The organism is Pseudomonas sp. MF6776 (assembly GCF_016613125.1).
Taxonomy (GTDB): domain Bacteria; phylum Pseudomonadota; class Gammaproteobacteria; order Pseudomonadales; family Pseudomonadaceae; genus Aquipseudomonas; species Aquipseudomonas iridis.
This window is the reverse complement of sequence record NZ_JAENSQ010000006.1, coordinates 170,137-226,389: the sequence shown is the minus strand read 5'-3', so window position 1 is coordinate 226,389 and position 56,253 is coordinate 170,137. Positions and strand designations below refer to the sequence as shown.

54 protein-coding genes (1 of these 54 only partly in view) are annotated in these 56,253 nt (G+C 59.6%); 24 read left to right on the top strand and 30 right to left on the bottom strand.

Annotated features, from left to right (window positions below):
- On the top strand, positions 1-30 hold the end of the coding sequence (locus JJD74_RS09575) for a YfaP family protein (protein WP_200613270.1). Its footprint begins 783 nt before the window's first position; the window shows 30 of its 813 coding nt (coding positions 784-813); the start codon falls outside the window, past its left edge; it ends in the stop codon at positions 28-30.
- A gap of 46 nt (positions 31-76) precedes the next feature.
- Here the strand turns inward: JJD74_RS09575 and darG are convergent, their stop codons facing one another.
- The 13 genes from darG to exaC all read right to left on the bottom strand — a co-directional run bounded on the left by darG (position 77) and on the right by exaC (position 13,357).
- A complete protein-coding gene (darG, locus tag JJD74_RS09570) occupies positions 77-1,162 on the bottom strand; it encodes a type II toxin-antitoxin system antitoxin DNA ADP-ribosyl glycohydrolase DarG (RefSeq protein ID WP_200613267.1) in 1,086 nt (361 codons plus the stop codon).
- On the bottom strand, positions 1,159-1,803 hold the full coding sequence (darT, locus tag JJD74_RS09565; RefSeq protein ID WP_200613264.1) for a type II toxin-antitoxin system toxin DNA ADP-ribosyl transferase DarT: 645 nt from the start codon (positions 1,801-1,803) through the stop codon (positions 1,159-1,161). The genes darG and darT overlap by 4 nt, the downstream gene beginning before the upstream one ends.
- On the bottom strand, positions 1,804-2,379 hold the full coding sequence (locus tag JJD74_RS09560) for a DarT ssDNA thymidine ADP-ribosyltransferase family protein (RefSeq protein WP_200613261.1): 576 nt from the start codon (positions 2,377-2,379) through the stop codon (positions 1,804-1,806).
- Positions 2,380-2,564: 185 nt separating this feature from the next.
- Positions 2,565-3,485, bottom strand: a complete 921-nt coding sequence (locus tag JJD74_RS09555) for a restriction endonuclease (RefSeq protein ID WP_042561281.1) — start codon at positions 3,483-3,485, stop codon at positions 2,565-2,567.
- A 508-nt stretch (positions 3,486-3,993) separates the two neighbouring features.
- Positions 3,994-4,740: a S24 family peptidase gene (locus JJD74_RS09550; protein ID WP_115146495.1), complete on the bottom strand. Its 747-nt coding sequence runs from the start codon at positions 4,738-4,740 to the stop codon at positions 3,994-3,996.
- Between the two features lie 222 nt (positions 4,741-4,962).
- On the bottom strand, positions 4,963-5,490 hold the full coding sequence (gene ppa, locus JJD74_RS09545) for an inorganic diphosphatase (protein ID WP_003205933.1): 528 nt from the start codon (positions 5,488-5,490) through the stop codon (positions 4,963-4,965).
- Positions 5,491-5,602: 112 nt separating this feature from the next.
- Positions 5,603-6,415, bottom strand: coding sequence for a zinc-dependent peptidase (locus JJD74_RS09540; protein ID WP_042561273.1), 813 nt, complete (start codon positions 6,413-6,415; stop codon positions 5,603-5,605).
- A gap of 4 nt (positions 6,416-6,419) precedes the next feature.
- Positions 6,420-7,070 (bottom strand): DedA family protein, encoded by a 651-nt coding sequence (locus JJD74_RS09535; RefSeq protein WP_042561272.1) that lies wholly within the window; start codon positions 7,068-7,070, stop codon positions 6,420-6,422.
- Positions 7,071-7,320: 250 nt separating this feature from the next.
- Positions 7,321-7,782, bottom strand: a complete 462-nt coding sequence (locus tag JJD74_RS09530; protein WP_016773002.1) for a GNAT family N-acetyltransferase — start codon at positions 7,780-7,782, stop codon at positions 7,321-7,323.
- A gap of 115 nt (positions 7,783-7,897) precedes the next feature.
- On the bottom strand, positions 7,898-8,725 hold the full coding sequence (gene eutC / locus JJD74_RS09525; RefSeq protein ID WP_395599681.1) for an ethanolamine ammonia-lyase subunit EutC: 828 nt from the start codon (positions 8,723-8,725) through the stop codon (positions 7,898-7,900).
- A gap of 2 nt (positions 8,726-8,727) precedes the next feature.
- Positions 8,728-10,122 carry an ethanolamine ammonia-lyase subunit EutB gene (locus JJD74_RS09520; RefSeq protein ID WP_042561271.1) on the bottom strand — a complete coding sequence of 465 codons (1,395 nt, stop codon included), beginning with the start codon at positions 10,120-10,122 and terminating at the stop codon, positions 8,728-8,730.
- A 52-nt stretch (positions 10,123-10,174) separates the two neighbouring features.
- Complete coding sequence (gene eat, locus JJD74_RS09515; RefSeq protein WP_042561270.1) at positions 10,175-11,626, bottom strand: ethanolamine permease; 1,452 nt, start codon at positions 11,624-11,626, stop codon at positions 10,175-10,177.
- A gap of 210 nt (positions 11,627-11,836) precedes the next feature.
- Positions 11,837-13,357: an acetaldehyde dehydrogenase ExaC gene (gene exaC, locus JJD74_RS09510; RefSeq protein ID WP_042561269.1), complete on the bottom strand. Its 1,521-nt coding sequence runs from the start codon at positions 13,355-13,357 to the stop codon at positions 11,837-11,839.
- A gap of 301 nt (positions 13,358-13,658) precedes the next feature.
- Here exaC and JJD74_RS09505 point away from each other — a divergent pair, with 301 nt between their 5' ends.
- The 4 genes from JJD74_RS09505 (at position 13,659) to JJD74_RS09490 (ending at position 17,991) form a co-directional block, all read left to right on the top strand.
- A complete protein-coding gene (locus JJD74_RS09505) occupies positions 13,659-15,563 on the top strand; it encodes a sigma-54-dependent Fis family transcriptional regulator (RefSeq protein ID WP_200613258.1) in 1,905 nt (634 codons plus the stop codon).
- 157 nt (positions 15,564-15,720) lie between these two features.
- The gene (gene mpl / locus JJD74_RS09500) at positions 15,721-17,070 is read left to right on the top strand and encodes a UDP-N-acetylmuramate:L-alanyl-gamma-D-glutamyl-meso-diaminopimelate ligase (protein ID WP_042561268.1); all 1,350 of its coding nucleotides are present in this window, start codon (positions 15,721-15,723) and stop codon (positions 17,068-17,070) included.
- The gene (gene ubiX, locus JJD74_RS09495; RefSeq protein ID WP_042561267.1) at positions 17,067-17,714 is read left to right on the top strand and encodes a flavin prenyltransferase UbiX; all 648 of its coding nucleotides are present in this window, start codon (positions 17,067-17,069) and stop codon (positions 17,712-17,714) included. Before mpl ends, ubiX begins: the two co-directional genes overlap by 4 nt.
- On the top strand, positions 17,707-17,991 hold the full coding sequence (locus JJD74_RS09490; RefSeq protein ID WP_200613255.1) for a YceK/YidQ family lipoprotein: 285 nt from the start codon (positions 17,707-17,709) through the stop codon (positions 17,989-17,991). Before ubiX ends, JJD74_RS09490 begins: the two co-directional genes overlap by 8 nt.
- Positions 17,992-18,182: 191 nt before the next feature.
- Here JJD74_RS09490 and JJD74_RS09485 read toward each other — a convergent pair whose 3' ends face one another.
- The 3 genes from JJD74_RS09485 to JJD74_RS09475 all read right to left on the bottom strand — a co-directional run bounded on the left by JJD74_RS09485 (position 18,183) and on the right by JJD74_RS09475 (position 21,145).
- Positions 18,183-18,824, bottom strand: a complete 642-nt coding sequence (locus tag JJD74_RS09485) for an oxidoreductase (protein ID WP_200613252.1) — start codon at positions 18,822-18,824, stop codon at positions 18,183-18,185.
- A gap of 27 nt (positions 18,825-18,851) precedes the next feature.
- Entirely contained in the window at positions 18,852-20,579 is a 1,728-nt protein-coding gene (locus JJD74_RS09480; protein ID WP_047303611.1) for a C13 family peptidase, read from the bottom strand.
- 110 nt (positions 20,580-20,689) lie between these two features.
- Complete coding sequence (locus JJD74_RS09475) at positions 20,690-21,145, bottom strand: MaoC family dehydratase (protein ID WP_042561263.1); 456 nt, start codon at positions 21,143-21,145, stop codon at positions 20,690-20,692.
- 180 nt (positions 21,146-21,325) lie between these two features.
- Between JJD74_RS09475 and JJD74_RS09470 the strand changes: the two genes are divergently transcribed.
- The 3 genes from JJD74_RS09470 to JJD74_RS09460 are packed head-to-tail and all read left to right on the top strand — an operon-like array spanning position 21,326 to position 23,005.
- Positions 21,326-21,688, top strand: coding sequence for a CidA/LrgA family protein (locus JJD74_RS09470; RefSeq protein ID WP_042561262.1), 363 nt, complete (start codon positions 21,326-21,328; stop codon positions 21,686-21,688).
- The gene (locus JJD74_RS09465; protein WP_042561261.1) at positions 21,688-22,404 is read left to right on the top strand and encodes an LrgB family protein; all 717 of its coding nucleotides are present in this window, start codon (positions 21,688-21,690) and stop codon (positions 22,402-22,404) included. Before JJD74_RS09470 ends, JJD74_RS09465 begins: the two co-directional genes overlap by 1 nt.
- 10 nt (positions 22,405-22,414) lie before the next feature.
- Positions 22,415-23,005 (top strand): LON peptidase substrate-binding domain-containing protein, encoded by a 591-nt coding sequence (locus JJD74_RS09460; protein WP_200613249.1) that lies wholly within the window; start codon positions 22,415-22,417, stop codon positions 23,003-23,005.
- A 9-nt stretch (positions 23,006-23,014) separates the two neighbouring features.
- Here JJD74_RS09460 and JJD74_RS09455 read toward each other — a convergent pair whose 3' ends face one another.
- The 3 genes from JJD74_RS09455 to JJD74_RS09445 form a co-directional block, all read right to left on the bottom strand.
- Positions 23,015-26,524 carry a calcium-binding protein gene (locus JJD74_RS09455; RefSeq protein WP_325166974.1) on the bottom strand — a complete coding sequence of 1,170 codons (3,510 nt, stop codon included), beginning with the start codon at positions 26,522-26,524 and terminating at the stop codon, positions 23,015-23,017.
- A 488-nt stretch (positions 26,525-27,012) separates the two neighbouring features.
- The gene (locus JJD74_RS09450; protein ID WP_200613233.1) at positions 27,013-28,329 is read right to left on the bottom strand and encodes a bifunctional DedA family/phosphatase PAP2 family protein; all 1,317 of its coding nucleotides are present in this window, start codon (positions 28,327-28,329) and stop codon (positions 27,013-27,015) included.
- Between the two features lie 112 nt (positions 28,330-28,441).
- Positions 28,442-29,137 (bottom strand): DNA-3-methyladenine glycosylase, encoded by a 696-nt coding sequence (locus JJD74_RS09445; protein ID WP_042561257.1) that lies wholly within the window; start codon positions 29,135-29,137, stop codon positions 28,442-28,444.
- Between the two features lie 177 nt (positions 29,138-29,314).
- Between JJD74_RS09445 and JJD74_RS09440 the strand changes: the two genes are divergently transcribed.
- The 13 genes from JJD74_RS09440 to JJD74_RS09380 all read left to right on the top strand — a co-directional run bounded on the left by JJD74_RS09440 (position 29,315) and on the right by JJD74_RS09380 (position 41,883).
- Positions 29,315-30,586, top strand: a complete 1,272-nt coding sequence (locus JJD74_RS09440) for a glutamate-5-semialdehyde dehydrogenase (protein ID WP_200613230.1) — start codon at positions 29,315-29,317, stop codon at positions 30,584-30,586.
- Complete coding sequence (gene nadD, locus JJD74_RS09435; RefSeq protein WP_042561255.1) at positions 30,555-31,277, top strand: nicotinate-nucleotide adenylyltransferase; 723 nt, start codon at positions 30,555-30,557, stop codon at positions 31,275-31,277. The genes JJD74_RS09440 and nadD overlap by 32 nt, the downstream gene beginning before the upstream one ends.
- Positions 31,278-31,349: 72 nt before the next feature.
- On the top strand, positions 31,350-31,844 hold the full coding sequence (gene rsfS / locus JJD74_RS09430) for a ribosome silencing factor (RefSeq protein ID WP_042561254.1): 495 nt from the start codon (positions 31,350-31,352) through the stop codon (positions 31,842-31,844).
- Between the two features lie 9 nt (positions 31,845-31,853).
- Entirely contained in the window at positions 31,854-32,321 is a 468-nt protein-coding gene (gene rlmH / locus JJD74_RS09425; protein ID WP_007937439.1) for a 23S rRNA (pseudouridine(1915)-N(3))-methyltransferase RlmH, read from the top strand.
- 10 nt (positions 32,322-32,331) lie between these two features.
- The gene (gene mrdA, locus JJD74_RS09420) at positions 32,332-34,227 is read left to right on the top strand and encodes a penicillin-binding protein 2 (RefSeq protein ID WP_042561253.1); all 1,896 of its coding nucleotides are present in this window, start codon (positions 32,332-32,334) and stop codon (positions 34,225-34,227) included.
- Positions 34,228-34,258: 31 nt separating this feature from the next.
- Positions 34,259-35,362, top strand: coding sequence for a rod shape-determining protein RodA (gene rodA / locus JJD74_RS09415; protein ID WP_042562213.1), 1,104 nt, complete (start codon positions 34,259-34,261; stop codon positions 35,360-35,362).
- Positions 35,363-35,379: 17 nt separating this feature from the next.
- Positions 35,380-36,390, top strand: a complete 1,011-nt coding sequence (gene mltB / locus JJD74_RS09410; protein WP_042561252.1) for a lytic murein transglycosylase B — start codon at positions 35,380-35,382, stop codon at positions 36,388-36,390.
- Positions 36,390-37,400, top strand: a complete 1,011-nt coding sequence (locus JJD74_RS09405; protein WP_200613227.1) for a septal ring lytic transglycosylase RlpA family protein — start codon at positions 36,390-36,392, stop codon at positions 37,398-37,400. The genes mltB and JJD74_RS09405 overlap by 1 nt, the downstream gene beginning before the upstream one ends.
- Before the next feature lie 170 nt (positions 37,401-37,570).
- Entirely contained in the window at positions 37,571-38,728 is a 1,158-nt protein-coding gene (locus JJD74_RS09400) for a D-alanyl-D-alanine carboxypeptidase family protein (protein WP_200613224.1), read from the top strand.
- 85 nt (positions 38,729-38,813) lie between these two features.
- Positions 38,814-39,089 (top strand): DUF493 domain-containing protein, encoded by a 276-nt coding sequence (locus tag JJD74_RS09395; protein ID WP_042561249.1) that lies wholly within the window; start codon positions 38,814-38,816, stop codon positions 39,087-39,089.
- Positions 39,089-39,736, top strand: coding sequence for a lipoyl(octanoyl) transferase LipB (lipB, locus tag JJD74_RS09390; RefSeq protein WP_042561248.1), 648 nt, complete (start codon positions 39,089-39,091; stop codon positions 39,734-39,736). Before JJD74_RS09395 ends, lipB begins: the two co-directional genes overlap by 1 nt.
- A 25-nt stretch (positions 39,737-39,761) precedes the next feature.
- On the top strand, positions 39,762-40,760 hold the full coding sequence (gene lipA / locus JJD74_RS09385) for a lipoyl synthase (RefSeq protein WP_162184605.1): 999 nt from the start codon (positions 39,762-39,764) through the stop codon (positions 40,758-40,760).
- A gap of 172 nt (positions 40,761-40,932) precedes the next feature.
- The gene (locus JJD74_RS09380) at positions 40,933-41,883 is read left to right on the top strand and encodes a S66 peptidase family protein (protein WP_042561246.1); all 951 of its coding nucleotides are present in this window, start codon (positions 40,933-40,935) and stop codon (positions 41,881-41,883) included.
- A gap of 102 nt (positions 41,884-41,985) precedes the next feature.
- On the opposite strand, the gene JJD74_RS09375 is transcribed toward JJD74_RS09380, so the two are convergent.
- From JJD74_RS09375 to leuS, 5 genes are all read right to left on the bottom strand, one after another.
- The gene (locus JJD74_RS09375) at positions 41,986-43,308 is read right to left on the bottom strand and encodes a lytic murein transglycosylase (protein WP_200613220.1); all 1,323 of its coding nucleotides are present in this window, start codon (positions 43,306-43,308) and stop codon (positions 41,986-41,988) included.
- A 61-nt stretch (positions 43,309-43,369) separates the two neighbouring features.
- Positions 43,370-43,534, bottom strand: a complete 165-nt coding sequence (gene arfA, locus JJD74_RS09370; RefSeq protein ID WP_200613217.1) for an alternative ribosome rescue factor ArfA — start codon at positions 43,532-43,534, stop codon at positions 43,370-43,372.
- A 159-nt stretch (positions 43,535-43,693) separates the two neighbouring features.
- Positions 43,694-44,731 (bottom strand): DNA polymerase III subunit delta, encoded by a 1,038-nt coding sequence (holA, locus tag JJD74_RS09365; RefSeq protein ID WP_200613214.1) that lies wholly within the window; start codon positions 44,729-44,731, stop codon positions 43,694-43,696.
- A gap of 39 nt (positions 44,732-44,770) precedes the next feature.
- Positions 44,771-45,376, bottom strand: a complete 606-nt coding sequence (locus JJD74_RS09360; protein ID WP_042561242.1) for an LPS-assembly lipoprotein LptE — start codon at positions 45,374-45,376, stop codon at positions 44,771-44,773.
- Positions 45,377-45,464: 88 nt separating this feature from the next.
- Positions 45,465-48,071, bottom strand: coding sequence for a leucine--tRNA ligase (gene leuS / locus JJD74_RS09355; RefSeq protein WP_115146503.1), 2,607 nt, complete (start codon positions 48,069-48,071; stop codon positions 45,465-45,467).
- Positions 48,072-48,325: 254 nt separating this feature from the next.
- Here leuS and JJD74_RS09350 point away from each other — a divergent pair, with 254 nt between their 5' ends.
- Positions 48,326-48,649, top strand: a complete 324-nt coding sequence (locus tag JJD74_RS09350) for a hypothetical protein (RefSeq protein WP_042561240.1) — start codon at positions 48,326-48,328, stop codon at positions 48,647-48,649.
- Positions 48,650-48,754: 105 nt separating this feature from the next.
- A complete protein-coding gene (locus JJD74_RS09345) occupies positions 48,755-49,516 on the top strand; it encodes a YdcF family protein (protein ID WP_042561239.1) in 762 nt (253 codons plus the stop codon).
- Positions 49,517-49,602: 86 nt separating this feature from the next.
- Here JJD74_RS09345 and lnt read toward each other — a convergent pair whose 3' ends face one another.
- The 5 genes from lnt to miaB form a co-directional block, all read right to left on the bottom strand.
- A complete protein-coding gene (gene lnt / locus JJD74_RS09340; protein ID WP_200613211.1) occupies positions 49,603-51,126 on the bottom strand; it encodes an apolipoprotein N-acyltransferase in 1,524 nt (507 codons plus the stop codon).
- Between the two features lie 14 nt (positions 51,127-51,140).
- Positions 51,141-51,980, bottom strand: coding sequence for an HlyC/CorC family transporter (locus tag JJD74_RS09335; RefSeq protein ID WP_024014438.1), 840 nt, complete (start codon positions 51,978-51,980; stop codon positions 51,141-51,143).
- Positions 51,981-51,985: 5 nt separating this feature from the next.
- The gene (ybeY, locus tag JJD74_RS09330; RefSeq protein ID WP_200613209.1) at positions 51,986-52,480 is read right to left on the bottom strand and encodes an rRNA maturation RNase YbeY; all 495 of its coding nucleotides are present in this window, start codon (positions 52,478-52,480) and stop codon (positions 51,986-51,988) included.
- The gene (locus JJD74_RS09325) at positions 52,473-53,477 is read right to left on the bottom strand and encodes a PhoH family protein (RefSeq protein ID WP_042561236.1); all 1,005 of its coding nucleotides are present in this window, start codon (positions 53,475-53,477) and stop codon (positions 52,473-52,475) included. Before JJD74_RS09325 ends, ybeY begins: the two co-directional genes overlap by 8 nt.
- Positions 53,478-53,705: 228 nt before the next feature.
- On the bottom strand, positions 53,706-55,034 hold the full coding sequence (gene miaB, locus JJD74_RS09320) for a tRNA (N6-isopentenyl adenosine(37)-C2)-methylthiotransferase MiaB (protein ID WP_047303584.1): 1,329 nt from the start codon (positions 55,032-55,034) through the stop codon (positions 53,706-53,708).
- Positions 55,035-55,167: 133 nt separating this feature from the next.
- On the opposite strand from miaB, the gene JJD74_RS09315 reads away from it, so the two are divergent.
- A complete protein-coding gene (locus JJD74_RS09315; RefSeq protein WP_042561234.1) occupies positions 55,168-55,497 on the top strand; it encodes a DUF1820 family protein in 330 nt (109 codons plus the stop codon).
- A gap of 123 nt (positions 55,498-55,620) precedes the next feature.
- On the opposite strand, the gene JJD74_RS09310 is transcribed toward JJD74_RS09315, so the two are convergent.
- Entirely contained in the window at positions 55,621-56,175 is a 555-nt protein-coding gene (locus JJD74_RS09310; RefSeq protein ID WP_042561233.1) for a tetratricopeptide repeat protein, read from the bottom strand.
- Positions 56,176-56,253 lie beyond the last annotated feature (78 nt).

The following is a 56,253-nucleotide window of genomic DNA, read 5'->3' as shown; positions in this document are numbered from 1 at the left end:
ACGTTGGTTAAGGCGTTTAGTTATCCGTGAGCGATAAATTGGGCAGCAAGTTGCTGCCCAATTATCCTGTCATCACTCAGGCCGCCAATTCAGGTCGGAAACTGCTGGAGGTCAGACGCTTTAGCGCAATATCAAGAGCCTGATCATCGAACAGTTTGCTCTTGCGAGCAGCAGCACCAGCGCCACCGTCCCAATGCTTCAACGCCTCACGCACTGCAGGAACGGTCGCAGACACGCCTTCCTGGCTTAGCAGCCAATCGACTGTCGCCAACAACTCCATACCGAATGGCGATTCAAAACCGTCAATCAACTCGGCAGTGCGTTCTAAAGCCTGGGAGTATTCCTTGGCCTCAGTCTTCAGATACGTCTGCAAAAAGGCTTTGCGCTCTTGATCAAACCAGATCACATCGCTAATGCCGGCGTCACTGATGCGTTTGTCACAGTGCAGATAACTGCCATCGAGGTTGTCGAGCAGATGTTCCAGCCGGTTGGCGTACGGCCCATATTTGTGCGCGACAAACTTCAGATTCAGAGGATTCTCGGTATCCGGCAACTGCTCGATAGCACGCTCGAGAAACCAAGCCAACTTCTGTATCTCCAGCAGACTGCACTCCATACCTAAAACCCAATAGCGACGAACCAGTTCGGCGATAAGCGCGCGGGCTGGCGTGAGTTTTTCTACGCCCGAACGTTTGGCTACGTTCAGATACTGGTTCGAGGGCTCGAATACCAACACATCGGCGTCCAGGTCCCCCAACACTTCGACAATCTGCTCACGGACTTCAGGCCACTTCAAACCGCCGTTACCAGCACCCAGAGGCGGGACGGCGACAGATTTCACGTCGTTCTCAAGCAAAAACCGACGCAGATCATGCAAGCCTTCCGTTATCCACGCCATTTGCGACGGAGAACGCCAATGGCGTTTGGTTGGGAAGTTCACGATCCAGCGAGGGCCATCGAGTTCATTGGTGGCCGTCACATGCATCTTGCCGGTTTCTACTTCCTTCGCCTTACACGCTGCTGCATAGAGACGGTAATTTTGCGCAAAGCGTTCTTTAAACATCAATGCGATGCCCTTGCCCATCACGCCCACGGTATTCACCGTGTTGACGAGGGCTTCGGTTTTGGCTTCCAGCAGGTTGCCTTGGGTGAATCTGATCATTGGAAATACCATTTGGGGCGCGCATGAACCGGCAACGTCAGGCCTCTAGCGGCAACGTCTGCTTCTATACGTACTTTCATTGCATCGGTGTGGCACATGATGCCCAGTAGCCCCGTAATCGGTAGGTGATGGTGGATCAGCGCCTCAGCCTGATAACGCTCCATTTTGCGAGGATCATCAGGATCGCGCTTGAAGTCGCGCCGTTGAAGGATAGACCAATCGATCTGGTCGAGATTCGCCAGATCGCTGTAGTAGTTTGTCCAACTCGGGTAAGCATGTGCGTTTGTAAAGACAAACGGTAGGCCGAGCTCTTCAACGCGATAGAGGCTTGAGACCAGAATCACGATCTCGTCATTGCTGCGTTGCTGAACACTCCAGCCAGAGTGAATGTTCTGCATCATCACTGAGAAGGGCGTGAAGTAGAAGGGCACGTAATCGGCCAAAACGCCTTCCGGTGCGATAGGCACCTGACGGGAACGGCGCTTATCGATCAAGTCGACGTTACCGATATTCACGTACTGAGGTGCCTGTGCTTCCGAATTTGCGCAATGCAGACCGTTGTCCAGAATCCAGGGCAGGTTATCGCGGTGCACGATACGCCAAATCAGAGCTTTCTCTGGATTCAGGCTGGTGTAGTTCATTTATAAGAACATTCCGGGATTCACGCTGATGGGAGTCGCAAGCTTTGCCACGCGCATTTTAGCCTCACAAAGCGAGCTGACTTCATCGTTGGGTGCATAAATCCTGGAAAAGTTTTTGGGGTTTACCATTTCGGGAGATAGGCATTCGGCCATGCAAACGCTTTTGCATTCTGGGTTCTGATAGTCCCGAGTACTCATCAGCTCCCAATTAATTGCTTCAAAACCTGCGTTGTAATCGAGCAGTTGGATCGCATCATCAGCGAGTGGGTGACGGGGAATAATTTTCCAGTCGTTTTGTTTGGCAAATGATCGAAAGACGGAGATGAGGACGAACTTTTCTTTGGGCCGGCTGAGCTGTACACGTCCATCAAAAGGATTCGCAGCAAACCAGTGGAACGGAACATAGCGATCAAGATTGAGCGCTTTGCGCTTCCTGAGGATTTCACTGTCTGCGACGTCGGTGAAATTTTCCAGACTGGCGCGAGGCTTTAGGCCTTCCTGAAAGATCCCATCCAAATTCTCAACGGAGGTGAGGTGGTAAACGAAGTATTTTTCCCTGATGTTTGCGTCCGACATAGTGGTCTCCTTGACCTACACATCAACCTAAACTGAATTCAGTCCCGGCCTTGCCCCGCGCTGATGTAACCCTCGATCCGTGGGGGTTGGTACAACAATCGCCGTGATTCTAGTTTGCTATCACTTTTGACCACAAGCCCAATATGGAAATTGGTTAGCAGGGTCATACAGCAACACGCCTGAACTCACTCTTCGTCAAAATAATCGCGATCCAGCGTCGGCAACCGCAACAAACGCGATGTCACGCCCACCTCATGATCCATCATCAGATGCACCAGCCGCATGCCGTCTACCAACACAATGCCGTCCACCGATTTGGCGAAGTCGACAGCGTGCGCTGTAAAGCCAGAGGTGGTAATGAACACGCCACGCTTGGCTTTTTGCCCTGCGAGCGCCCCATAGAACGCCTGCAGTTCAGGCCGGCCAACCGTGTTCTGCCAGCGCTTGGCCTGAACGTAAACCTTCTCCAGCCCCAATTTATCGAGCGAGATAATGCCGTCGATTCCTGCATCACCGGAACCGCCGACACGTTGCAGATCATTACGACTGGCGCCGTAACCCAGGCGATGAAGTACATCCAGCACGATCACTTCGAAGCGGTTGGGGCTGACTTGCAGCAAGTTATCCAAAAGGTCGGCCGCCGTCGCATCGCGCAGTTCCTTTAGCGCTCGCTCCAATCGGTCATCGGGGCTTTCGGTGGCAGAGGCCAGATCTGGCTCCACATTTGGTTGGTCATCCAGTGGCTCGGCATCAGGCGCGACTTTCAGCTTCACATTCATGTAGCCGATCGCTAAATGCTCCACGTCCTTGGCTGACAGTGGAAATGCATGCTCCTTGGCGTACTGCACACCAGCGTCAGTCAACTTCCAATAACCGCGTTTGGCACTACTGGAAAGACCTGCACGCTTGAGGCGATCGTGTGCCCAGCCTGATCGGTTCTTGTAGGTGGCCTGACCACTCGCGATCAGATCTTCACGCTGCGCTTCTGTTAATTGCAGCATTTTGGCTGCCGCTTCGTGGGCGTCCCGAGCAATTGCACCGTCGGGTTTTGTGGCAAGAAACCGGAGGATCGGCTCGATGAACTGATCGTAGGTTGGAACAGACATGGGCGCATCCCTGTGCTGATGGGTGTTTTTGAACTGACCGACGGGCGAGTATAAATTAACGCTCGCTGAGGATGCCTTCGAGAGTAAGAGCTGGTGCCGTGAAAACGTAAGTCGCTGTGTCGTGGCGTCCTGATAGGGCGAGTAGCTGAGCAGAACACTTTCCAGCAGGCATTAAAAAGCCGGCTTGTGGCCGGCTTCTCGGGGACTGGCTTGGCCTATTTTTGGTAAGCCTTGCCAGCCTTCAAAACGTACACCCGGATCTGCGTCCGGCTGTGGGACTTGGTCAGACGTTGGTCTGCCGCGTCGGGCGTCATCTGAGCCGCGGGAGCGGGGCGATGCGCAAATGTGGGGCGCAGGATACTGAGTTTTGCTTTGGATTCCCAGTGTGAAGTGCGGGTTAGAGCGATCTCGCTGGCAAAAAATCAAGATTTGTACCGGATATCAGGGCCTCATCGCCAGCAGGCTGGCTCCCACAGGTTCGGTGTGAGGCAAAGTCAGCCAAACCAGCTCAGAGAAATGGCACCACCGGCCGCCGTTTGCTCAGCGTCGACCACCAGAATACCCAGCCCAATATATGGATCCGCTGCTCTTCGATTTGTGCGGGGCGGAAGACTTCGTCGGGATATTCAGCGCTGTTGTGGCTGCGCAGGCGCAGGCCGTTGCCGGGCATGCGATGCAGGTATTTGATGCGAAGCATGCCGTCGTGTTCGATGGCGTAGATTTCGCCGTCGACGACTTGGGTGAGGCCGCGGTCGATGGCGACGATGGAGCCGTCATCGATGCGGTCGGCCATGCTGTTGCCGATCATGTGTGCGCAGATAGCGTCGCCTGGGCGGATTTCCAGTTGATCGAGGTGCGCGCGTAGCAGGCGGATGGACAGGTCCGGGTCCTGGATGACGTGGGTTTTTCCAGAGCCGTTGGTCTGCGGTGTTTCTTTGAAGAACGCCAGATCGATGTCGTTGGGGTCGATGACGTTGTAGACGCCACGGATGGTCTGGGCGTCGAAGGTGTCGCCGTTGCTCGCGGGCGGGGTCAGGCTTGGTATCTCTTTGGTGCCTTCGCCGGTTTTCAGCCATTCGCTGTTGACGGACAACAGGCGTGAGACTTCTTCCATGCGATACGCCGGGACGCCCCGGGTGTACCAGTTGTGGACATTTTGGGCTTCCGTGCCCCAGAACTTTGCGAAACCCGTGGTGGAGATGTTCGCTTTTTCCAGGAGTGCCTTGAATCTTGGACCGCTAGTGTTCTTTCTCATAAACACGGAGTCTACGGCCGTGCTAGAGGGGTTTGAATAAACTTGGCGTTCAAAAACGGGCTGAATTTTGCGACTGGATGTAAGACGTTCTTGTGGGAAATTAAACAAGTTAAAACCGTATCGCGCAGAGTTTAAACAGTTCGTTTAAGGGGGATGTTCTCGCACATAAAAAACCCCGGATCGACCGGGGTTTTATCCAAGCGTCACGCAGGTTGCATGGACTCAGCCTTTGTAGGCAGCAACCGACTTGGTGATCGCTTCGCGGGCGGCGTCTGCACCGGCCCAGCCTTCGATCTTGACCCATTTGCCTTTTTCGAGATCTTTGTAGTTCGCAAAGAAGTGCTCGATCTGCTGGATCAGCAGCGGTGGCAGGTCGGTGTATTCCTTCACGTCGACGTACAGCTGGGACAGCTTGTCGTGTGGCACTGCGATAACTTTGGCATCGCCGCCGCCGTCGTCAGTCATGTTCAGGATACCAACCGGGCGTGCGCGGATTACCGAGCCTGGCGCAACCGGGTAAGGGGTTACGACCAGCACGTCGAGGGGATCACCGTCGTCAGCCAGGGTGTTCGGGATGTAACCGTAGTTGGCCGGGTAGAACATTGGGGTGGCCATGAAACGGTCAACGAACAGGCAATCGCTGTCTTTGTCGATTTCGTATTTGATCGGCGCGTGGTTGGCCGGGATCTCGATCGCGACGTAGATGTCGTTCGGCAGGTCTTTGCCAGCCGGAATCTTGCTGTAGCTCATTGGGCGTTGCCCCCGTAGTTGACCAAAAACACTTGGCCGGATTGACCAAAAAGTGGCGGCGATTATAGGCATATTCTGCCGTCGACGCCATGAACCTAAAGTCGTGCAGAACTTAGTCGTGCGCCTGATAGACCGGGTCGCTGGCCTGAAGTTGCCGCAACCTGCCCAACGGGTCCTGCCGATAGAAAAGCTGCAGTTGCGCGTAGACCTGCGGATAAGCCTCGTGCAGCAGATCCGGGGCGCTGAAGAAGTATTCGCTGGTGACGGCGAAGAACTCGGCCGGGTTCTCGGCGGCGTAAGGATCGATGGCGGTTTCTGCGTCGGGATTGTCGTCGAGCTGGCGGTTGAGATCGTCGTAAGCCGTCTGCATTACGTCGGCCCAGTCGCTGACGCGCATGTCGGTGTGCAGCGGCGGCAGGCCGTTGGCGTCACCGTTAAGCATGTCGAGTTTGTGCGCCAGTTCGTGAATCACCAGGTTGTAGCCTTCCCAGCCACCACTGGCCATCACGCCCGGCCAGGCAAGGATGATCGGCCCCTGCTGCCAGGCTTCACCGCTGTGTTCGCCATCCCATTCGTGCTCAACGCCACTGGCATCGCGGTGACGCTGTGGGCTGAGGAAGTCGTCGGGATAGAGGACGATTTCGTGAAAACCCTGATACCAGTTCAGATCGCCCAGATGCAAAAGCGGTAATTGTGCCTGGGCGGCGAGCAGTAGGCGTTGCTCCTGATGCAATTCGACGCCGGGCAGGGCGCTCAGGTGTTTGTCTTCGAGAAACAGCACACAGGCTTCGCGCAGCCACTGATCTTCTGCGGGCGTGATGCCATCAAGAAAGCTCAGGTGATGGCGCACCTGTTGCCACATCTCGTCGGCAATCGGGTGCCTGGCCAGAATGCGCCGGCGGCGCCAGGCGCTCAGCGACCACATCGGCTTAGTGCGATTGGACTTTGGTGCCGCCGAAACGGCTGCGCACCACGCCGATGATCATCGGAATCAGCGACAGCAGAATGATGGCGACCACCAGCAACGACAGGTTTTTCTTGATGAACGGTACGTTGCCGAAGAAGTAACCCAGGGTCACCAGTCCGCCCACCCAGAGGATGGTGCCCAGCACGCTGAAACCGAAGAAACGCGGGTACGGCATCCGCGCTACACCGGCGACGAACGGTGCGAAAGTCCGGATGATTGGCAGGAAGCGCGCCAAGGTCACGGTTTTGCCGCCGTGCTTGTCATAGAAATCGTGGGTCTTTTGCAGATAGTCGCGGCGGAAGATTTTCGAGTTCGGGTTGCTGAACAGCTTTTCGCCAGCCGTTCGCCCGATGACGTAGTTGGTGCTGTCGCCCAGGATCGCAGCGAGCATCAGCAGACCGCCTAACAGCACTGGGTCCATGCCGCCGCCAGCCGCAACAGCGCCGGCAATGAACAGCAGCGAATCGCCAGGCAGGAACGGCATCACCACCAGACCGGTTTCACAGAAAATCACCAGAAACAGGATGGCGTAGATCCACGGCCCGTAGTTGTTCACCAGCAAGTCGAGGTAAACGTCGAGATGCAGGATAAGGTCGAGCGGGTTGAAATCCATGGGGGCACCTGTATGGCGGCCCTACTCAGTGGGCCTGTGCGGATGACTTCGTGTAAGCCTACAGCGGGATGTAGTTTTTCTTACAAGCCGGGAAGATCGGGATTATACGGTTTGAATGATGACGCGCGTGTTGGTTTTGTAGCGCGGGATGTCGAGGTGTGAGGAATTGTCAGAGATACGGAGTTGTGGGGGCGTGAGTTTTTGTGGCGAGGGAGCTCCCCTGGCCACAAATAGACTCGTCAAACTGGCGTTATAGCTCGTCGCTGATCGGCAGCACGTAGTTCTTGAACTCGGTGTCTTCCTTGAAGCCAATCGATTCGTAGGTTTTCTGCGCCACTTCGTTATTGGCACTGGTGGAGACGCGCATGCGCACGGCCTGGGTTTCCTTGGCCATTTTCTTCGCGGTACGGATCAGGTTGTCGGCGACCAGTTGGCGCCGAGCGTCTTCGGCGACGTAGATGTCGTTGAGGATCCACACGCGTTTGAGCGACAGCGAGGAGAAGCTTGGATACAGCTGACAGAAGCCCATCAGCTTTTTGTCGTCATCATCGGCCAGAGCCAGATAGATCACCGACTCTTTGCGGCGCAGGCGTTTTTCGAGAAACGCGCGGGAGGAATCCGGGTAAGGCAGGGAGCCGTAGAACTCGCGATATTTGACGAACAACGGAGTCAACAAATCCAGATGTTCGAGGGTCGCTTGAATAATCCGCATGATAGGTCTCGTCTTCAAGTGGCTGTCTTCAACTGCTCTGACGGCGATGGGGAACCCTGGCGGCCGTGCGTCGATCCTGCCTTAAACCAGCGCAGAAACGCAATGCGGAAACGGTTCAGGCTGGGGGCGGATCGAGTAGGAAATTTCCTTTCATGTCCGCTCCAGCGTCCGACTCCAGCGTCTGAACCTGTGCTTCGTCCTTCAGGTTGACCCCCGACAGCTGTCGCCGACAGGCTTCGCGCATCAGGTACAGCAAGCGATGCGCCGCCATGCCGTAGCTCAAGCCTTCAAGCCGTACGTTGGAAATGCAATTGCGATAGGCGTCGGTCAATCCGATTTTTGGATTGTAGGTGAAATACAAACCGAGGCTGTCCGGCGAGCTGAGGCCAGGGCGTTCACCGATCAGCATGACGACCATTTTTGCGCCGAGCAGTTGACCGATCTCGTCGCCGACGGCAACGCGACCCTGTTCTACCAGAACGAGGGGCGCAATCGACCAGCCGTCGCCGCCCATTTGCTCTTCCAGCCGGAGCAGAAACGGCAGCGTATGCCGATGCACCGCCAGCGCCGATAGACCGTCAGCCACGACAATCGCCAGATCGACGCCGCCCGGATGGGCCGCTGCGTAATCGCGCAAGGCCTGCGCTGACTCGTCGCTGAGCTTGCGTCCCAGATCCGGACGTTGCAGGTAGCTGTTGCGGTCCACCGCTGCGCTGTGCAAAAGCAGGCTTTCGCGCCCACGCTCACTCAGTTGTGCACTGAGTCCGGCATGATCGAACGGCAGATGCACCGCATCCCGCGCCTGAGCGTGGGCGTACTGGAAATCCAGTTGCGCGCTGGTTGGCAGGCTGGTGCCGGTGCGGCCGAGGGCGATTCGCGCCGGCGTCAGGCGACGCAGTTCCAGCCATGGGTTTTGTGGGTCGACAGGCGGTTTATCCATCAGGCTCATCCCAGTTGCGCCAGGGCCTGGCGGAAGGCCGGCGGCAGGTTGTTGCCGAAGCGGACCTTACCGTCCGCCTGGGTGAAGATGCCCATGTTCGCCAGCCACTGTTCAAATTCCGGGGCTGGTTTCAGGCCCAGCGTCTGGCGCGCGTAGAGCGCGTCGTGGAACGAGGTGGTCTGGTAGTTGAGCATGATGTCGTCGGAGCCGGGGATGCCCATGATGAAGTTGATCCCCGCCACACCGAGCAGGGTCAGCAGGGTGTCCATGTCGTCCTGATCGGCTTCGGCGTGGTTGGTGTAGCAGATGTCGCAACCCATCGGCACGCCGAGCAACTTGCCGCAGAAGTGGTCTTCGAGGCCGGCGCGGATGATCTGTTTGCCGTTGTAGAGGTATTCCGGGCCGATAAATCCTACGACGGTGTTCACCAAAAACGGCTTGAAATGTCGCGCCACGGCGTAGGCTCTTGTCTCGCAGGTCTGTTGATCGACGCCGTGGTGGGCGTTTGCCGACAGGGCGCTGCCTTGCCCTGTTTCGAAATACATCAGGTTTTGCCCGAGGGTGCCGCGGTTCAGGCTTAATCCGGCGTCGTAGCCTTCCTGCAACACATTCAGGTTGATGCCGAAACTGGCATTGGCCGCCTCGGTGCCGGCGATCGACTGAAATACCAGATCCAATGGCACGCCACGGTTGATCGCCTCGATGGAGGTCGTGACGTGGGTCAGCACGCAGGCCTGGGTCGGGATGTCGTAGCGCTGGATGATCGCGTCGAGCATTTCCAGCATCGCGCAGATCGAGGCGATGCTGTCGGTGGCCGGGTTGATGCCGATCATCGCGTCGCCGTTGCCGTACAGCAGGCCGTCGAGAATGCTCGCGGCGATGCCGGAGGGCTCGTCGGTGGGGTGATTCGGTTGCAGGCGGGTCGACAGGCGCCCGTGCAAACCGAGAGTGCCGCGAAACTTTGTGACCACGCGGATCTTCTGCGCCACCAGCACCAGATCCTGAACGCGCATGATCTTCGACACGGCGGCGACCATTTCCGGGGTCAGGCCGGGGGCAAGGGCGCGCAGACTTGTTTCGTCAGCGGCGTCGCTGAGCAGCCAGTCGCGAAAACCACCGACGGTGAGGTGGCTGACCACGGCGAAGGCCGGTTTGTCATGAGTGTCGATGATCAGCCGGGTGACTTCATCGGCTTCGTAAGGAATCAGTGCTTCCTGTAGGAAATGTGTCAGCGGGATGTCGGCCAGCGCCATTTGCGCGGCCACGCGCTCGCCGTCGTTGAGAGCGGCAACACCCGCCAGAAAGTCCCCGGAACGCGCCGGGCTGGCCTTGGCCATGACGTCCTTGAGGCTGTCGAAGCGGTAGGTCTGGGCGCCAACCGTGTGAGCGAAACTCGCCATACAGAATTCTCCGTGACGGCGCAGGTCTGTCCTGCGCCGTGGTTTTCGGCAGTCAGTGCAGGGCTTTTTCAGCGTTCTGAATCGCCGCGAATTCTTCTTCCGGCGTACCTGCTACCAAGTGATGTCGACTGTAGAAAGCAAAGTAAGCAATTAACACTCCATAGATGATAGCGGCGCCGATCACGACCCGTGGGTCGACCAGGAACCCCGCGATGACGGCGATGCAAGCCAGCACCAGCGCCACGCCGGAGGTGAAAATGCCGCCAGGCGTGCGGTACGGCCGATCCATTTTGGGGCGGCGGATGCGCAGCGTGATGTGCGCCGCCATCATCAGTACATAGGAAATGGTCGCGCCGAACACCGCTACCAGAATCAGCAGGTCGCCCTGGCCGGTCAGCGACAGACCAAAACCGATGATCCCTGGAATGATCAGCGCCAGCACTGGCGCCTTGCTTTTGTTGGTCTGGGAGAGTTTTCGTGGCAGGTAGCCTGCGCGCGACAAGGCGAAAATCTGCCGCGAGTAGGCATAGATGATCGAGAAGAAACTGGCGATCAACCCGGCCAGGCCCACGAGATTGACGAAACCGCCCATCCAGGTCGAGCCGCCATAGGCTTTGCTCAGCGCTTCAACCAGCGGGTTGCCCGACGTCAGCAGCGAATTGGCACCCGCACCACCAGGCCCGACGATCAGGATCAGCAGGGCAAAGGCCAGCAGCACCAGCATGGCGCCGATGAGTCCGCGTGGCAGGTCACGTTTCGGGTTTTTGGTTTCTTCGGCAGCCAACGGCACGCCCTCAACGGCGAGGAAAAACCAGATCGCGTAAGGAATCGCCGCCCAGACGCCGACATAGCCGAACGGCAGGAAAGGGCTGGCGCCGGCAGCACTGGTCACCGGGATGTCGAGCAGGTTGGCGACGTCGAAGTGCGGCACCATCGCCACCAGGAACACGCCGAGCGCCAGTGCGGCGACGGCAGTGATGACGAACATCAGCTTCAATGCTTCGCCGACCCCGAAGATGTGGATGGCGATAAAAATGATGTAGAACGCCAGATAAATCATCCAGCCGCCGATGCCGAACAGCGACTCGCAATAGGCGCCGATGAACACGGCAATTGCGGCGGGTGCGATGGCGTATTCGATGAGGATCGCGGTCCCGGTCAGGAAGCCGCCCCACGGGCCGAACGCGCTGCGGGCAAAGCCGTAGCCGCCACCGGCGGTGGGAATCATCGAGGACAGTTCGGCCAGGGAAAAACACATGCACAGATACATGGTGGCCATCAGCAGCGTCGCGAGGAACATCCCGCCCCAACCGCCCTGCGCCAAGCCGAAGTTCCAGCCTGCATAGTCGCCTGAGATCACATACGCGACACCCAGCCCCACCAGCAGAACCCAGCCGGCGGCGCCTTTTTTCAATTCGCGTTGTTGGAAGTAGTCCGAGCCGACTTTTTCAAAGTCGACGGATGAGCCGGTCGCCGGAGCGCCAGCGGGGGATTCGATAGGCATAGGGTGCACCATTTTTATTGTTTTATTGGCCCAGTTGCAGAGCCAGGGACCGTGGGTTGAATCGCACATCGCTTTCGCGAGCAGGCTCGCTCCCACACTGGATGTGTGTCGGGTCGAGCATTGCGGGGCACGCAATTCCCTGTGGCAGCGAGTCTGCTCGCGAAAGCGGTCGAAAGGGCGAGCCAGGAACACCTGCCTCGCCCTGATGCTTTAGAAGAAGCCCAGCGGATTGATGTCGTAGCTCACCAGCAGGTTCTTGGTCTGCTGATAGTGATCGAGCATCATTTTGTGGGTTTCACGACCAACGCCGGACTTCTTGTAGCCGCCGAACGCGGCGTGCGCCGGGTACAGGTGGTAGCAGTTGGTCCAGACGCGACCGGCCTTGATCGCCCGGCCCATGCGGTAGGCGCGGTTGATGTCGCGGGTCCACAGGCCGGCGCCGAGGCCGAACTCGGTGTCGTTGGCGATGGCCAGGGCTTCGGCTTCGTCCTTGAACGTGGTGATGCTCACCACCGGGCCGAAGATTTCTTCCTGGAACACGCGCATCTTGTTGGTGCCTTTGAGCAAGGTCGGCTGGATGTAATAGCCGGTCGACAGATTGCCCTCGAGTTTTTCCACTTTGCCGCCGGTCAGCAGCTCCGCGCCTTCGCCCTTGGCGATTTCCAGGTAGGACAGGATCTTGTCGAATTGCTGCTCGGACGCCTGGGCGCCAACCATGGTGTCGGTGTCCAACGGATCGCCACGTTTGATTTGCAGGACTTTCTTCATCACGACGGCCATGAACTCGTCGTAGATCGATTCCTGAACCAGTGCGCGAGACGGGCAGGTGCAGACTTCGCCCTGGTTGAAGAACGCCAGCACCAGACCTTCGGCAGCTTTCTCGATGAAGGTTGGTTCGGCCTGCATGATGTCTTCGAAGAAGATGTTCGGCGATTTGCCGCCCAGTTCCACGGTGGACGGAATGATGTTTTCAGCAGCGCATTTCATGATGTGCGAGCCAACCGGCGTCGAGCCGGTAAAGGCAATCTTGGCGATGCGTTTGCTGGTCGCCAGCGCTTCGCCGGCTTCTTTGCCGAAGCCCTGCACAACGTTCAGCACGCCCGGCGGCAGCAGATCGCCGATCAGTTCGACCAGCACGGAAATACCCAGCGGCGTTTGCTCGGCAGGCTTGAGCACCACGCAGTTTCCCGCCGCCAGCGCTGGCGCGAGTTTCCAGGCGGCCATCAGGATCGGGAAGTTCCACGGGATGATCTGGCCGACTACGCCCAGTGGTTCATGGATGTGATAAGCCACGGTGTTGCCGTCGATTTCGGCTGCGCTGCCCTCCTGCGCGCGGATGCAACCGGCGTAGTAGCGGAAGTGGTCGGCAGCCAGCGGGATATCGGCATTTAGGGTTTCGCGGATGGCTTTGCCGTTGTCCCAGGTTTCGGTGATCGCCAGCAGTTCGAGGTTCTGTTCGATACGGTCGGCGATTTTCAGCAGGACCAGCGAACGCGCCTGCACCGAGGTTGCACCCCAGGCGTCAGCGGCGGCGTGGGCGGCATCCAGTGCCTTGTCGATGTCTTCGGCAGTGGAGCGGGGGAATTCGGCAATCGGTTGGCCATTGACTGGCGAAGTGTTGGTGAAGTACTGACCTTTGACAGGCGCGACGAACTCGCCGCCGATGTAGTTACCGTACTTGCTCTTGAACGAGACTTTGGCGCCTTCAGTACCGGGGTGAGCGTAACGCATGATGATGTTCTCCTTGGCTTTGTACTTATTAGAGAAACGCGCAAGTGCGCTTGCTATAAGCGTAGAGCAAAGGTCGGGCCACCGCCGTGCGGGTCATGTAAATCAAGGCGTTGCGTGGTTTGTGTCGGACGGGCGGATCGCAGCTGTGACGGTTTCGGTACAGGCTGAGTGACAGTTTGTACCGCTTTTGGCACAGCCAGTGACCGGGCAGTCTTGCCAGCATTGCAAACGCTGGTTGGCTGGAGGATGCTGGGCGTCACCTCAGCATTGGGCCGTCGAGCTTCGGGGAGAACAATAAGAAATGCACAACAATCATTTGAGTCGCCATGCCCAACAGGTGCTCACCGTTACCCAGGGCAAACCGCATCTGCACGGGCCGGGAGCCGATCCGTCGATAGCCCGGTCGTGGCTGCGCTGTGTTGAGGACTATCACCTCGACCCAGCGCTGAGCATGGCGCCTACCGTGCTCGAACATGGGCGCGTTCTTGAAAGCCGCGAGCGCCTGCAACAGGTGTTGCAGATTGCCGGCAATGAAATGAGCAGCCTGCATCAGCAACTCTCCGGTGCCGGACACGCGGTGCTGCTGACCGATGCCCGTGGGGTGATCCTCAACTGCGTTACCGCGCCGGCCGAACGCAAGATTTTCGAGCGTGCCGGCCTCTGGCTCGGCGCCGACTGGAGCGAAGCCTGTGAAGGTACCAATGGCATCGGCACTTGCCTGGTCGAACGCCAGGCGCTGACCATTCATCAGGATGAACATTTCCGCGGGCGCCACACCGGCCTGACCTGCTCGGCGAGCCCGGTGTTCGATCCGCACGGCGAATTGCTGGCGGTGCTTGATGTGTCCTCGGCACGTCACGACGTCTCGCGGCAGAGCCAGTTCCACACCATGGCGCTGGTCAATCTGTCGGCGAAGATGATCGAGAGCTGCTACTTCCTGCGCTGTTTCGATAATCAATGGTTGCTGCGCTTTCATTTACAGGCCGAGTCCGTCGGGCTGTTCAGCGAAGGGCTGCTGGCATTTGATGGAGAAGGGCGGATCAGTGCAGTCAACCAGAGTGCGCTGAACCTGCTTGGGCACATCCGCGGTGGATTGCTCGGTAAACCTGTCGAGGCGTTTTTCGATTGTTCGCTGGATGAATTGCTCGGTCGTGCGAGTGCCAATGCCAGCGCGAGTTGGCCGTTACGCACCCGTGACGGGCGAAATCTGTTTGCGGTGTTGCGCGGCGAGTCGCGCAAAACGACGCCGATCATGCCCGCGTCGGTCGTGGCGCACGCTCCGCGCCTGTCGGGGATTTGTCTCGGTGACGCGGCGTTGCAGGCCGATTTTCGCAAAGCCCTGCGGGTTTTCGAGCGTGATGTGCCGCTGTTGATCAATGGTGAAACGGGCTCCGGCAAAGAGGCTTTCGCCAAGGCTGTGCATCAGGCCAGTCAGCGCGCGAGCAAAGCCTTCGTTGCCCTCAATTGCGCGGCGATTCCTGAAAGCCTGATCGAAAGTGAGCTGTTCGGCTATCGCGGAGGCAGTTTTACCGGCGCGCGCAAGGACGGCATGCGCGGCAAACTTCAGCAGGCCGATGGCGGCACATTGTTCCTTGATGAAATCGGCGACATGCCGCTGGCCTTGCAGACCCGTCTCTTGCGAGTGCTTGAGGACCGGCAAGTGGTGCCGATCGGCGGCGAGCCGGAAGCTGTCAACGTGCGGATCATCAGTGCGACTCACCGCAATCTTCTGGAACGAGTCGAGAACGGCAGTTTTCGCGAGGATCTGTATTACCGGCTCAACGGCCTGGAAGTGGCGTTGCCGGCGTTGCGTGAGCGCAGTGATAAATCGCAGCTACTGGATTTTCTGCTGGCCGAAGAGGCGGGCGGCGACGTGGTGGTGATTGATGAGCCGGCGCGTCAGGCGTTGTTGGCGTTCAACTGGCCGGGGAATGTGCGGCAGTTGCGCAACGTCCTGCGCACGCTGGCGGCGTTGTGTGATGAGGGGCGGATCGGTCTGGAGGATTTGCCGGCGATGATTCGGCAGGTGCGGCCACAGGTGTTGGAGGTTTGCTCATCCGAACATCCGCTGGAGGATGCCGAGCGGTTGGCGTTGCTGAATGCCCTGGAACAGCAACGCTGGCATATGACGCAGACGGCGCAGCAGCTTGGGGTCAGTCGCAATACCCTCTATAGAAAGCTGCGTAAACACGGGATTGCCCGCTAAACCGCGCCGCACCGTTCGCGAGCAGGCTCGCTCCCACAGGGTTAGCGCCAACCTTGTGGGAGCGAGCCTGCTCGCGAAGGCGTCGGCAAAGGCGAAACACAAGGTGCGATTTCCCCCTCCCTACGCTAACCTGCGGCCATGTTTTACGAGGTCGACTATGCACATTCATATTCTGGGTATCTGCGGGACTTTCATGGGCTCGATGGCGGTTCTGGCCAAAGAGCTGGGCCATCACGTGACCGGCTCCGACGCCAACGTCTATCCGCCGATGAGCACGCAGCTCGAGGCCCAAGGCATTCAGCTGACGCAGGGCTACGATCCGGCTCAGCTCGATCCGGCGCCGGATCTGGTGGTGATCGGTAATGCCATGTCGCGCGGTAATCCGGCGGTGGAATATGTGCTGAACAAAGGCCTGCCGTACGTCTCTGGCCCGCAGTGGCTGGCTGATCACGTGCTGCAAGGTCGCTGGGTGCTGGCCGTTGCCGGCACCCATGGCAAAACCACCACCAGCAGCATGCTCGCCTGGGTGCTGGAGCACGCCGGCATGAGCCCGGGTTTCCTGATCGGGGGCGTGCCGCAGAACTTCTCGGTGTCCGCACGTTTGGGCGGTACGCCGTTTTTCGTGATCGAGGCCGACGAGTACGACAGCGCTTTCTTCGACAAGCGTTCGAAGTTCGTGCACTACCGCCCGCGCACCGCGATCCTCAACAATCTTGAGTTCGATCACGCAGACATCTTCCCCGATTTGCCGGCCATCGAACGGCAATTCCACCATTTGGTGCGCACCATCCCGAGCGAAGGCCTGGTGATCCATCCGACCACCGAGCCTGCCTTGCAGCGGGTAATCGAGATGGGCTGCTGGACCCCGGTGCAAACCACCGGTGCTGGCGGTCAGTGGCAGGTCAAATTGCTCAGCGAAGACGGCTCGGCCTTTGAAGTGATGTTCGAAGGTGTGTCCCAGGGCACGGTCGAGTGGGAATTGACTGGCCAGCACAACGTCGCCAACGCCCTTGCTGCGCTGGCGGCTGCGCGTCATGTGGGGGTGGTGCCGTCGATGGGCATCGCCGGGTTGAGCGCGTTCAAGAACGTCAAACGCCGGATGGAAAAAGTCGCGGAAGTGCGTGGCATCACCATCTACGACGATTTCGCCCATCACCCGACGGCGATCGCCACCACGCTTGATGGCCTGCGCAAGCGCATCGGTGATGCACCGTTGATCGCGATCATCGAGCCACGCTCCAACTCGATGAAACTCGGCGCGCACCGTGACGGTTTGCCGGACAGCGTGAACGATGCCGATCAGGTGATCTGGTACGCCCCGGCCAACCTTGGCTGGGATCTGGCCGCCACCGCTGCGCTGTGCAAGGTGCCGTCGATTGTCAGTGATACGCTGGAAGGCATCATCGAACGCGTGAAAAGCCAGGCTCAGCCCGGCACTCACGTGGTGATCATGAGCAACGGCGGCTTCGGCGGCCTGCACGGCAAACTCGCCGAGGCGCTGCAATGAACACTTTTGCGCAGAACGGCGGCCCGGAGCGCATCACGCTGGCGATGACAGGTGCATCAGGCGCGCAGTACGGTTTGCGCCTGCTCGATTGTCTGGTGCGGGAAGATCGCGAGGTGCACTTCCTGATCTCCAAAGCCGCGCAACTGGTGATGGCCACCGAAACCGACGTCTCGCTGCCGCCCAAACCGCAGATGATGCAGGCGTTCCTGACCGAATACACCGGGGCCGCCGCCGGGCAGATCCGCGTGTACGGCAAGGAAGACTGGATGTCGCCGGTGGCCTCGGGCTCTGGCGCGCCAGCGGCGATGGTGGTTGTGCCGTGCTCGACCGGGACGCTGTCGGCCATCGCGACGGGTGCCTGCAACAACCTGATCGAACGCGCAGCCGACGTCACCTTGAAGGAACGTCGCCAGTTGATTCTGGTGCCGCGCGAGGCGCCGTATTCAAGCATTCATCTGGAGCACATGCTCAAACTGTCGAACATGGGCGTGACGATTCTGCCGGCCTCACCCGGTTTTTATCATCAGCCGCAGACTATCGATGACCTGATCGATTTCGTCGTCGCGCGGATTCTCAATCTGCTGGGCATCCCGCAGGACATGCTGCCACGTTGGGGTGAGCATCATTTGAGCAGCGATGAATAAGCTGCTGGTGATTGTGCTGGCGCTGCAACTGGCCGGGTGCGCCACTGTGCGCACGCTGGACGCGGCCAAACCTGGGGCGCCATTGGTGTATTCCGGCACGCGGCTGGATTTGTATGCGTTGAATGGCGGGTGTTGTGCGATGGATCGATTCGGTGCCGAGGCGCCGAGTTATCCGGGTATGGACCTGCCGGCGAGTGCTTTGCTGGATACGCTGCTGTTGCCGTTGTCGCTACTGACCGTGATCGGCGTGGGGTTTCAGGCGACTGGCGGGATGTAAAGATCAAAAGCTCCTACAGGGTGAAATTAAGATCCATGTAGGAGCTGCCGAAGGCTGCGATCTTTTTCCCCGGGAGTGCTGCGCACTCCATCGCCAGCAGGCTGGCTCCCACAGGTTTCTCGTTGGCCACGAATATTGTGTTCACTGAGGATCAGTGTGGGAGCCAGCCTGCTGGCGATAGCGATTTCAGATTATTTGCCCAGTTTCCTCAGTTCATCCGATTCGATCACCCGAACCCCATCCTGCTCCTCCAGCGCCAGCCGCCACATTGCCCGGGCCAGTTGGCACGCTTCGATTCCCCGGTATTTACCCGGAATCAATTTCGAAAATGGCGCAGCCAACTGCTCGCCCAGGCGTGGTTCGGAACGTTCGCCCAGCAACAGCGACGGCCGGCAAATGGTCAGTTGCGGCCAGTCTTGCGCGCGCAGTGCCTGCTCCATTTCACCTTTGACCCGGTTGTAGAAAACCGACGATTTCGGATCGGCGCCGATGGCGCTGATCACGATCAGATGCCGCGCACCCATCTCCCGCGCGCGCTTGGCAAACGCCACCACCATGTCCAGATCGACTGCGCGAAACGCCGCTTCGGAGCCGGCCTGCTTGATGGTGGTGCCGAGGCAGCAATAGGCGATGTCGACGCGACCGCTGAGCTGCGGCAGAAAGGCCTGTGGGTCGCCGACCGGGTTTTCCAGGTGCGGATGCTCGGCCAGTGGCCGACGGGAGGGGGCGAGGACGCGAGAAATCGTTGGCTCGTTGAGCAAACGGTCAAGTAGATGTTCACCGATCAAACCGGTGGCTCCGGCAAGCAATACGTGCTGAGGCGTCAAGTACATAGTGTCTCTCCCTTGATACTGTTCAGCTTAGTTGCTCTTTATCGCTCCGTCGTTCAACGCAGCACTTTGCAAAGCTTTTCGCGCTTGCTGTTTACGCAGTTGCTGCCAGTGCGACAGCACGGTTTTCGGTGCCCAGATCTGCGGCTCCGAGGCTTCGAAATTGTCCGCCAGTTCACGCTCGGCGACGGTGGCCCTGGCCAGTTTGAAGGCTTGCTCCAGATCGTCGGTCTGGTTCAATGCCTGGGCGAACAGCGCATCGCCGAAGTAGGTGAAGTTGGCTTCTTCGGAGCAACCGAAGGACACGCGATCTGCGCGCGAGGCGGTCATGATCAGCGTGCGTTCGTCTTTGAGCGCCGGGATGAAACCGCCGGAGTAACACGCGGAAATCACGATGATCTTGTCGCGGTTTTTCAGCGGCGCGAGCACGGCGGCGAGTTCGTCGGCGGGCAGGTCGGCCAGTTCCATGCGCGGCTGGTCGAGCACCAGCTCATGTTCGGCGGTGCCGTGGCTGGTCAGGTAGATGAACAGCAAATCTTCCGGACCGCTGCGTTCGGCCAGGGTCAGTGCAGCACGGCGCAGGTTCTCTCGAGTGGCCATCGGTCGGTCGCCGAGGTGGTCGCGGTGGTTGACCAGACGAATCTGGCCGTGCGCGCCGAAACGCGTATTGAGCATGTTGGCGACGTAGTCGGATTCGCGCAGGAACACGCTCTGCTTGCCGTCGCCGCCGAGGGTCAGGGTGTACAACTCGACCGCAGGCGTCGAGGGCGGAATCGCCGCCAATGCCTCATCAAGCAAACGGCCCTGAGCGAGCAAGCCGAGTTCGAGGGTGTCGGGCAGCAATTTGCCATCGGCATCACGCACACGCTGACCGTTGATCCAGGTGCCGCTCATGACACTGCCGTCGGTGAGCACCAGCGTGCCGCGCCCCGAATAACTGTCGTTGTCGAATCCGCCGATATAAAAGCTGCCATCGGACAGGTTCAAGCGACCCTGACCGCTGAAGCGCCAGTCGCTGAACGAACCGATGTAATGGCTACCGTCGGCGCCTATCAATTCGCCCTTGCCGGTCAGCGCGCCTTCCTTGAACTGGCCCAGCCAGACATCGCCGTCGGCGTTTTCGTAGCGGCCCTTGCCGTGCAGTTGGTTGTTCTTGAAGCCACCGACATAGATGTCGCCGTCAGCGCTGTTGAACGTACCGTTGCCTTCAAGCTGACCGTTGACGAAATGGCCGGTGAACGAGTTACCGCTGGAATCACCGCGCTGGCCTTCGCCATTGGGTTTGCCGTGGGCGAACTGGCCTTGATAAGAGCTGCCGTCATCCATTTCGAGACGGCCGAGCCCGGAATATTGATCCGCCTTGAATTCGCCACGGTAGGTCATGGCGTTTTCTTTCAACGTGCCTTCGCCGTCACGCCGGCCCTGTTTGAAGCCGCCGGTGTAACTGCTGGCATTGGTGGTCAGGCTGCCCTGACCGTCGAACAAACCTTGCTGGAACTGGCCGCGATAGATCTCGCCATTACTGCCATGCCATTCGCCCTGCCCATGCCACTGCCCCTTGTCGAACTGCCCGGCGTACCAGCTGCCGTTGGGGTAGTCGACACGTCCCTGACCTTGCAGCAAGCCATCGACCAACTCGCCGCGATAGCGTCCGCCGTCCGGCAGGCGCGCATCCGGGGGCAACAGCGATTCGCCGTCGCCGCAAGCGGCAAGCAACAGGGTCAAGGCAAGGGGTGCAAGACAAGCGAGTGAGCGCATAGCGGGATCCGGGCAATTAGGCGACCGAGTATGCCGCAGCTATGTGACCTTATACAGCCGCTCAGGGGAAGCAGATGCGAAACAGCGTGCGCCGCTTCGCATCCCGGCGCTTAAACGAAGCAGAGCGACAGCGGTTCGGCGATGTAGGCCGGTTTGTCCGAGCCTTCTATCTCAAGTGTCGCGGTGGCTTTGAGCAGCCACTGGCCAGGTTTCTTCTCGGTCACTTCAACCATGTCGACCTTGAGTCGGACTTTCGAATTGACCTTCACGGGCTGGATGAAACGCACACTGTCCAGACCGTAGTTGACGACCATCTTCACGCCTTCGGGCAGGATCAGGATGTCTTCCATCAGTTTGGGCATTAGTGACAACGACAGGAAACCGTGGGCAATGGTGCTGCCAAAAGGCGTTTGCGCGGCTTTGACCGGGTCGACGTGAATGAACTGAAAATCACCGGTGGCTTCGGCGAACAGGTTGATGCGTTCCTGATCGATGGTGAGCCATTCGGAACGTCCGAGTTCCTTGCCGACATAATCTTTGAGCTCTGCAACTGGAACATAGGGCATTGAGACTCTCCTTGGGTTCATCTGTTTTATAGTTTTTCAGGTGGGGGATTTGACCGCCCTGCGAACCACTGTAGATCATCATGGCAATTTGCTCAGGTCAACCGACCATGCTTTTGGCGAATGCCGATCCATAGCGCGGGCATGCTTATAATGCCGGGCGCTTTTTGTCGGAGATGTCAGATGTTGTTACGTGGCCTGACCCTGCTGGTGCTGTTCCAATTGCTCGGCACGGCACTCAATCATTTGCTCTTGCCGGTGCTGCCGGGGCCGATCATCGGTCTGCTGCTGTTGCTGGTATTCCTGATTATTCGCGGTGAAGTCGGCGAGCCGTTGAATCTGGCGGCCGGCAGCCTGTTGCGTTATCTGCCGTTATTGCTGGTGCCGCCCGCGGTGGGCGTGATGGTGTACGCCACGGCGATTGCCGCCGATTTCTGGGCGATTGTCGGTGCGCTGGTGGTGTCGCTGATTCTCTCGATGGCCTTCGCCGGTGTGCTGATGCAACGCCTGGCCAAGCGTCACGCACAGCCGTCGGAGGAGTCCTGATGCTCTTTGATTGGCACGGCGCCTGGGCGTCGGTGATTCACCATCCGCTGTTCGGCATCGGCATCACCCTTGGTGCCTATCAACTGGTGCTGGCGGCGTTCGAGAAAACGCGCTGGATCTTTTTGCAGCCGGTGCTGGTCTCCATGCTGTTGGTGATCGGTGTACTGGTCGGCTGCGGCCTGACGTACGCCGAGTACCGCAAGAGCACCGAGATCCTCAGCATTCTGCTCGGCCCGGCGACGGTAGCGCTGGCGGTGCCGCTGTATCTCAATCTGCGGCGCATTCGCCAATTGTTCTGGCCGATTTTTACTACGCTAGTGATAGGCGGCGTGGTCGCCACGGGCATGGGCGTCTTGCTGGGGTGGTGGTTCGGCGCTGATCACATGATCCTGATGACCATGGCGCCGAAGTCAGTGACCTCGCCGATTGCGATGCTGGTGGCCGAGCAGATCGGTGGCGTGGCGGCGCTGGCGGCGGTATTCGTGCTGATCACCGGGGTCATCGGTGCGATCTTCGGCCCGGCGCTGTTGACCCGCCTCGGCGTGCACAGCCCCGAAGCACGCGGCATGGCGCTGGGCATGACCGCGCATGCCGTCGGCACGGCGGTGGCGATGCAGGAGAGTGATGAGACCGGCGCCTTCGCGGCGTTGGCAATGAGTCTGATGGGCGTGGCCACGGCGGTGTTCCTGCCGTTGGCGGTGTCGATGGTGGTGTAAGGAAATGTCTATGAGTCTGGCGCTTTTTCCGTTGAACACAGTGCTGTTTCCCGGCTGCAACCTCGACCTGCAGATCTTCGAGGCGCGCTACCTGGACATGATTGGCCGCTGCATGAAACAGGGTGGCGGCTTTGGCGTGGTGTGCATTCTCGATGGCCTTGAAGTCGGTATCGCTCCCGCGGGTTACGCGCTGGTGGGGTGTGAAGCGCGGATCACCGATTTCCAGCAGCAGGAAAACGGCTTGCTGGGCATTCGCGTACAAGGCGGGCGGCGTTTCCATGTGTTGCGCACCGAAGTGCAGCGCGACCAGTTGATCCTCGCCGACGTCGAGTGGCTGGACGATGAACCCGAGCAACCCTTGCAGGACGAAGACGCCGATCTGGTGGCGCTGCTCAAGGCGCTGGCCGAGCACCCGATGGTCGAGGCGTTGAACATGGGCACCGAGGCGCACGGCCAGCAGTCATTGGCCAATCAGCTGGCCTACCTGCTGCCATTCGCCGAAGAAGACAAGATTGACCTGCTGCAACTCGACGATCCGCAGCAGCGACTGGATGCTATCCAGGCGCTGCTCGATGAACTGCAAGGTGAGTTGTTCGCGTGATGGTCGTTTTTATTTGCCTGGGACGCGCGGCAAGCTGATCGATTCAAGATCGATGCTGAGGTCTTCGGCGGCGATGCGGTAACCCGGCGGGTTGTCGACGCTCCAGTAATCGTGCGTGGCGTTGTACAACACGTTCGCGCCGACAGCCTTGTCGGTGAAGATATTGCGAACCCTGACCACCCCCGCCAATTGCTGGCGTTTGCGGTGTGCCCCGAGGTCTTCACTTAACGCTTTGACGCTGCTGTAAGCCTGCGCATTGACTTCGTGCAGTTGCAGCATTTCGAACACAAGGTTGATTTCATAGACATTGCCGCTGGAGGTGACTACATGAACCGACTCGACCGGAACATCAGCGGCTTCGATGTTGGGTAGCGTGATGATGACGGTTCCCACATGCAGAGTCGTGCCCTCCAGGCGTATCTCGTTGCCCGTGATCGTTTCCTTCATGTTTGCGGTGTGAATCGTCCAGCTCGAGGCATTCGCGGTTTTCGCCTCGGCACCTGGTGTTGCCAGGCTGATCATCGCGTTGCTGGCAGGGAAGACTTCGTACTCGGCACTCTGACCTTGCAGTGCGTAAATGCCTTGAGGTGTGTCTGCCTTGATCTCGATCCTGGCGTTATGCGCCGGGAGCAAGCTCTGCTCGGTGATCCTCGGCGCGTGGAAGAAATAGTGCCCATGGCGCAGTTTCAGGCAGTCGCGAGCATTTTTTCCCTGCAAGCCTGCGCGTTTTACGTCCTGCGCATACTCCAGCCTTGGCGCAACCAACCGGCAGGATTTGCCATCACGGAAGACCAGCACGACCTCATTGGCCATGTGCAAGCCATTGGTGAGAATGCCACTACCGCTATTGAATGTGGCGGCGTGTCGCTCGCTGATGACACCGACGAAGTTGATCACCCGGTTGGGAATGAACAGGCTCAGGTTGATGTTGCTGTAAATGAGTGACGAATAGCCCGACACCCCATGGCGGACATCAATGTTGTAGTTGATGTACGTGTCGCCCACGTCTGCATGGTTACAGTCGAGATAAACGGTGGTAGCCGTCTTCTGGGCGGCAGTTGCGTCGAAGACGATCTTGCCATCGCCCTGGGGGACGAAATATTGCCTGGGGCTGGTGTTGGCGATCTGCACTTTTCCGCCATTGAGGATGCCCAGGGCGGGTGGTTGCCGGCCCGCTACAGTCAGCGCCACCTGCACGTCATGGTCGTCGGCGTCATTGAGCGAGGCGGGCAGGACCGGGAGCAGTTCATAACCGTCGCGGGTCTTGAACAGCAGTTGCTGATGGTTGATCAAGCGCTGGCTGTCCAGTTCCCGGTAAACGTTTTCGACGGTCAGGACGTGCTCGGGCAGCTCGCCATCTTCGCCGCGCAAGGAACGCACCACCAGTGACGTGCCGATGACCTGCCAGCGCTGAATGGTCGCCAGCGGCCAGTCGAACTCGATCAGGCTTGACTGCCCGGCATCCTCGATAATGGTTACCTCCGCGCTGCTGGCGGTGATGAAGTAACGATCCCTGCCGGCGCCGCCGTTCACGCGGCAGTGGGTACCACGGATGAGGATGGTGTCGTCGCCTGCGGCGGCGTCCACTGTATCCATGCCGTTGGCGCTAATCCGATTGGCAACGTCACTGCCGGTAACCCGACTCGCGCCTGCGGTCAATGTCGAGACGTTCTCGATGCCAGTAGTCTGGGCAACCTTGATCAAGGTGTCCGTCGCCCCGGCGCCGCGCAAGCTGACTTCGCCGCTGTGCAGATTGACCTCGTAACCTTGCTGGCGAGTATCCGTGGCAGGACGCCTGGAGGTGAAGGAGAGCAGGTCGGAGCCTTCGCCCCCGTCAAGATTGCTGATGGCTGCCGGTGGCAATTCCCGGTCCAGTTCGGCGTGGGTCACCTCGTAGTGGAATTCGTCGGCCTTGTCGCCGCCAACGAGGTTTTTTGCGTCTGCGCGATAGATGAAGAAATTCGATTTGGCCTTCACGCCGGTGATCGTGTCCTCGCCATCCCCCAGGCGCCACAGGATGCCCTTGTCGTCTCCCAGGGTGCCCGTCACCACGCCGCCAAGATTCTGCGGCAGACCATCGCGGGCATCGATGACATCGGCGGTTTCCTGCACCACCGGTTCATGGCTGATCTTGAACGGTTGTTCGCCCGCGCCCGCATTCCATTGGTGCTTCCAGAGTTTCACCGGTTGCAGGCTGACGCTGTAACTGCCGTTGATGACCTGCTCGACGTAGTCGCGGTAGGCGCCGTCCAGCAACTCTCTGGCGGAGCGCTCGACCTGCCGACTGTGGTCGCTCTGGGTCTTGGCAACTTTGTAGCGATCCAGCACGTCCTGGTCGAGCTCCTTGCGCACGCTGGCGAACCAGCCGGAGCGCAGCCGTTCGTGCGCGCTCAATTCGATGTAGTCGTCGATATCGTCAACGATCCGCGCAGCGCGGTAGATCTCCGCACCCAGCACCAGCACACCCGCCGCCAGAATGCCCACGGGACCTGCGATGTTGCCGAAGCCGGCCAGCGCCGCGAGGCCGAGGATAATACTGACCCCGGCACTGGCCGCGCTCAGCGCGCCGCCGACGTAGTGATCCTGGGCTTCCTTGCCCTGGGCCGCCGCCGCAGCGTTGAATGATTTCACCGCGCCGATCACATCGAAGGGCAGGGTGATGGCGCTGGCGAACAAGCCGGCACCGCGGCCCAGTACCTTGCCCGCCGACGTCGTGGAGAAACGCTGGAAAACCACTCCGTTGCTCTTGAGCATCGCTTCGCCGGTCTTGCTCAGGCCACGCTCGATGATCAGTGAGCCAAGCTCCGTGCCAACAGCTCCGGCGTTGAACGCGGCTTCGCCCCAGTCGCCGGTCTTGATCGCGTCCGCGATCCCGGCCATGCCGCTGTAGATTCCGTAAGCCTGCAGGCCGACCCCCGCGCCATTGAAAATGGAGCTTCTGGTTTTGCTGACCCACGTGGGCCAATGGCTAGCGTCGTCGACGCGCTGAATATCGATTTTCTGCGCGGCATTGACCAGTCTGCCGAAGCGCTCCATCGGGCTGCCAGGCGCCAGCGGCTCGGCGGCGCTGAACACTGGCGGCGCACCGATGGAGCGTTTGCACGCAAGTTCGAAGAAGAAGCTGGCAGTGGTGTTGTCCGCCTGCGCGACAGATTTGATCCGGGCCTCGACGGTGTCCGGGTTGAAGCCCAGTGCGTCGAGAAACGCCTGGTCGGGTGTCTTGAGGTTCGTGTTGTCTGCGCTGATCGCATGCCCGGCGATTGTGGCGCCCATGGCCTGAAGCTCGACACGGGTGATGGCGAACTCACCGATGCGCAAGGCGCCCAAGCGTTTGTCGAGCGATCTGAGTGTGCGCGAAGAGGGTTTTTCGGCTCCATCGGCTGGCGATTCATGAATGCCCGGCGGCGTTGCGCTCTGGCCCGTCGCAGGCTTTTGCAGATCGCTCGGCGCGTGGGTCGGTGTGACGTGAATGACTGGCTCAGGTGTTATCGGCCTGGCGGCGTCTATAGGTGTTGGCACAATTCAATCCTTTGAATGGTTGCTGTGAAGTGGCGGCTAAGTGCCGGCGTGTTGCAATCGGTAAACTCCCTTTTTCCGCCAAAACAATGTCTTCGACGCATGCGACCTGGTCGTCCGGTGCGCGGGTTTTTGGGCGCATGAAATCCTTGTCGATCATTTAATTGTTTGAAACTGAAAGTCTGGTCGCAGGCACATGAAGTGTTGTCGAGATGTCATTGAACGACATTGATTGTTCATGATGCTTTTGAGCGATAACTCAGGAAGTTCGCGCACCAATCTAATTGAATAGTGAAATTGTGAAAGTGCCGAAGTTGAATTTGCCCCATTGATATGTAACGCGGTTTTTATACGCAAGTTAATGCGCCGCCAAGTGCGTGAATGAATAGTTGCCGACAGGCAGACAACAACGCTCTCCGGGGCTGGCCAGGAGAGCGAAGAATGACGCTGAGACGAAATTATGTCCGATGGCGCCGAAGGGCTCGGCGTCGTCAGTAGGCGTATCGCACCAGGGTATGGGGCAGATGGCGCAAAGCAAAAAAGCTGAACAACGCCACCAGCGCTGGCAGAACCAGCCACCAGACTTTGAATGGCATGGCGTTCAACGGGGTTTTGCGCTGGCTCAACCACAACGCCGCCGCGCACACGCAAGACGCCAGCATGGCGCCGGCCAGTATGTCGGTCGGCCAATGCGCGCCCAGATAGACCCGCGACAGGGCAATCGACAGCGCGGGTATGCAAGCGATCAGCAACCAGGTCAGGCGCAGGCGTGGCGGTTGCCCGCGCCCGGCCAGCACGCCGAGGGTCAGGAACAGCGCGAACGCGCCCGATGAATGGCCGCTGGGCATGCTGAAGCTGGTAATAGGGTCGGTCAGCACTTCCGGGCGTACACGGGCGAAAAACTGTTTGGTCGCGGTGTTCGCCAGTGCGGTGACGAGCAGGGTGCCGCCAGCGAAAATGGCGTGGCGCCACTGTCGGCACAGCAGCAACAGGCCAGTCAGCAGGGCGCTGAACATCAGCATGTTGCGGAACTCACCGATCAAGGTGAAGGTGACCGCGATTTCATCCAGCACCGGTTGGCGATGTTCCTGCACCAGCGTCATCACGCCCTGATCGAGTGCCGTCAGGTACGGAAAGCCGATGAACAGGCCAACCAGAATCAACAGGCTCATGCTGCTGATCCAGACCGTTGCGCGGCGATGGCGGCGCAGGCTGCTGTTGACACTGAGGCCGACCATCGCCGCGATGCTGCCGGCGACGATCCCCGCTTCCAGCCAGAAACCTTCGGGCAATGGCAGACGGAATGCGGCGCCCGTGGCCCAGCCCGGCAGCAGATAGGCTAGTGTCCAGCCGGCCGTGGCCAGCAAACTGACGGCGGCGAAGCGGGGGAAGGGCATGTCGCACATGCCGGCGACCATCGGAAGCATCGGTCGCAGCGGCCCGATGAAGCGCCCGACCAGCAGGCTGGCGATGCCGTAACGTTGGAAATAGCTTTCGGCACCGCTCATCCATTCAGGATGATGGCGCAGCCCCGGCAGTCTGCGGATGTTCTGGTGGAAATGCCGACCGACGAAGTACGAGACCACATCGCCGAGAATCCCGCCAAGAAAACCCAGCAACAGGGTTTCGCTCAACGACAGTGCGCCGCTGCCGGCCAGCACCGCAACGGCAAACAGCAACACCGTGCCGGGCACGATTAAACCGGCAATTGCCAGGCATTCGACAAAAGCCACAATGAACACCGCGACGGCCAGCCACTGTGGGTTGGCCGCCAGCCACCCGGTCACGCTATCGAGCCATGGGCCCATACCAAAAACTCCATTTCATTGATTGCCCCCTCCAGGAGCTGCGCAGGCTGCGATCTTTTGATCTTCAAAGCGAAAGATCGCAGCCTTCGGCAGCGCCTACAGGGGTTTTTATTTACAGCAGGAAATAGTCCCGACCTTCGACCTGGCCCCGGCGCAGCGGGTTCCGCGTACACCATTGCGCGTAGGCGGCGTCGACGAAGCGGTACATCAGGTGTTCGTCACGGCCAGGGGGAATACCCAAGCGCGTAGTCTGAATGATGTGCGCGGGCGCCGGTCCGGTATCTTCTACCAGCAACCGCTCATGATCAAAACGCCTGGCGTCCCACATCGGCACCTTCAAACCCAGCGCCTTGCACAATAAGGTCTGCCCGGCGCAGAGCTTCTGCGATGGCCGCGGCCGACCTTGCGCATCAGGATTGTTCAACAGCATCTGCGCCAGACTCGCCGGGCCGCTGATTTCATCGACCCACGGATAAGCCGATTTGATCAGTACGGCATTGCCCGGCCCCTGCGCGCTGAAGTTCAGCGAATCGCCGCCACGTGCGTAATACATATAGATGTGGCCACCATCCAGAAACAAAGCCTTACGCTTTTCTGTATAGCCGAGTGACGCATGGCTGCCTTTTTCCGCGCAGTAATAGGCCTCGGTTTCGATGATTCGCGCACTCAGCCACAGATCACCGACCCGATGGCGGATGACTTTGCCGAGCAGATCCCGCGCCAGTGTCTGAGCGTCACGGTCGAAAAAACTGTCCGCGAGCCCTTGTGGCAGGCGTTCGGCTTGGCTGGCAACGGTCAGGTCGGACATGGCATGCAACGTTTATCCAGGCTGAAGAGGTCGCGATAATAACAATTTCAGTCTTAATTCCCGCTGAACGTTGGCAATTTGTAGTCCATTTCGACCATCCGCCCGTCACCGCTGTTAGTCCCGGGACGCGACAGCTATAATCTGCCGCTTTCCTCTTTGCCAAGACCCCAGCAGACCATGACTGAGTCCGTTCTTGACTATATGACCCGATTGGGTCGCGCCGCCCGCGAAGCTTCCCGGGTCATCGGCCGTGCCAGCACCGCGCAGAAAAACCGCGCCTTGCAGGCTGCGGCCAATGCACTGGATGCGGCTCGCGCCGAGCTTGCGGCAGCCAATGAACAGGATCTGGCCGCCGGTCGCGCCAGTGGTCTGGAACCGGCATTGCTGGAACGTCTGGAGCTGACCCCGGCGCGCATCGACGGCATGATTGTCGGCCTGCGTCAGGTGGCTGCGCTGCCGGATCCGGTCGGTGCGATCCGTGACATGAGCTTTCGCCCGTCGGGGATTCAGGTCGGCAAGATGCGCGTGCCGCTGGGTGTGATCGGAATCATCTACGAATCCCGGCCCAACGTGACCATCGATGCCGCCAGCCTGTGCCTGAAGTCCGGCAACGCGACTATCCTGCGTGGTGGCTCCGAGGCGATTCATTCCAATCGTGCGATTGCCGCGTGTATCCAGCGCGGTCTGGCCGAAGCCGAACTGCCCGCCGCCGTCGTGCAAGTGGTCGAAACCACTGATCGCGCCGCCGTTGGCGCGATGATCACCATGCCAGAGTATGTCGATGTGATCGTACCGCGCGGTGGTCGTGGCCTGATCGAGCGCATCAGTCGCGATGCCCGTGTGCCGGTGATCAAGCATCTGGACGGCATCTGCCACGTTTACGTCAGTGCCCACGCCGATCTGCCCAAAGCCCAGCGCATCGCGTTCAACGCCAAGACTTACCGTTATGGCATCTGCGGGGCGATGGAGACCTTGCTGGTCGATCAATCGGTTGCCAAGGATTTCCTGCCGTCGATGGCAGCGCAGTTCCGCGAAAAAGGCGTCGAGCTGCGTGGCTGCGAGCGCACCCGGGCGATCATCGACGCCGTGGCGGCCAGTGAAGACGACTGGAATACCGAGTATCTGGCGCCGATCCTGTCGATCCGCGTCGTTGATGGGCTGGACCAGGCGATCGAACACATCAACCATTACGGCTCGCACCACACCGACTCGATCGTCAGCGAAAACCTCGCTGACACCCGGCGGTTTGTGGCTGAAGTCAACTCGGCGTCGGTGATGATCAACACCCCGACCTGCTTCGCCGATGGATTTGAATACGGATTGGGTGCCGAGATCGGCATTTCTACTGATAAGCTGCACGCCCGCGGCCCGGTGGGCCTCGAAGGACTGACCTGCGAGAAGTACATCGTGGTCGGTGATGGCCAGTTGCGCGGCCAGGCGACGGTCTGACTTGACCGACCTCGACCTGACAACGCCGCCGCCCGGCAATGAGACCCGCCCTCTGCGCATTGGCGTCCTGGGTGGTACGTTCGATCCGGTGCACATCGGCCATTTGCGCGGTGGGCTGGAAGTCGCCGAAGCGCTGGGGCTGGATGAGTTGCGTTTGATGCCGAGCGCGCGCCCGCCGCATCGCGGCACGCCGCAGGTGTCGGCGCAGGATCGGTTGGCGATGGTCGAGTGCGCGGTGGCCGGAGTGCCGCCGCTGGTGGTGGATGCCTGCGAATTGCAGCGGGACAAACCGTCCTACACCATTGATACCCTGGAGTTGATGCGTGCCGATATGGCCGCCGAGACCCAGGTTTTTCTGCTTTTGGGCTGGGACGCATTTTGCGGCCTGCCCACTTGGCATCGCTGGGAAGAGTTGCTCCAGCATTGCCACATCCTGGTGCTACAGCGCCCGGACGCCGACAGCGAACCGCCGGATGCCTTGCGCAACCTGCTGGCAGCGCGTTCGGTGAGCGACCCGCTGGCCCTGAAAGGGCCGAGCGGACAGATTGCATTCGTCTGGCAGACACCGCTCGCGGTCTCTGCCACCCAGATCCGTCAACTGCTGGCCAGCGGTAAGTCGGTACGTTTCCTGGTGCCCGACGCGGTCCTGGCCTACATCGATGCGCACGGTCTATACCGTGCGTCGAACTGAACAAGGCGTGCTTAACTGATACGAATCCACGTGTCGCCAAGCCGCCGAATATATGAGCAAAACGAGTTTTATATGACTGACAAAGATCTACCTAAAGTAAAACGTAAAGGCACATTCAAAAGCGCTCCGTTGCCGGAAGTGGCCAACACCAACGAGCCGCTCAAAGGCGACGAACTGGTCAAGCTTGCTGTTGCAGCTCTTGAAGACGTCAAGGCGCAAGACATCCAGATCATCGATGTTCGCGACAAGCAGAGCATCACTGACTACATGATCATCGCCACCGGTACTTCCAATCGCCAGATCAACGCGATGCTGGACAAGGTTCGCGAAGAAGTCAAAAAGCAGGGCGCCAAGCCGCTGGGCGAAGAAGGCAAGGGCGACAGCGACTGGGTGCTGCTCGACCTCGACCTGGTGATCGTGCACATGATGACCGCCTCGGCGCGTCAGTTCTACGACCTGGAGCGCCTGTGGGCCGGTGCCGAGCAAAGCCGTGCGGCAGACGCCAAGCACCACAGCCCGGAAAACACCCACGAGCATTTCACCAAGCTCAACAAAGACCAGCTGTAAGGGATTGCTGTGCGACTGCGACTGATCGCCGTCGGTTCACGCATGCCCAAGTGGGTGGAAGAAGGCTGGCATGAATATGCCAAGCGTCTTCCGTCCGAGCTGGCGCTGGAACTGGTGGAAATACCGCTCAATACCCGTGGCAAGAATGCCGACGTGGCCCGTTTCATCCGCCAGGAAGGCGAAGCCATGCTGGCCAAGGTCGGGCCGAACGAGCGGGTTGTCACGCTGGAAGTCCACGGCAAACCCTGGAGCACCGAGCAGCTTGCGGTCGAACTCGACCGTTGGCGGCTGGATTCGCGCACGGTCAACTTCATGGTTGGCGGCCCCGAGGGGCTGGCGCCGGAAGTCTGCGCCCGCGCTGATCAGCGCTGGTCGTTGTCGCCGCTGACCTTGCCGCATCCGCTGGTGCGGATCCTCATCGGCGAACAGCTGTACCGTGCCTGGACCGTGCTGTCCGGTCACCCTTACCACAAGTAATCCTGCCCTCATGTCTCAGCCGATCCGCATCAAGGACCACGAAAAGGACGCACGCCTGGTGCGTAGCCGCGTCGTGTTCGGGGCCATTGCAGTCGTGCTGTTGATCTGCGTGTTGATTGCGCGGCTGTATTACTTGCAGGTGATCCAGTACGAGTACCACTCGACGCTTTCGGAAAACAACCGAGTTCACGTGCAGCCGATTCCGCCGACCCGTGGGCTGATTTTCGACCGCAACGGCGTGGTGGTGGCGGACAACCGGCCGAGCTTCAGCCTGAGCATGACCCGCGAGCGCTCCGGCGACTGGCAGCAAGTGCTCGACGTGATCGTCGAAGTGCTGGAACTGACGCCAGAAGACCGGGTGATATTTGAGAAGCGTATGCGCCAGGGGCGCCGGCCGTTCGAGCCGGTGCCGATCCTGTTCGAACTCAGCGAAGAACAGATCGCCCGCATCGCGGTGAACCAGTTCCGTCTGCCGGGCGTGGAAGTCGTTGCGCAACTGGTCCGTCACTATCCGCAGGGCGCGCATTTTGCGCACTCGGTGGGTTACATGGGGCGGATCAACGAGAAAGAGCTCAAAAGCCTCGATCCGGTCAACTACAGCGGCACCCACCACATCGGCAAGACGGGCATCGAGCGTTTCTACGAGCCTGAGCTGCACGGGCAGGTGGGTTACGAAGAAGTCGAGACCAACGCTCGCGGCCGCGTTCTGCGCGTGCTCAAGCGTACCGATCCGATTCCCGGCAAGGACATCGTCCTGAGTCTGGACATCAAATTGCAGGAAGCCGCCGAAGCCGCACTGGGTGGTCGTCGTGGTGCGGTGGTTGCACTGGATCCGAAAACCGGCGAAGTGCTGGCGATGGTCAGTCAGCCGAGCTTCGACCCGAACCTGTTCGTCACCGGCATCAGCTTCAAGGCGTACGCCGAGCTGCGCGATTCCATCGACCGGCCACTGTTCAACCGCGTACTGCGCGGTCTGTATCCGCCGGGTTCGACGATCAAGCCAGCCGTGGCGATCGCCGGCCTCGATTCGGGTGTGGTGACCGCGTCGAGCCGGGTGTTCGACCCGGGCTACTACATGCTGCCCAACTACGATCACAAATACCGTAACTGGAACCGCACGGGTGACGGCTTCGTCGACCTCGACATGGCGATCATGCGCTCCAATGACACCTACTTCTATGATCTGGCCCACAAGCTCGGTATTGATCGGTTGTCGGCCTACATGAACAAGTTCGGCATTGGTCAGAAGGTTTCGCTGGACATGTTCGAAGAATCACCCGGCCTGATGCCTTCCCGCGAGTGGAAGCGCGCGACCCGCAAACAGGCGTGGTTCCCGGGCGAAACGCTGATTCTGGGGATCGGCCAGGGCTACATGCAATCGACCCCGCTGCAGTTGGCTCAGGCCACGGCGCTGGTGGCGAACAAAGGCGTGTGGAACCGGCCGCACCTGGCCAAATCCCTCGATGGGGTGAAGCCGGTGGACGAAAATCCGATACCGGACATTATCCTGCGCGATCCGTCCGACTGGGCCAAGGTCAACCACGGCATGCAGCAAGTGATGCACGGCGCCCGAGGTACCGCGCGTAAAGCGGCCATTGGCGCGCAATACCGTATCGCCGGCAAGTCGGGTACGGCCCAGGTCGTGGCGATCAAGCAGGGCGAGAAGTACGACCGTTCCAAGGTTCAGGAACGCCATCGTGACCACGCCTTGTTCGTCGGTTTCGCTCCGGCCGATGACCCGAAAATTGTTGTTTCGGTAATGGTCGAGAACGGTGAGTCCGGTTCCGGCGTCGCCGCGCCCGTGGTACGTCAGATCATGGACGCCTGGCTTCTGGGTCAGGACGGACGTTTGAAGGCCGAATACGCCAGCCCAATCAGTTCGGAGGCTACGGCCCGTGATGAATAACTTTGATCGCATGCTCTCCAGTGAGGATGTGATGCGCCGCCGCGCGACGCTGCTGCAAAGACTGCATATCGATGGGCCGCTGCTGATCCTGTTGTTGATTCTCGCTGCCGGCAGCCTGTTCGTGCTGTATTCGGCCAGCGGCAAGAGCTGGGATCTGCTGGGCAAACAGGCCACTTCGTTCGGTATCGGTCTGGTGTCGATGATCGTCATCGCCCAGTTCGAACCGCGTTTCATGGCGCGCTGGGTGCCGCTGGGCTACGTGATCGGCGTGCTGCTGCTGTTGGTGGTCGACATCATGGGTCACAACGCCATGGGCGCCACACGCTGGATCAACATTCCCGGTGTGATTCGTTTCCAGCCTTCGGAATTCATGAAAATCCTGATGCCGGCGACCATCGCCTGGTATCTGTCCAAGCGGACATTGCCCCCACAACTCAAGCATGTTGGCATCAGCCTGATGCTGATTGGCGTGCCGTTTGCGCTGATCGTTCGCCAACCGGACCTCGGCACTTCGCTGCTGATTCTGGCCGGCGGGGCATTCGTGCTGTTCATGGGCGGCTTGCGCTGGCGCTGGATCGTCAGCGTACTGGCTGCGGCCATTCCGGTGTCGGTCGCGATGTGGTTCTTTGTGATGCACGACTACCAGAAGCAGCGCGTATTGACGTTCCTCGACCCGGAAAGCGATCCGCTCGGCACTGGCTGGAACATTATTCAGTCGAAAGCTGCTATCGGTTCCGGCGGCGTATTCGGCAAGGGCTGGCTGCTCGGCACCCAGTCGCACCTGGACTTCCTCCCGGAAAGCCACACCGATTTCATCATTGCCGTGCTCGGCGAAGAGTTCGGCCTGGTGGGCATCTGCGCGCTGTTGCTGATTTATTTGCTGTTGATTGGCCGGGGTCTGGTCATCACCGCTCAGGCGCAGACGCTGTTCGGTAAATTGCTCGCCGGCGCGTTGACCATGACGTTTTTTGTTTATGTTTTCGTCAACATCGGTATGGTCAGTGGCCTGTTGCCGGTTGTAGGGGTTCCGTTGCCGTTCATTAGCTACGGAGGAACTTCGCTGGTGACACTGCTGTCAGCGTTTGGGGTTTTGATGTCGATCCATACCCATCGCAAGTGGATCGCACAGGTTTGAATAAGGTGAAGAGTTCAATGCAAGTAATGCGTGGCTGGGCGACTCGATGCGCGCCATGGGTTGGCCTGGTAGGCCTCCTTGGCAGCGTGCAGGAAGCGCTGGCCGGCGAATATGAAGGCTCACCCCAGGTGGCCGAATTCGTCGGTGAAATGACCCGCGACTACGGTTTCGCCGGTGAGCAACTGATGGGTGTTTTTCGCGAGGCTCAGCGTAAACAGGCGATTCTCGACGCCATCTCCCGACCTGCCGAGCGGGTCAAGCAGTGGAAGGAATACCGCCCGATGTTCATCACTGACGCGCGTATTGCGCGAGGTGTGGACTTCTGGCGTCAGCACGAGGCCACGCTGGCCCGTGCCGAGCAGGAATACGGCGTGCCGGCACAAGTCATCGTGTCGATCATCGGCGTTGAGACCTTTTTCGGACGTAATACCGGCAATTACCGGGTGATCGATGCCTTGTCGACGCTCGGTTTCGACTATCCTCCCCGTGCCGAATTTTTCCGCAAGGAGCTGCGCGAGTTTCTGCTGCTGGCGCGCGAAGAGCAGGTCGATCCATTGACGCTCAAGGGTTCATACGCCGGGGCGATGGGCCTGCCGCAGTTCATGCCGAGCAGCTTTCGCGCCTATGCAGTGGATTTCGACGGTGACGGCCACATCAATATCTGGAACAACCCGGATGATGCGATCGGCAGTGTCGCCAGTTATTTCAAGCGTCACGGCTGGGTCGCCGGCGAACCGGTGGTCAGCCGCGCCGATGTCCGTGGCGAGCAGGCCGATGAAGGCCTGACCACTGGCATCGAGCCGACAAAGACCGTCGCGGAGTTGCGGGCGCTGGGCTGGTCAAGTCATGATGCGCTGCGCGATGATATGCCGGTTACTGCATTTCGCCTTGAAGGCGAGAACGGCCCTGAATACTGGATGGGCCTGAAGAATTTCTACGCGATCACGCGTTATAACCGCAGCGTGATGTACGCCATGGCCGTACATCAACTGTCTGAACAGCTTGTACAAGCACGGGGCGTCAAGTAATGCGGGCATTGCCTAACAATAAACCCCTGAAGCTGGTGGCATTTGCTGCGTTGGCGGTACTGGTCGCCAGTTGTTCGACCAGTCGTACCCCGACTCAGAAGGCGCCCACAACCGTTGTGCGCAAGCAGCCGGTCCTTGATATCAACCGCGCCCACAAAGATGGCGCGCCGTGGTGGGATGTCGATGTTTCGCGTATCCCCGATGCCACGCCAACCCTGCATACCGGTGCGTACAAGGCCAACCCGTACACTGTGCTGGGTAAGACCTATTTTCCGATACAGGAATCCAAGAGCTACGTCGCTTCGGGCACGGCGTCCTGGTACGGCACCAAGTTTCACGGGCAGAACACCGCCAACGGTGAGGTCTATGACCTGTACGGCATGAGTGCCGCCCACAAGACGTTGCCACTCCCAAGTTACGTTCGGGTGACCAACCTGGACAACAACCGCACAGTGATTCTGCGGGTCAACGATCGCGGACCGTTCTATTCCGACCGGATCATCGACTTGTCCTACGCGGCGGCGAAAAAACTCGGTTATGCCGAAACGGGCACTGCGCGGGTCAAGGTCGAGGGCATCGACCCGCAGCAATGGTGGGCCGCCAAGGGCCGTCCGGCACCGTTGATGCTCAATGAGCCGCAGGTTGCGCAGAACAGCGCCCCGGTGATCACGGCCTCGGCCGGCACCGTCGAGCAATGGACCCCTCCGCCGCAGCAACACGCCGCGGCCGTTGTGCCAGTGCAGATTGATGCAAAAAAAAACGCTTCTGCAACAGCGTCTGGCCAGTATCTGCAGGTGGGCGCCTTCGCCAACCCGGACGCTGCAGAGCTGCTGAGGTCGAAGCTCAGCGGGATGGTGAGCGCTCCGGTGTTCATCAGCTCGATCGTGCGCAATCAGCAGACTCTGCACCGGGTACGCCTGGGGCCGATCGGCTCGCCGGGTGAAATCACCCAGGTGCAGAACAGCGTGCGCCTGGCTAACCTTGGTTCGCCAAGTGTGGTCACCGAGTAACACGTAGAACTTGATTGACGGTTCACCTGCGGTATCGGGGGGTGAACCAGGTTGTTGGCTCGTCGAAGAACAAAAGCCCGGCAAGGGTGACTGGAGTGAGCAGCTGAATACGCGATGACTCGTCAGAAAGTCATCTGATTAAATTTTGCATTAGCGATTTCGAGAGACGGATGAACATCACCACCTTTGCCAAACGCCTTTTCCTGCTAGTCCCGCTGCTCCTCTCACCCGCCGCGTTCGCGGTCGAGATGATGCCTTCGCCACCACAACTGGCCGCCAAGTCCTACGTGCTCATGGATGCAAGCAGCGGCAACGTGCTGGTTGAAAACAATGGCGACCAGCGTCTGCCACCGGCCAGCCTGACCAAGCTGATGACCGCGTACATCGCGACCCTGGAAATCCGTCGTGGCCAGATCGGTGAAAACGATCCGGTGACCGTCAGCGAAAACGCCTGGCGTACCGGCGGTTCGCGGATGTTCATCAAAGTCGGTTCGCAAGTCACTGTCAGCGACCTGCTGCACGGCATCATCATCCAGTCCGGTAACGACGCCAGCGTGGCACTGTCCGAGCACATCGCCGGTAGCGAAGACGCCTTCGCCGACGTGATGAACAAGACGGCCACCGAACTGGGCCTGACCAACTCCCACTTCATGAACCCGACCGGTCTGCCAAACCCTGACCATTACTCGTCGGCTCATGACATGGCGATCCTGGCTCGCGCGATCATCCACGAAGACCCGGCTCACTACGCGATCTACTCGCAGAAAGAGTTCTTCTGGAATGGCATCAAACAACCTAACCGCAACCTTTTGCTGTGGCGCGACAAGACCGTTGACGGTCTGAAAACCGGTCACACCGAAGAGGCCGGTTATTGCATGGTGTCCTCGGCTGTCCGTGATGGCCAGCGCCTGATCGCCGTGGTGTTCGGCACCAACAGCGATGTGGCTCGCGCCGCTGAAACCCAGAAGCTCTTGACCTACGGCTTCCGCTTCTTCGAAACCCAGACTTTCTATCAGAAGGGCACCGAACTGGCTCAGGCCCCGGTGTGGAAAGGCACCACCAGCCAGGTCAAGGCCGGCCTGGCGCAAGACCTGACCATGACCCTGCCAAAAGGCCAGCTGAAGAAGCTCGCTGCCAGCATGACCATGAACCCGCAACTGACCGCGCCAATCGCCAAGGGCGACGTAATCGGTAAAGTCGAAGTCAAACTGGAAGACAAGGTCGTGCACAGCGCTGACCTGATCGCTCTGGATGGCGTCGAGGAGGGTGGTATCTTCCGCCGCATGTGGGATAGCATCCGTCTATTCTTCTACGGCTTGTTCAACTGATTTGTGTTGACCTGCATGGCCCCGCCCCGATCCGGTGCGGGGCCATGTGCGTTACCACGGCTTGCGCTATAGAGGCCGTTACGCCATGACCGATACCGAAGTAAAGGCGCCAAAGATCGAATTCCCTGCCAACGATTACCCGGTTAAGGTGATCAGCGACACGGGTGTCGGCAACAAAGACAAGATCATCGAAATCGTCAAGAAGCACGCGACCATCAACGATGATCGTATTGACGAGCGTTCTAGCAGCAACGGCAAATACACCACGATTCAGTTGCACATCGTCGCCACCGGTCAAGACCAGCTGTACGATATCAACAGCGAACTGCGGGCGACCGGTTTCGTGCACATGGTGCTGTGATGCCGGGCACGCTGGGCTTTCGCGACCTCGGCCAGATGGCTTACGAGCCGGTCTGGCATGCCATGCAACGCTTTACCAACGAACGCGGCAGCGATGCCGCCGACGAAATCTGGCTCGTCGAGCACCCTCCGGTGTTCACGCAGGGTCAGGCCGGCAAGGCCGAGCACTTGCTTGTGCCGGGTGAAATTCCGGTGGTACAGGTCGATCGCGGCGGGCAGGTGACTTACCATGGCCCCGGCCAATTGGTGGCTTATCTGCTGCTGGATGTACGCAAGCTGGGTTTTGGCGTGCGTGATCTGGTCAGTCGCATGGAGCTATGCCTGATCGAACTTCTGGCCAGTTACGGTGTGACCGCAACGGCCAAGCCAGACGCTCCCGGCGTGTATGTAGATGGAGCGAAAATCGCTTCTCTGGGTTTGCGCATTCGCCACGGTTGTTCCTTTCATGGACTGGCCCTGAACGTGGATATGAACCTGGAACCGTTTCGACGGATTAATCCCTGCGGCTACGCCGGGCTGGCGATGACCCAGCTGAGCGATCACGCAGGATCGATTGAATTTGCCGAGGTAAGTGCCCGGCTGCGCGCGCAGCTCGTCAAACACCTCGACTATGCTGAGCAGACGACCCTGACGGGCGGAATCGACTGATATGACTACTGATGCAGTGCAAACCATGATCCCGACGCTCGACGTGACCGAGCGCCCGGCCCCGCGTCCCAAGGTTGAAGCCGGCGTCAAGCTGCGCGGTGCCGAGAAGGTTGCACGCATCCCGGTAAAGATCATTCCGACCACCGAGCTGCCGAAGAAACCTGACTGGATTCGTGTGCGCATCCCGGTTTCGCCGGAAGTCGACCGCATCAAGAGCCTGCTGCGCAAACACAAGCTGCACAGCGTTTGCGAAGAAGCGTCCTGCCCGAACCTGGGCGAGTGCTTCTCCGGCGGCACCGCGACCTTCATGATCATGGGCGACATTTGCACCCGTCGTTGCCCGTTCTGCGACGTGGGCCACGGTCGTCCGAAGCCACTGGACGTCAACGAGCCGCAAAGCCTGGCCATCGCCATCGCCGACCTCAAGCTCAAGTATGTGGTGATCACCTCGGTTGACCGCGACGACCTGCGTGACGGTGGTGCCCAGCACTTTGCCGACTGCATCCGTGAAATCCGCAAGTTGTCGCCGAACGTGCAGCTGGAGACCCTGGTTCCGGACTACCGTGGCCGCATGGACGTCGCCCTGGAAATCACCGCCGCCGAGCCGCCGGATGTCTTCAACCACAACCTGGAAACCGTGCCGCGTCTGTACAAGGCTGCGCGTCCGGGTTCGGATTACCAGTGGTCGCTGACCCTGCTGCAACGTTTCAAGCAGATGATGCCGCACATTCCGACCAAATCCGGTCTGATGCTGGGTCTGGGCGAGACTGACGAAGAAGTCATCGAAGTCATGAAGCGCATGCGCGAACACGACATCGACATGCTGACTCTAGGCCAGTATCTGCAACCGTCGCGCAGCCACTTGCCGGTGCAGCGTTTCGTGCACCCGGACACCTTCGCCTGGTTCGCCGAGGAAGGTTACAAGATGGGCTTCAAGAACGTTGCGTCCGGGCCGTTGGTGCGTTCCTCGTACCATGCCGATGAGCAGGCGAAGCTGGTCAAGGCTGAGCTGATGGGTTCTTGATCCGGCGCTGAATGAAAAAATGCCCGCCGAGGCTTTAACGCCCGGCGGGCATTTTTTTGCCTGTCTTACATTCAATGCTGATTTTTCCTGCAACCTGCGGCGTGGCCGAGCCTCTTCTGTTTACCGCCGTTCCTGACTACTGTGTGTGCATGACTCACAGGGAGATCCAAGGATGACCGTTCGACCAACCCACACACTTTGCCCGCACAAAGCCGTGCCCGCGTTGCCCTCAGAAGGGCTGATCGGCGTCATTGCACCAGCCGGCCCGGGTGTATTGGACACCGATAAGGCGGTGCAATGGATGCGCGCGCGGGGTTATGGGCTTAAGGTGTTCCCCGGCGTTTATGAAAAGGATGGCTATCTGGCCGGCAGCGACGACGTGCGCTTGCGCGATCTTCATGCGGCGTTCGCTGATCCCGAAGTCGATGCAATTATTTGCCTGCGTGGCGGCTACGGCACGCCACGGCTGCTTGACCGGATCGATTACGACCTGCTGAGCCGCCATGCCAAGCCATTCGTTGGCTACAGCGACATCACCGCGCTGCACCTGGCCATCAGCCGATACGCAGGCTTCGTGACCTTCCACGGGCCGTTGCTCAACGCCGATTTGTTGGGCGACAAGGAGCCGCCGACGGTCACTTCGTTCTTCGCCATGCTGCGCGGGCAAATGAAGGCGGGGAGTGTGCTAAGCCATCCGGTGGCGTATCCGTTGACTACGGTCGAACCCGGCATCGCGCACGGGCGCTTGCTCGGCGGTAATCTGGCGATGATCGCCGCCACCTTGGGCACGCCTTACGAAATCGATGTGGAGGGGGTGATTCTGCTCATCGAGGATATTAACGAGCCGCTGTATCGGATCGACCGACTGCTGACGCAGATGCGTCTGGCCGGCAAACTGGCCAAATTGCGCGGAGTTCTGGTTGGGGATGTGGCAGGGGTGGATGTCGCGGCATTGAACCGCCTGCTCAAGCAGACGTTCGAGCCTTTGCGGATTCCGGTGCTGTCAGGTTGGCGTAGCGGCCATTGCGATCCGAACCTGACGCTGCCGATGGGCGCGCTGGTGCGGCTGGATGCGGGGAAGAAGGAGTTGATGCTGGAGCAGGATGTGGTCACCCGCCGATAATTGCGGGTGATGCAAAAAGATCGCAGCCTGCGGCAGCTCCTACACGGGATTAACGTAAACCCTGTAGGAGCTGCCGCAGGCTGCGATCTTTTGATTTTGCTTTTATTGGTTACGCAGGCTTTCCAGCAGCTTATGCGTTGGATACCCATCCGCCGGCCAGCCAAACGACTGCTGTGCACTGCGAATCGCCTTGCGTGTATTGGCCCCGATGATCCCGTCTGCCGTGCCGGCATCGTAGTTGCGTGCACTCAACAAGGTCTGCAACTCGATTCGCTCGGTGCGGCTCAGCGGCAGATCATCTTTAGGCCAAGAGCCATTGATCAAGCCAGCGCCGCCAAAGCGCTCGGACAGCAGGCTCACCGCCAGTGCGTACGACGAAGAATTGTTGTACTTGAGGATCGCCCGGAAGTTGTCGAGGATCAGAAACGCCGGGCCACGATAACCGGCCGGCAGCAACAGGGCGGCGGACAGTTGTTCGGTTCCCGCGGGCATCTGGGCATCATTGGGCAAACTCACGCCCAACTGACGCCATTCGGCGACGCTCTTGCGGATGGCGCCATCCGCCAGTGTGTAATCGAAGCTGCCTGGCAATTGCACTTCAAAGCCCCACGGCTGGCCACGCTGCCAGCCGGAGCTTTGCAGATAGTGCGCGGTCGAGGCCAGCGCGTCGGCTGGACTGCCCCAGATGTCGCGGCGCCCGTCACCGTCGAAATCAACCGCATGGGTGTTGTAGGTGGTCGGGATGAACTGCGTCTGGCCCATGGCGCCAGCCCAGGAACCGAGCATCTTCTCCGGCGTGATATCGCCCTGTTGCAGAATCTGCAGGGCGGCGATCAGTTGCGCGTGGGCAAAGCCTGGGCGACGACCTTCGTAGGCGAGGGTGGCCAGCGAGTTGATCACCGACTTGCTGCCCTGGAACTGCCCGAAGTTGCTTTCCATGCCCCACACCGATACCAACGCCTGACGATCAACGCCGTAACGCTGCTCGATGCTTTGCAGGATATCGGCGTACTGAATGATTAGCGCCTGGCCCTTGCGCACGCGCAGCGGCGACAGTGCGCCGTCGAGGTATTCCCACACCGGGCGGGAGAACTCCGGCTGACTGCGGTCGGCGCGAATCACGCTGGCGTCGAAACTGATATTGGCAAATGCACGATCGAACAGCTCGGCGCGAATCCCGGCTGCCAAGGCATCCTTGCGGAAACCTGCCTGCCATTCGGCAAAGGTCTGGGTCGGCTGAAGATCAAGTGGGTCGGCGGACGGCACTACCGGCGGAATAATCGCTGGGGCCGTGGCGACAGGGGCGGCTTGAAGAGGTTGCGCATCGGCGGCGGTAGGTTTTTCCGCACAGGCGACAAGCAGTATGAAGCTGGAGGCAGCGATCAATTGGCGAACAGGCCAACGACGGGAAAGACTAAAGGGCATGCACAGTTCCAGAGGATACGAATCAGGTGCAGACCTTAACATGACCGGGGGGTGCTGCGCTTTAAGCTGCCAGAAAGTAAGAAGCCTCCCAGCTATTAGACTGGAAGGCTTCGCGGCGGTAGCTGCCTTTACCCTTGGCTGGTTGTTCCTGGCGGCTGCGGAACAGGGGTTGGGCGATGATGGATTTGGCCTTGTTCGGGCGATGTTTCGATGGCTTTTTGCTCATGAAGGTTCTCTTGATCGAGTGGGTTTTGCGCAGGGAATAATCTGCCGATGTCGGGCGTCTGTCTATAGGGCAAATGCAGGTGCTGGTTGTAGGAAAACAAACTCAAAAGATCGAAGCGTGCCGCAATTCCTACAGATAGAAGGCTGCGATCTTTTGACCTTATTCGGCGGGCAATGACAAGCGCTGGCCTGCCATCAACAACGCCAAACGACTGAGGCTCATCCAGGGCGACCCGGCCGCCTGGCCTTTGATTTGCGCATCAATACGCTGAGCTTCGAGCAACAACTGCGCCCAGCGTTGCGCCGAGTAACGTTGCAGGGCTTTGCTCATCAAGGGCTTGCGCTTGTCCCAGACCGGCGGTTTCGCCGAGCTGAAGCATTTGTCCAGCGGTGTGCCCTGGCTGTACTGCAGCGAGATATTGGCCAGCAGGCGCAATTCCCTCGCCAGTGCCCAGAGGATCACTGGAGGTTCGACCCCCTCACCACGCAACCCTTCGAGCATGCGCAGGGCGTGGGCCGGTTCACCGTTAAGGACCGCGTCGGTCAAGCCAAACACGTCGAATCGTGCACTGTCCGCCACAGCGGCCTGCACGGTTTCGACAGTAATCTGCCCACCTTCGGCCATCAGCTTGAGCTTCTCGATTTCCTGCGCGGCGGCGAGCAGGTTGCCCTCCACACGTGCAGCAATCAGTTCGATTGCATCCTGGCTGGCCGACAACCCCGCCTGCGACAGACGCTGACGAATCCAGCCCGGTAGCTGATTGGCATCCACTGGCCAGATCTGGATGAACTGGGTCTGCTGACCTTCAACCAGCGCCTTGCCCCACTTGGTCTTCTGTGCGCTGCCATCAAGCTTGGGCAGGCTGATCAGCAGCACCGTGTCTTCGGCGGGACGCGAGCAGTACTCGATGAATGCGGCAGCCCCCTTGTCACCGGGTTTACCCGATGGCAAACGCAGTTCCAGCAGACGCTTTTCAGCAAACAACGACATGCTGGCACCGGCCTGCAGCAGCGTGCCCCAATCGAAATTGGCGTCGGCGGCGAATACCTGGCGTTCGTCGAAACCTTGCTGGCGGGCAGCACTGCGAATGGCGTCGGCGGCTTCCTGACACAGCAGCGGGTCATCACCGCTGATGATATAGACGGGCGCGAGGGCGCCTTGCAGGTGTTTGCCGAGTTGCGCGGGAGCGAGCTTCATAAGAGAGGTCGAACGGGGCGCCTGAGCGCCCCGAACTTCTTACTGCTGCGGAATTTCGAGCGGCGACTGACGCGGGGTTTCCGCCTCAATCTTTTGCGCCGCTTCCAGCGCATCGGCTTCTGCCTTGGCGCGGTCATTGGCGGCCTGCTGCAGTTGCTGCAGTTGACCCGGGGTCAGCTGTTGCAGACGCAGCATCATGCGCTGAACCAGATCGCGACGGATATCGCGACGGGCGTCGTTGGCCTCCTGATCGGAGCCGACGAGATTGTTGCCGTCGTGGATGAACACTTTCTGCACTTCAAGCTTGTCGCTGAGCAGAGACAGGTTTTTTTCACCGCGGATGTCGTAGCTCAGGACAGTGCTGAGCTGATACTCGCCCGTGCGACCGGCACCTGCATAGCTGAGGATACGCTGGCTTTCCTGTTCGTCAGCCAAGTACAGCTTGTACGGCGCACCGCTGTAAACCTTGACGCCGCTGGACTCCAGTACCTGACGCATTTGAGTGACGGTCTCGCCGTAGGCGTTACGGGCACTCAGGTCGAGTTCCTTGATCGTCAGTTCGTTGCTGCCAGTGCCACGCAGCTGGAAACCGCAGGCGCTCAGCAGAACAGCGAGGCCCATCACCAGCAGATTGCGTTTGATCATTGTGTTGCTCCCCTTGAAACCATGTGGGCCGACCTGGCGGCCCGAAAGGTTTTACAGTGCGTCAGGCAAACCTGACGCCCAATCCAATTTAGCTGGCGACGATGTTGACCAGTTTTCCTGGCACAACGATCACTTTGCGAATGGTCAGACCGTCGACGAAACGCAGCACGTTTTCGTTGACGCGAGCGGCGGCTTCAACCTCTTCGCGCGTCGCGCTCGCCGGCATTTCGATCTGGCCACGCAACTTGCCGTTGACCTGGATAACCAGGGTCAGGCTGTCCTGCACCAGTGCGCTTTCGTCCACTGCAGGCCAGCCTGCGTCGATCACGGCGTCGGCGTGCCCCAGTTGATTCCACAGCTCATGGCTGATGTGTGGCGTGATCGGAGCCAGCAGCAAAGTGACGGCTTCCAGACCTTCGTGCACCAGAGCGCGATCCTGCTCGGTGCCTTGCGCGGCTTTTTCCAGCACGTTCATCAGCGTCATGACCTGAGCGATGGCGGTGTTGAATTTGTGGTTCTGGCCGACGTCGTGGCTGGCCTGCTTGATGGCCAGGTGGATCGAGCGGCGAACGGCTTTTTGCTCGTCGTTCAGGCTGGCAACGTCGAGTTTGCCCGGCAGGCCCTGGGTAACGTGGGCTTGCGCGAGACGCCAGACGCGCTTGAGGAAGCGATGCGAGCCTTCCACGCCGGAGTCGGACCATTCGGCGCTCATGTCAGGTGGCGAGGCGAACATCATGAACAGGCGGCAAGTGTCTGCGCCGAACTGATCAATCATCGACTGTGGGTCGACGCCGTTGTTCTTCGACTTGGCCATTTTCTCGGTACCGCCGATTTCCACCGGCAGGCCGTCGGCGATCAGCTTGGCGCTGATGACCTTGGCTTTGCTGTCACGCTCCAGTTCTACGTCCGCCGGGTTGAACCAGGTGTAGGCACCGTTGGCTTCGCGACGGTAGTAAGTTTCGGCGATTACCATGCCTTGGGTCAGCAGGTTCTTGAATGGCTCGTTGGAGCTAACCAGGCCTTCGTCACGCATCAGCTTGTGGAAGAAACGTGCGTACAGCAGGTGCAGAATCGCGTGTTCGATACCGCCGATGTATTGATCCACCGGCAGCCAGTGGTCGGCCGCGGATTTCTCGACCAGGCCACCTTCAAAGTGCGGCGAGGCGTAACGGGCGTAGTACCACGACGACTCGACGAAGGTGTCCATGGTGTCGGTTTCACGCTTGGCAGGCTGGCCACATTTCGGGCAGCTGCACTCGTAAAACTCAGGCATGCGCGCCAGCGGCGAACCGGCGCCATCCGGCACCACGTCTTCCGGCAACACGACGGGCAGTTGATCTTCCGGTACCGGCACGTCACCGCAAGCGTCGCAGTGGATGATCGGGATAGGGCAGCCCCAGTAGCGCTGGCGGCTGATGCCCCAGTCGCGCAGGCGGAACTGGGTGCGCGAGGCGCCCAGTTCTTTTTTGATCAGCGCTACTTCGATCGCGTCGAACGCGCCGGCGAAATCCAGACCATCGAACTCGCCGGAGTTGATCAGCGTGCCGTGCTCGCCGTAGGCGTCTTGCCACGGGGCCGGGTTGGTCTCGCCGGAGCTGGTGCGCACTACCGATTTGATCGGCAGGTCGTACTTGTGGGCGAACTCGAAATCACGCTCGTCGTGCGCTGGCACAGCCATGACCGCGCCGTCGCCGTAGTGCATCAGCACATAGTTGGCGACCCAGACCGGGAGTTTTTCACCGGTCAGCGGGTGCTCGACGAACAGGCCGGTCGGCAGGCCTTTTTTCTCTTGAGTGGCGACGTCGGCTTCAGCCACGCTGCCGCCCTTGCATTCAGCGATGAACGCTTGCAGCTCAGGGTTGTTCTGCGCGGCCTGGGTGGCCAGCGGGTGTTCGGCAGCGACGGCCACGTAAGTCGCGCCCATCAGGGTGTCCGGACGGGTGGTGAAGACTTTCAGGGTGCCGGCTGTGCCGATCGAGTCGACGTTGTACGGGAACTGCACTTCCATACCGCGGGATTTGCCGATCCAGTTGCGCTGCATGGTCTTGACCTGTTCAGGCCAGCCAGTCAGTTCGTCGAGGCTCTCCAGCAGCTCATCCGCATAAGCGGTGATCTTGAAGTAGTACATCGGGATTTCGCGCTTTTCGATCAGCGCGCCGGAACGCCAGCCGCGACCGTCGATGACTTGTTCGTTGGCCAGAACGGTCTGATCGACCGGGTCCCAGTTCACGGTGCCGCTTTTTTTGTAGATCACGCCTTTTTCGAACAGGCGAGTGAACAGCCATTGTTCCCAGCGGTAGTAATCAGGTTTGCAGGTGGTGACTTCACGCGACCAGTCCACCGCCAGGCCCAGGCTGCGCAGCTGGGTTTTCATGTAGGCGATGTTTTCGTAGGTCCACTTGGCGGGCGCTACGTTGTTTTTCATCGCGGCGTTTTCCGCCGGCATGCCGAAGGCATCCCAACCCATCGGTTGCAGAACGTTCTTGCCTTGCATGCGCTGGTAGCGGGAGATCACGTCGCCGATGGTGTAGTTGCGCACGTGCCCCATGTGTAGCTTGCCGCTGGGGTAAGGGAACATCGACAGGCAGTAGAAAGTCTCCTTGCCTGGCTGTTCGCTGACTTCAAAGGACTTTTGCTCATCCCAGAACGACTGGGCGGCGGCTTCGATTTCACGGGGCTGATATTGTTCGTGCATGGCTACTTTTGTACTGGATAGGGGTGGCCTAATCCTCTTCAACGCGGCATTCGGGCTGGCCCGGACGAGCTGGAAGTGGAATGACAGGAAGCGCCGTAGCATACATGACCGCGCTTGGCCTAGGGAAACCCTGATTGCAGCTGTTTGGCCCGCTGAATGGGTGGCGAGGGCCGTTGGTCGCGGCGTGCAGCCGGTTCGTGCAGCGAAGCTAAGCTCTAACTGGGGAGTGAGTCTTATCTTCAATGAGGTGAGGGATGGTGGAGCAACAGCAAAGAAACGTCACGAAACCTGAGTTGTACGAGCGGTTGATGGACCGTCTGGGCATTGCTCTGGACGCTGCAAAAACCGCAGACCGGCTGCGCGACGAGCGCCCCCTGGAACTGGAATTGCGTGGCTTGAGCCCCGCCGAGTTCAAACTGGTCAAGGCCTATCTGGATCGCAGTGAACGTGAAACGCACGGATGTTTGTCGCAGGCAGTGAAGCAGCTCGATGAAACACATTCGGCCAAGGTCATCTGGCTCAAGGACAAGGCGCCGCGCAAAGACACCGTCAAGGTGCATGCTTTGCGGGCCAAGTAAGCGCATGGCAGGTCAAGAAACGGATCTTTTTCAACAGGATCCCACCCTATCGGTTGTCGCGTTGTATTAACCCACTTAGGCTTCGGGCATCTTTGGAGATGCCCGATGCCTTTACGTTATTTCATCAAACAACTTCTATTGCCGCCCGGCATTCTTTTGCTGCTGTTGCTGGCCGCGTGGTGGCTGCGCCGCTCACGGCCGCGACTGGCTGGATTGTGTTTTGCCCTCGGTTTTGGCGGATTCTGGCTGATGAGCCTGCCGGTGGTGGTGCAATGGGGTGCAAAAGCCCTCGAGCGAGAGCCGCCACTGGCCCGCGAAGAGTGGGCGACATTGGCGCAGCGTGCCGATGCGATTGTGGTGCTGGGGTCCGGGCGTGAGCGGGGTGATCTGGCCTGGGGCGACGATCAACCGACCGGCGTGGGACTTGAGCGTCAGCGTTATGCGGCGCGATTGGCGAAAGCCTCGGGACTGCCGATTTTGACCAGTGGCGGCTTGCACTACGGTACGCCTCCGACCGAGGCGAAGTTGATGGCCGATTCATTGCTGGACGATTTCGGCGTGACCGTGCGTTGGCAGGAAGGGGAGAGCCGCACCACCTGGGAAAACGCCAGATTCAGCGCCGATATGCTGTTGCCGCAGGGAATCAAACGCGTAGTCGTGGTGACGCAGGCGTGGCACATGCCGCGATCGGTGTGGAGTTTTCAGGCGGCAGGGTTTGAAGTGGTGCCCGCGCCAGTGGGCTTCCTGGGAACAGACAACGCTCGGCCGTTTGGTGGCTGGCTGCCGGAGTTCAAATCGATCTGGCAGAGCGGACAGTTGCTGAATGAAGCGGTGGGGCAGGTGGGGTATTCGCTGTTTTACCGCTGAGAATCAAAAGATCGCAGCCTGTGGCAGCTCCTACAGGGGGAATGCAAATCCCATGTAGGAGCTGCCGCAGGCTGCGATCTTTTTGCTTAGAGGGTTTTGGACATCCGGCTAGCCATCAACGCCCAACCGAACAGTCCCAGACACAGGACGATCAGCGGCCACGAACGCCATTGCAGATACGGCGTCAGGTTGTGCATTGGCACCACTTCGCCATACAAAATGCCTTGTTCGAACTGCGGAATCTGCTCGGTGATCTGCCCGAACGGGTTGATCAGGCCGGTCACGCCATTGTTGGTGGCGCGGATCATCCAGCGTCCGGCTTCCAGCGCGCGCATCTGCGCCATCTGCAAATGTTGCAGCGGGCCGATCGAGGTGCCGAACCACGTGTCGTTGCTGATCGTCAGCAGCAGGTCGCTGCGCGCCGACAGGCTGGCGGCGAACTCCGGATACACCACTTCGTAGCAGATGAACGGCGCGATCTGGTAACCCTTGGCCTGCAGCATCGGCTGATCGGCGGGACCGCGGGCGAAGTCCGACATCGGCAGGTCGAAGAATGCGATCAGTCCGCGCAGCACATCCTGCAACGGCACGTACTCACCGAACGGCACCAGTTTCTGTTTCAGGTAAGTGCCATCGCCTTCGCCCACCACAGTGATGCCATTGTAGAAGCGTCTTTCGTGGTGCACCGTTTCGCGGATCGGTACGCCGGTGATCAGCGCCGATTTACGTTCGGCGGCGAAGTTACCCATCATGCTCAGGTAGCCCTCGGCGGACTCCTTGAGTACCGGCACCGCCGTTTCCGGCCAGATCAGCAGATCCACTGGTTTGGAGCGGAAACTCAGATCGCGGTACAGCGCCAGTTGCGCATTGAGCTGCGCCGGGTCCCACTTCATGCTTTGTTCGACGTTACCCTGAATGGCAGCAACGGTCAGCGGCTCGCCTGAAGGGCTGGTCCAGGCGTGGCCCTTGAGTGCAATCCCCGCCACCCATGGCCCGACCAGCAACAGCAGGCCAACCGCAACAAAAGCCTTGCGACCGGTTTGCAGCAGACGCGGCGCGTTGTAGATCAACGCAGCCGTCAACGCCAGAACGAACGACACCAGCCACATCCCGCCGACCGGCGCGAGACCGGCCAATGGGCCGTCGAGCTGGCTGTAACCGGAATAAAGCCATGGGAAGCCAGTGAGGAACCAGCCGCGAAAGGCTTCCTGGCCGACCCACAGCGCGGCGAATGCCGAAGCATCGGCCAGCGGTGCCTCGTTACGGCGCAGCCAGCGCGCCCAGAGCCAGGCGGGCAGGGCGAAGAAAAAGGCAATCGCCGCGGTAAACAACAGCATCAGGAATCCGGCCAGCAGCACCGAAGCGCCGCCGAAGTGATGAATGCTGTAATAGATCCAACTGGTACCGGCGCCGAACAGGCCGAAACCGAAGCACCAGCCACGGCCCAGTGCCTGACGGGGGCTTAGCTCACGCAGGCCGGCATAGAACAAACCGACCGCCAGCAAAGCCAGCGGCCAGATATCGAAGGGTGCCAGAGCGAACGTGGTGATTGCACCGGCCGCCACGGCCAGCAGGTTACCGGGCCAGCCGGGGCGGGTTGTCCAGCGCATTTCAGTCCTTAGATTTAACGAGCGATGGGCGTCAGTCGCAGCAAGTGAATCCGACGGCTGTCGGCGTTCAGGATGCGGAAACGATAAGCGCCGATTTCAGTGGTTTCGTTGCGTTTTGGCAAGTGCCCGAACGCGCTCATCACCAGGCCGCCGACGGTGTCGAACTCGTCGTCGGAAAACTCGCTGTCGAAGAACTCGTTGAAGTTCTCGATCGGCGTCAGTGCCTTGATCAGGAAGTCACCGCTGGGCAGCGGCTTGATGTAGCTGTCTTCTTCGACGTCGTGCTCGTCCTCGATATCGCCGACGATCTGTTCCAGCACGTCTTCGATGGTCACCAGACCTGCCACGCCGCCGTACTCATCGATGACGATGGCCATGTGGTTGTGGTTGGCGCGGAACTCACGCAGCAACACATTCAGGCGCTTGGACTCCGGCACGAACGTGGCCGGGCGCAGCAGGTCCTTGATGTTGAAGCTGTCGCCGTTTTCCTTGAGGATCAGCGGCAGCAGATCCTTGGCCAGCAGCACGCCCATCACGTCGTCATGGCTTTCGCCGATGACCGGATAGCGCGAGTGGGCGGAATCGACCACGGCCGGGAGGAATTCACGTGGTGTCTGGGTCGCCTTGATGCTGACCATCTGCGAACGCGGCACCATGATGTCGCGTACTTGCAGGTCAGCCACCTGAATGGCGCCTTCGACGATGGCCAGCGCTTCGCTGTCCAGCAGTTTGTTCTGATGTGCATCGCGCAGCAGCTCAAGAAGCTCCTGGCGGTTCTTCGGCTCGTGGGCAAAAGCCTGGGTCAGTTTACCCAGCCATGACTTCTGCCCGTTGCTCGATCGATCTTCGCTCATAGCGATTACTCTGAATCCTTTGTTGTAACGATTGGGGATGGTTCGGTTTCGTCGTCCGCGTACGGATCGGGATAGCCCAGCTCAGCAAGCAACTCGCGTTCCAGTGCTTCCATTTCCTCGGCTTCTTCGTCATCTATATGGTCGTAACCAAGCAGATGCAAGCAGCCGTGAATGACCAGATGTGCCCAGTGGGCCTTTAGTTCCTTGCCTTGTTCGGCGGCTTCGCGCTCAACCACGGCCACGCAGATCACCAGATCGCCGAGCAGCGGGATATCGAGAAACTCGTCGGGCACGTCAGCCGGGAACGACAGGACGTTGGTCGCGTAATCCTTCTGGCGCCAGGTGTGATTGAGCTCACGGCCTTCTTCCTCGTCGACCAGACGAATGGTCATTTCCGAGTCAGCGGTGCGCTGGCGCAGGGCCAGTTCGCACCATTGGCGGAACTCGGGTTCACTGGGAGCGGACGCTTCGGTCGCTATTTGCAGGTCAAGCTCAAGCATCGCGGCGAGTGTCCTTCGCAGGTTCATCAGTCACGCGATTTTCGAAGCGCTCGTAGGCTTCGACGATGCGTTGAACCAACGGATGGCGCACAACGTCCTTGGGCATGAAGTGCGTGAAGCTGATGCCCGGCACGTCTTTGAGCACTTCGATCACGTGGTGCAGGCCCGACTTGGTGCCTTTCGGCAGGTCGACCTGGGTGATGTCCCCCGTGATAACCGCGGTGGAGCCGAAACCGATACGCGTCAGGAACATCTTCATCTGTTCGACGGTAGTGTTCTGGCTTTCGTCGAGAATGATGAAGCTGTTGTTCAGCGTACGACCGCGCATATAGGCCAGCGGTGCGACTTCGATCACCTGACGTTCGATCAGCTTGGCCACATATTCGAAGCCGAGCATTTCGTAGAGTGCGTCATAGAGCGGGCGCAGGTACGGGTCGATCTTCTGCGACAGATCGCCGGGCAGGAAACCGAGCTTTTCACCCGCCTCAACCGCCGGGCGCACCAGCAGGATGCGACGGATCTGCTCGCGCTCCAGTGCATCGACCGCGCAGGCCACGGCCAGATAGGTCTTGCCGGTACCGGCCGGGCCTATGCCGAAGTTGATGTCGTTACCGAGTATTTCCTTCACGTAGCGCAACTGATTCAAGCCGCGAGGGCGAATCATGCCTTTTTTGGTGCGCAGGGCGACGGAAGCTTCCGCGGGGGCGTGGTTGTCCAGCTCGACGACGGCTGATTCCTGCAGAAACAGGTGAACCATATCTGGCGACAACTCCGTACCCTTGGTTTCGCGGTACAGGCGGCGAATCAGATTTTCCGCAGACGTGGTGTGCTTGGAGTCGCCGATCAGCTCGAACTGGTTTCCGCGGTTGCGGATCTCGATGCTCAGGCGCTGTTCGATCAAGCGCAAATGCTCGTCGAATTGCCCGCACAGATTGGCGAAGCGATGAGCCTCAAAGGGCTCGAGAATAAAACGATGTGGTTCTATGGGAGCGTTCAAGGTCGTATTTAGCCGCCCTGGGGCAATTAAGATGAAATCAAGGATAACGCCAGTGGCCTGGGTGCGAAAGCTCTTAAATTAATGAACACAATCTCAGTAACAGTGCAGTCCACTGTGGGAGCTGGCTTGCCAGCGATAGCGGTGCAACAGGCGACATATTTGTCGGGGCTGATGGCCTTATCGCTGGCAAGCCAGCTCCTACAGGATTCTCTATGTTCCTGATATTCGTTATTGGATCAACGAACCGCGCAGCGAGTGCGGTTGCGCCGCATCGATGTGCACATCGGCGAACTGGCCGATCAGCGTTGGATTGTCGCAGCGGAAGTTGACGATACGATTATTCTCGGTGCGCCCTTGCAGTTCGCCCGGGTCTTTCTTCGAGTAATCGGTCACCAGAATTCGCTGGGTCGAGCCGACCATTTGTCGGCTGATCTCGAAACCTTGCTGATTCAGGCGGTGCTGAAGCGCGTTCAGGCGTTCTTTCTTGAGCGCTTCTGGCGTGTCATCGGCCAGATCGGCAGCCGGTGTGCCCGGGCGCTGGCTGTAAACGAACGAGTAGGAAAAATCGAAACCGACGTCTTCGATCAGCTTCATGGTCTGTTCGAAGTCTTTCTCGGTTTCACCCGGGAAGCCGACGATGAAGTCCGAGCTGATGCAAATCCCCGGCACCGCCGCGCGCAGTTTGCGCAACTTGGATTTGTACTCCAGCGCGGTGTGGTTGCGCTTCATCGCCGCCAGAATCCGGTCGGAGCCCGATTGCACTGGCAAGTGCAGGTGCTTCACCAGTTCCGGTACTTCGGCGTGGGCCTGGATCAGGCTGTCGGAGAACTCCAGCGGATGCGAGGTGGTGTAGCGAATGCGGTCGATGCCATCGACGGCGGCGACCACGCGGATCAATTCCGCCAGGTCGGCCAGACGACCGTCGTGGGTTGCGCCGCGATAGCCGTTGACGTTCTGCCCCAGCAAAGTGACTTCACGTACGCCGTTTTCGGCCAGATGAATGATTTCGGCGAGCACGTCGTCGAAGGGGCGGCTGACTTCTTCACCGCGGGTATAAGGCACCACGCAGAACGTGCAGTACTTGCTGCAACCTTCCATCACCGACACGTAAGCGCTCGGACCGTCAATGCGTGGCTCGGGCAAGTGGTCGAATTTTTCGATTTCCGGGAACGAGACGTCGACTTGCGGCAATTTGGTGATGCGTGCGGCGTCGATCATTTCCGGCAGGCGGTGCAGGGTCTGCGGGCCGAACACCACGTCGACGTAGGGTGCGCGATCACGGATCGCCGCGCCTTCCTGGCTGGCCACGCAACCGCCGACGGCGATCACCATGTCCGGGTTGGCCAGTTTCAATTCGCGCCAGCGGCCCAGTTGCGAATACACCCGGTCCTGGGCGCGTTCGCGGATCGAGCAGGTGTTAAGCAGAATCACGTCGGCATCTTCGGCGCGAGCAGTGACTTCCAGGGCCTGATGTTCACCCAGCAGATCGACCATGCGCGAGCTGTCGTACTCGTTCATCTGGCAACCGTGGGTTTCGATGTAAAGCTTCTTGGCCATGGATTAGGATCGTCACGTGATTCAAAGAACCGCGCATTATAGGGAACATGTCTCCATGTTCCTACCGTTGTGCGTCCGGTGGCTATGCTATAGTTCGCGCCCTCATTTTTATCCCCGATGTTATCCGCCCGCCATGACCAAACGCGAAGCTCCAATCTACAAGGTGATTTTCCTCAACCAGGGCCAGGTGTTCGAAATGTACGCCAAGCAGATCTATCAAAGTGATCTGTGGGGCTTCCTGGAAGTGGAAGAGTTCGTCTTTGGCGAGCGCACGCAGATGGTCGTCGATCCGAGCGAAGAAAAGCTCAAGGCGCAATTCGAAGGCGTGGTGCGCAGCTTTGTGCCGATGCATTCGATCGTGCGCATCGACGAGGTTGAGCGTCTGGGTACACCGAAAATCAGCGAAGCCCGCGGCACGGTCGGCAATGTGATGCCGTTTCCGATGCCGATGCCTGAGAAGTAAGTTTCAATACCGCGTCGCCCCATTCGCGAGCAGGCTCGCTCCCACATTTGATCTCCAGTGTTCCGAAGATCACTTGTGGGAGCGAGCCTGCTCGCGATGGGGCCCGCAAGATCGGCTCAGAAATCAGGGAAGAGGCGAAAACGGCGTGCGCCCATCGGCGCTCTGCAGTTCCATCAGGTATTTACGGAAAATTTGCCCGAGCACCTGTGTGGCGGTTTCGAGGTCTTCGCGGGACATTTTTTCAGAGACTTCGTCGGCAGTGTCCAGCGCCTCTTCGGCGCCGTTGACCGCGGCCATCTTCAGCACGATGTACGCCTGAATGTTGTTGGCCTGCACGCCTTCGCCGTGGAAGAACATGGTGCCGAGCTTGAATTGCGCCTGGGCATGGCCTTGCAGCGAGGCTTTTTCGAAATAGCTCAGGGCTTGATTGAGGTCGCGCGGCGCATTCTTGCCGTCGTAGTAGAACTCACCCAACTCGTATTGCGCTTGCGCATCCCCTTCATCCGCTGCCTTTTGGCAGGCGGCCAGTGCCTGCGTGACGTCTTGCGGCTGAGTATTGAGGGTGCAACGACCCATCGCCGGGATCAACAACGAGTTGCCGCCTGCTTGTGCATGCGCGAGCAGGGGCTGAAGGAGCAACAGGCAGCCCAAGGCAAGGGTGCGGCCGGTGCGGTTCATGGGAATCGACTTACCTCTGAAGGGCACGCGGACCCATCGAGGGATCCAATAAGCGCGCATTATGAAATAAGCAGGGCC

Bases quoted from the DNA above. Each gene is read 5' to 3' on its own strand.
- darG (WP_200613267.1), bottom strand. From the start codon at position 1,162: ATGATCAGATTCACCCAAGGCAACCTGCTGGAAGCCAAAACCGAAGCC.
- darT (WP_200613264.1), bottom strand. From the start codon at position 1,803: ATGAACTACACCAGCCTGAATCCAGAGAAAGCTCTGATTTGGCGTATC.
- JJD74_RS09560 (WP_200613261.1), bottom strand. From the start codon at position 2,379: ATGTCGGACGCAAACATCAGGGAAAAATACTTCGTTTACCACCTCACC.
- JJD74_RS09555 (WP_042561281.1), bottom strand. From the start codon at position 3,485: ATGTCTGTTCCAACCTACGATCAGTTCATCGAGCCGATCCTCCGGTTT.
- JJD74_RS09550 (WP_115146495.1), bottom strand. From the start codon at position 4,740: ATGAGAAAGAACACTAGCGGTCCAAGATTCAAGGCACTCCTGGAAAAA.
- ppa (WP_003205933.1), bottom strand. From the start codon at position 5,490: ATGAGCTACAGCAAGATTCCGGCTGGCAAAGACCTGCCGAACGACATC.
- JJD74_RS09540 (WP_042561273.1), bottom strand. From the start codon at position 6,415: ATGTGGTCGCTGAGCGCCTGGCGCCGCCGGCGCATTCTGGCCAGGCAC.
- JJD74_RS09535 (WP_042561272.1), bottom strand. From the start codon at position 7,070: ATGGATTTCAACCCGCTCGACCTTATCCTGCATCTCGACGTTTACCTC.
- JJD74_RS09530 (WP_016773002.1), bottom strand. From the start codon at position 7,782: ATGCGGATTATTCAAGCGACCCTCGAACATCTGGATTTGTTGACTCCG.
- JJD74_RS09520 (WP_042561271.1), bottom strand. From the start codon at position 10,122: ATGGCGAGTTTCGCTCACACGGTTGGCGCCCAGACCTACCGCTTCGAC.
- eat (WP_042561270.1), bottom strand. From the start codon at position 11,626: ATGCCTATCGAATCCCCCGCTGGCGCTCCGGCGACCGGCTCATCCGTC.
- exaC (WP_042561269.1), bottom strand. From the start codon at position 13,357: ATGCGTTACGCTCACCCCGGTACTGAAGGCGCCAAAGTCTCGTTCAAG.
- JJD74_RS09505 (WP_200613258.1), top strand. From the start codon at position 13,659: ATGCACAACAATCATTTGAGTCGCCATGCCCAACAGGTGCTCACCGTT.
- mpl (WP_042561268.1), top strand. From the start codon at position 15,721: ATGCACATTCATATTCTGGGTATCTGCGGGACTTTCATGGGCTCGATG.
- ubiX (WP_042561267.1), top strand. From the start codon at position 17,067: ATGAACACTTTTGCGCAGAACGGCGGCCCGGAGCGCATCACGCTGGCG.
- JJD74_RS09490 (WP_200613255.1), top strand. From the start codon at position 17,707: ATGAATAAGCTGCTGGTGATTGTGCTGGCGCTGCAACTGGCCGGGTGC.
- JJD74_RS09485 (WP_200613252.1), bottom strand. From the start codon at position 18,824: ATGTACTTGACGCCTCAGCACGTATTGCTTGCCGGAGCCACCGGTTTG.
- JJD74_RS09480 (WP_047303611.1), bottom strand. From the start codon at position 20,579: ATGCGCTCACTCGCTTGTCTTGCACCCCTTGCCTTGACCCTGTTGCTT.
- JJD74_RS09475 (WP_042561263.1), bottom strand. From the start codon at position 21,145: ATGCCCTATGTTCCAGTTGCAGAGCTCAAAGATTATGTCGGCAAGGAA.
- JJD74_RS09470 (WP_042561262.1), top strand. From the start codon at position 21,326: ATGTTGTTACGTGGCCTGACCCTGCTGGTGCTGTTCCAATTGCTCGGC.
- JJD74_RS09465 (WP_042561261.1), top strand. From the start codon at position 21,688: ATGCTCTTTGATTGGCACGGCGCCTGGGCGTCGGTGATTCACCATCCG.
- JJD74_RS09460 (WP_200613249.1), top strand. From the start codon at position 22,415: ATGAGTCTGGCGCTTTTTCCGTTGAACACAGTGCTGTTTCCCGGCTGC.
- JJD74_RS09450 (WP_200613233.1), bottom strand. From the start codon at position 28,329: ATGGGCCCATGGCTCGATAGCGTGACCGGGTGGCTGGCGGCCAACCCA.
- JJD74_RS09445 (WP_042561257.1), bottom strand. From the start codon at position 29,137: ATGTCCGACCTGACCGTTGCCAGCCAAGCCGAACGCCTGCCACAAGGG.
- JJD74_RS09440 (WP_200613230.1), top strand. From the start codon at position 29,315: ATGACTGAGTCCGTTCTTGACTATATGACCCGATTGGGTCGCGCCGCC.
- nadD (WP_042561255.1), top strand. From the start codon at position 30,555: ATGGCCAGTTGCGCGGCCAGGCGACGGTCTGACTTGACCGACCTCGAC.
- rsfS (WP_042561254.1), top strand. From the start codon at position 31,350: ATGACTGACAAAGATCTACCTAAAGTAAAACGTAAAGGCACATTCAAA.
- mrdA (WP_042561253.1), top strand. From the start codon at position 32,332: ATGTCTCAGCCGATCCGCATCAAGGACCACGAAAAGGACGCACGCCTG.
- rodA (WP_042562213.1), top strand. From the start codon at position 34,259: ATGCGCCGCCGCGCGACGCTGCTGCAAAGACTGCATATCGATGGGCCG.
- mltB (WP_042561252.1), top strand. From the start codon at position 35,380: ATGCAAGTAATGCGTGGCTGGGCGACTCGATGCGCGCCATGGGTTGGC.
- JJD74_RS09405 (WP_200613227.1), top strand. From the start codon at position 36,390: ATGCGGGCATTGCCTAACAATAAACCCCTGAAGCTGGTGGCATTTGCT.
- JJD74_RS09400 (WP_200613224.1), top strand. From the start codon at position 37,571: ATGAACATCACCACCTTTGCCAAACGCCTTTTCCTGCTAGTCCCGCTG.
- JJD74_RS09395 (WP_042561249.1), top strand. From the start codon at position 38,814: ATGACCGATACCGAAGTAAAGGCGCCAAAGATCGAATTCCCTGCCAAC.
- lipB (WP_042561248.1), top strand. From the start codon at position 39,089: ATGCCGGGCACGCTGGGCTTTCGCGACCTCGGCCAGATGGCTTACGAG.
- lipA (WP_162184605.1), top strand. From the start codon at position 39,762: ATGATCCCGACGCTCGACGTGACCGAGCGCCCGGCCCCGCGTCCCAAG.
- JJD74_RS09380 (WP_042561246.1), top strand. From the start codon at position 40,933: ATGACCGTTCGACCAACCCACACACTTTGCCCGCACAAAGCCGTGCCC.
- JJD74_RS09375 (WP_200613220.1), bottom strand. From the start codon at position 43,308: ATGCCCTTTAGTCTTTCCCGTCGTTGGCCTGTTCGCCAATTGATCGCT.
- arfA (WP_200613217.1), bottom strand. From the start codon at position 43,534: ATGAGCAAAAAGCCATCGAAACATCGCCCGAACAAGGCCAAATCCATC.
- holA (WP_200613214.1), bottom strand. From the start codon at position 44,731: ATGAAGCTCGCTCCCGCGCAACTCGGCAAACACCTGCAAGGCGCCCTC.
- JJD74_RS09360 (WP_042561242.1), bottom strand. From the start codon at position 45,376: ATGATCAAACGCAATCTGCTGGTGATGGGCCTCGCTGTTCTGCTGAGC.
- leuS (WP_115146503.1), bottom strand. From the start codon at position 48,071: ATGCACGAACAATATCAGCCCCGTGAAATCGAAGCCGCCGCCCAGTCG.
- JJD74_RS09350 (WP_042561240.1), top strand. From the start codon at position 48,326: ATGGTGGAGCAACAGCAAAGAAACGTCACGAAACCTGAGTTGTACGAG.
- JJD74_RS09345 (WP_042561239.1), top strand. From the start codon at position 48,755: ATGCCTTTACGTTATTTCATCAAACAACTTCTATTGCCGCCCGGCATT.
- lnt (WP_200613211.1), bottom strand. From the start codon at position 51,126: ATGCGCTGGACAACCCGCCCCGGCTGGCCCGGTAACCTGCTGGCCGTG.
- JJD74_RS09335 (WP_024014438.1), bottom strand. From the start codon at position 51,980: ATGAGCGAAGATCGATCGAGCAACGGGCAGAAGTCATGGCTGGGTAAA.
- ybeY (WP_200613209.1), bottom strand. From the start codon at position 52,480: ATGCTTGAGCTTGACCTGCAAATAGCGACCGAAGCGTCCGCTCCCAGT.
- miaB (WP_047303584.1), bottom strand. From the start codon at position 55,034: ATGGCCAAGAAGCTTTACATCGAAACCCACGGTTGCCAGATGAACGAG.
- JJD74_RS09315 (WP_042561234.1), top strand. From the start codon at position 55,168: ATGACCAAACGCGAAGCTCCAATCTACAAGGTGATTTTCCTCAACCAG.
- JJD74_RS09310 (WP_042561233.1), bottom strand. From the start codon at position 56,175: ATGAACCGCACCGGCCGCACCCTTGCCTTGGGCTGCCTGTTGCTCCTT.